51 protein-coding genes and 1 pseudogene (2 of these 52 cut by a window edge) are annotated in these 57671 nt (G+C 70.3%); 27 read left to right on the top strand and 25 right to left on the bottom strand.

Annotation, left to right across the window (positions count from 1 at the left end; genetic code table 11):
* From LSF15_RS02335 to LSF15_RS02305, 7 genes are all read left to right on the top strand, one after another.
* Positions 1-186, top strand: the 3' end of a protein-coding gene (locus LSF15_RS02335; protein WP_232496904.1) for an ABC transporter ATP-binding protein. 495 nt of this gene lie to the left of the window's left edge; 186 of the gene's 681 nt are visible here — the last part of the coding sequence; its start codon lies off the left edge, out of view; the stop codon is at positions 184-186.
* Positions 183-1487: an ABC transporter permease gene (locus LSF15_RS02330; protein WP_372459880.1), complete on the top strand. Its 1305-nt coding sequence runs from the start codon at positions 183-185 to the stop codon at positions 1485-1487. Before LSF15_RS02335 ends, LSF15_RS02330 begins: the two co-directional genes overlap by 4 nt.
* A 49-nt stretch (positions 1488-1536) precedes the next feature.
* Positions 1537-3054: a D-alanyl-D-alanine carboxypeptidase/D-alanyl-D-alanine-endopeptidase gene (locus tag LSF15_RS02325; RefSeq protein ID WP_232496903.1), complete on the top strand. Its 1518-nt coding sequence runs from the start codon at positions 1537-1539 to the stop codon at positions 3052-3054.
* 35 nt (positions 3055-3089) lie between these two features.
* Positions 3090-4358, top strand: a complete 1269-nt coding sequence (locus tag LSF15_RS02320) for a M20/M25/M40 family metallo-hydrolase (protein WP_232496902.1) — start codon at positions 3090-3092, stop codon at positions 4356-4358.
* Positions 4355-5032 carry an isochorismatase family protein gene (locus LSF15_RS02315; RefSeq protein WP_232496901.1) on the top strand — a complete coding sequence of 226 codons (678 nt, stop codon included), beginning with the start codon at positions 4355-4357 and terminating at the stop codon, positions 5030-5032. Before LSF15_RS02320 ends, LSF15_RS02315 begins: the two co-directional genes overlap by 4 nt.
* Positions 5029-5805, top strand: coding sequence for an alpha/beta fold hydrolase (locus LSF15_RS02310; RefSeq protein ID WP_232496900.1), 777 nt, complete (start codon positions 5029-5031; stop codon positions 5803-5805). The genes LSF15_RS02315 and LSF15_RS02310 overlap by 4 nt, the downstream gene beginning before the upstream one ends.
* A 378-nt stretch (positions 5806-6183) precedes the next feature.
* Positions 6184-6948 carry an endonuclease domain-containing protein gene (locus LSF15_RS02305; protein ID WP_232496899.1) on the top strand — a complete coding sequence of 255 codons (765 nt, stop codon included), beginning with the start codon at positions 6184-6186 and terminating at the stop codon, positions 6946-6948.
* A gap of 209 nt (positions 6949-7157) precedes the next feature.
* Here the strand turns inward: LSF15_RS02305 and LSF15_RS02300 are convergent, their stop codons facing one another.
* Genes LSF15_RS02300 through LSF15_RS02290 form a run of 3 tightly spaced genes read right to left on the bottom strand, consistent with a single transcriptional unit; the run spans position 7158 to position 9656 of the window.
* Positions 7158-8012, bottom strand: coding sequence for a glycosyltransferase family 2 protein (locus tag LSF15_RS02300; RefSeq protein ID WP_232496898.1), 855 nt, complete (start codon positions 8010-8012; stop codon positions 7158-7160).
* A gap of 22 nt (positions 8013-8034) precedes the next feature.
* Complete coding sequence (locus LSF15_RS02295; RefSeq protein WP_232496897.1) at positions 8035-9237, bottom strand: NAD(P)/FAD-dependent oxidoreductase; 1203 nt, start codon at positions 9235-9237, stop codon at positions 8035-8037.
* A complete protein-coding gene (locus tag LSF15_RS02290) occupies positions 9234-9656 on the bottom strand; it encodes a sugar 3,4-ketoisomerase (RefSeq protein ID WP_232496896.1) in 423 nt (140 codons plus the stop codon). The genes LSF15_RS02295 and LSF15_RS02290 overlap by 4 nt, the downstream gene beginning before the upstream one ends.
* Before the next feature lie 412 nt (positions 9657-10068).
* Between LSF15_RS02290 and LSF15_RS02285 the strand changes: the two genes are divergently transcribed.
* Entirely contained in the window at positions 10069-10662 is a 594-nt protein-coding gene (locus LSF15_RS02285) for an N-acetyltransferase (protein WP_232496895.1), read from the top strand.
* Between the two features lie 146 nt (positions 10663-10808).
* On the opposite strand, the gene LSF15_RS02280 is transcribed toward LSF15_RS02285, so the two are convergent.
* A complete protein-coding gene (locus tag LSF15_RS02280; protein WP_232496894.1) occupies positions 10809-11711 on the bottom strand; it encodes a TerC family protein in 903 nt (300 codons plus the stop codon).
* 133 nt (positions 11712-11844) lie between these two features.
* Between LSF15_RS02280 and LSF15_RS02275 the strand changes: the two genes are divergently transcribed.
* Positions 11845-13128 (top strand): serpin family protein, encoded by a 1284-nt coding sequence (locus LSF15_RS02275; protein ID WP_232496893.1) that lies wholly within the window; start codon positions 11845-11847, stop codon positions 13126-13128.
* Between the two features lie 122 nt (positions 13129-13250).
* Here the strand turns inward: LSF15_RS02275 and hpaD are convergent, their stop codons facing one another.
* The 7 genes from hpaD to LSF15_RS02240 all read right to left on the bottom strand — a co-directional run bounded on the left by hpaD (position 13251) and on the right by LSF15_RS02240 (position 22146).
* Positions 13251-14417, bottom strand: coding sequence for a 3,4-dihydroxyphenylacetate 2,3-dioxygenase (gene hpaD / locus LSF15_RS02270; RefSeq protein ID WP_232496892.1), 1167 nt, complete (start codon positions 14415-14417; stop codon positions 13251-13253).
* A gap of 54 nt (positions 14418-14471) precedes the next feature.
* Positions 14472-16007, bottom strand: a complete 1536-nt coding sequence (gene hpaE / locus LSF15_RS02265) for a 5-carboxymethyl-2-hydroxymuconate semialdehyde dehydrogenase (protein ID WP_232496891.1) — start codon at positions 16005-16007, stop codon at positions 14472-14474.
* Between the two features lie 31 nt (positions 16008-16038).
* Entirely contained in the window at positions 16039-16740 is a 702-nt protein-coding gene (locus LSF15_RS02260) for a GntR family transcriptional regulator (protein ID WP_232496890.1), read from the bottom strand.
* Positions 16737-18323 carry a fumarylacetoacetate hydrolase family protein gene (locus tag LSF15_RS02255; RefSeq protein ID WP_232496889.1) on the bottom strand — a complete coding sequence of 529 codons (1587 nt, stop codon included), beginning with the start codon at positions 18321-18323 and terminating at the stop codon, positions 16737-16739. The genes LSF15_RS02260 and LSF15_RS02255 overlap by 4 nt, the downstream gene beginning before the upstream one ends.
* 180 nt (positions 18324-18503) lie before the next feature.
* On the bottom strand, positions 18504-19373 hold the full coding sequence (locus LSF15_RS02250) for an aldolase/citrate lyase family protein (RefSeq protein ID WP_308188405.1): 870 nt from the start codon (positions 19371-19373) through the stop codon (positions 18504-18506).
* Positions 19358-20143: a 2-oxo-hept-4-ene-1,7-dioate hydratase gene (gene hpaH / locus LSF15_RS02245; RefSeq protein ID WP_232496888.1), complete on the bottom strand. Its 786-nt coding sequence runs from the start codon at positions 20141-20143 to the stop codon at positions 19358-19360. The genes LSF15_RS02250 and hpaH overlap by 16 nt, the downstream gene beginning before the upstream one ends.
* Positions 20144-20223: 80 nt before the next feature.
* Complete coding sequence (locus LSF15_RS02240) at positions 20224-22146, bottom strand: FAD-dependent monooxygenase (protein WP_232496887.1); 1923 nt, start codon at positions 22144-22146, stop codon at positions 20224-20226.
* Between the two features lie 331 nt (positions 22147-22477).
* Between LSF15_RS02240 and LSF15_RS02235 the strand changes: the two genes are divergently transcribed.
* Entirely contained in the window at positions 22478-23878 is a 1401-nt protein-coding gene (locus LSF15_RS02235; RefSeq protein ID WP_232496886.1) for an MFS transporter, read from the top strand.
* A gap of 159 nt (positions 23879-24037) precedes the next feature.
* On the opposite strand, the gene LSF15_RS02230 is transcribed toward LSF15_RS02235, so the two are convergent.
* Entirely contained in the window at positions 24038-25702 is a 1665-nt protein-coding gene (locus LSF15_RS02230; protein ID WP_232496885.1) for a thiamine pyrophosphate-binding protein, read from the bottom strand.
* 212 nt (positions 25703-25914) lie between these two features.
* The gene (locus LSF15_RS02225) at positions 25915-26076 is read right to left on the bottom strand and encodes a hypothetical protein (RefSeq protein ID WP_232496884.1); all 162 of its coding nucleotides are present in this window, start codon (positions 26074-26076) and stop codon (positions 25915-25917) included.
* A 171-nt stretch (positions 26077-26247) separates the two neighbouring features.
* On the opposite strand from LSF15_RS02225, the gene LSF15_RS02220 reads away from it, so the two are divergent.
* Complete coding sequence (locus LSF15_RS02220) at positions 26248-26556, top strand: hypothetical protein (RefSeq protein WP_232496883.1); 309 nt, start codon at positions 26248-26250, stop codon at positions 26554-26556.
* 76 nt (positions 26557-26632) lie between these two features.
* Here the strand turns inward: LSF15_RS02220 and LSF15_RS02215 are convergent.
* The 4 genes and pseudogenes from LSF15_RS02215 to LSF15_RS02200 form a co-directional block, all read right to left on the bottom strand.
* Positions 26633-28065, bottom strand: a pseudogene (locus LSF15_RS02215) (aldehyde dehydrogenase family protein).
* A gap of 106 nt (positions 28066-28171) precedes the next feature.
* Complete coding sequence (locus tag LSF15_RS02210; protein WP_232496882.1) at positions 28172-29137, bottom strand: AraC-like ligand-binding domain-containing protein; 966 nt, start codon at positions 29135-29137, stop codon at positions 28172-28174.
* A 5-nt stretch (positions 29138-29142) separates the two neighbouring features.
* Positions 29143-30480: an NAD(P)/FAD-dependent oxidoreductase gene (locus LSF15_RS02205; RefSeq protein WP_269756072.1), complete on the bottom strand. Its 1338-nt coding sequence runs from the start codon at positions 30478-30480 to the stop codon at positions 29143-29145.
* Positions 30481-30575: 95 nt separating this feature from the next.
* A complete protein-coding gene (locus LSF15_RS02200) occupies positions 30576-31124 on the bottom strand; it encodes a TetR/AcrR family transcriptional regulator (RefSeq protein WP_232496881.1) in 549 nt (182 codons plus the stop codon).
* 162 nt (positions 31125-31286) lie between these two features.
* Between LSF15_RS02200 and LSF15_RS02195 the strand changes: the two genes are divergently transcribed.
* The 4 genes from LSF15_RS02195 to LSF15_RS02180 all read left to right on the top strand — a co-directional run bounded on the left by LSF15_RS02195 (position 31287) and on the right by LSF15_RS02180 (position 36775).
* Positions 31287-32822, top strand: coding sequence for an APC family permease (locus LSF15_RS02195; RefSeq protein WP_232496880.1), 1536 nt, complete (start codon positions 31287-31289; stop codon positions 32820-32822).
* 260 nt (positions 32823-33082) lie between these two features.
* Positions 33083-34561 (top strand): glyceraldehyde-3-phosphate dehydrogenase, encoded by a 1479-nt coding sequence (locus tag LSF15_RS02190; RefSeq protein WP_372459889.1) that lies wholly within the window; start codon positions 33083-33085, stop codon positions 34559-34561.
* A 142-nt stretch (positions 34562-34703) separates the two neighbouring features.
* Entirely contained in the window at positions 34704-35879 is a 1176-nt protein-coding gene (locus LSF15_RS02185) for a thiolase family protein (RefSeq protein ID WP_232496879.1), read from the top strand.
* A 107-nt stretch (positions 35880-35986) separates the two neighbouring features.
* On the top strand, positions 35987-36775 hold the full coding sequence (locus LSF15_RS02180; RefSeq protein WP_232496878.1) for a 3-hydroxyacyl-CoA dehydrogenase: 789 nt from the start codon (positions 35987-35989) through the stop codon (positions 36773-36775).
* Positions 36776-36904: 129 nt separating this feature from the next.
* On the opposite strand, the gene LSF15_RS02175 is transcribed toward LSF15_RS02180, so the two are convergent.
* The 3 genes from LSF15_RS02175 to LSF15_RS02165 form a co-directional block, all read right to left on the bottom strand.
* On the bottom strand, positions 36905-37876 hold the full coding sequence (locus LSF15_RS02175; RefSeq protein ID WP_232496877.1) for a hypothetical protein: 972 nt from the start codon (positions 37874-37876) through the stop codon (positions 36905-36907).
* A complete protein-coding gene (locus LSF15_RS02170; RefSeq protein WP_232496876.1) occupies positions 37873-38214 on the bottom strand; it encodes a PadR family transcriptional regulator in 342 nt (113 codons plus the stop codon). The genes LSF15_RS02175 and LSF15_RS02170 overlap by 4 nt, the downstream gene beginning before the upstream one ends.
* A 211-nt stretch (positions 38215-38425) precedes the next feature.
* Positions 38426-39868, bottom strand: a complete 1443-nt coding sequence (locus tag LSF15_RS02165; protein WP_232496875.1) for a helix-turn-helix transcriptional regulator — start codon at positions 39866-39868, stop codon at positions 38426-38428.
* Positions 39869-39998: 130 nt separating this feature from the next.
* On the opposite strand from LSF15_RS02165, the gene LSF15_RS02160 reads away from it, so the two are divergent.
* On the top strand, positions 39999-41855 hold the full coding sequence (locus LSF15_RS02160; protein WP_232496874.1) for a phosphoenolpyruvate carboxykinase (GTP): 1857 nt from the start codon (positions 39999-40001) through the stop codon (positions 41853-41855).
* 154 nt (positions 41856-42009) lie between these two features.
* A complete protein-coding gene (locus LSF15_RS02155) occupies positions 42010-42408 on the top strand; it encodes a DUF1622 domain-containing protein (protein WP_232496873.1) in 399 nt (132 codons plus the stop codon).
* Between the two features lie 8 nt (positions 42409-42416).
* Here the strand turns inward: LSF15_RS02155 and LSF15_RS02150 are convergent, their stop codons facing one another.
* The 5 genes from LSF15_RS02150 to LSF15_RS02130 all read right to left on the bottom strand — a co-directional run bounded on the left by LSF15_RS02150 (position 42417) and on the right by LSF15_RS02130 (position 47774).
* Positions 42417-42917, bottom strand: coding sequence for a 2'-5' RNA ligase family protein (locus tag LSF15_RS02150; protein WP_232496872.1), 501 nt, complete (start codon positions 42915-42917; stop codon positions 42417-42419).
* Positions 42918-42968: 51 nt separating this feature from the next.
* The gene (locus LSF15_RS02145; RefSeq protein ID WP_232496871.1) at positions 42969-43802 is read right to left on the bottom strand and encodes a hypothetical protein; all 834 of its coding nucleotides are present in this window, start codon (positions 43800-43802) and stop codon (positions 42969-42971) included.
* A gap of 146 nt (positions 43803-43948) precedes the next feature.
* The gene (locus LSF15_RS02140; protein ID WP_232496870.1) at positions 43949-45883 is read right to left on the bottom strand and encodes an ABC transporter ATP-binding protein; all 1935 of its coding nucleotides are present in this window, start codon (positions 45881-45883) and stop codon (positions 43949-43951) included.
* A 93-nt stretch (positions 45884-45976) separates the two neighbouring features.
* Positions 45977-46870 (bottom strand): carbohydrate kinase family protein, encoded by an 894-nt coding sequence (locus LSF15_RS02135; protein ID WP_232496869.1) that lies wholly within the window; start codon positions 46868-46870, stop codon positions 45977-45979.
* Positions 46854-47774 carry a pseudouridine-5'-phosphate glycosidase gene (locus LSF15_RS02130; RefSeq protein ID WP_232496868.1) on the bottom strand — a complete coding sequence of 307 codons (921 nt, stop codon included), beginning with the start codon at positions 47772-47774 and terminating at the stop codon, positions 46854-46856. The genes LSF15_RS02135 and LSF15_RS02130 overlap by 17 nt, the downstream gene beginning before the upstream one ends.
* Positions 47775-47852: 78 nt before the next feature.
* Between LSF15_RS02130 and LSF15_RS02125 the strand changes: the two genes are divergently transcribed.
* The 10 genes from LSF15_RS02125 to LSF15_RS02080 all read left to right on the top strand — a co-directional run.
* Complete coding sequence (locus LSF15_RS02125) at positions 47853-48779, top strand: ABC transporter ATP-binding protein (RefSeq protein WP_232496867.1); 927 nt, start codon at positions 47853-47855, stop codon at positions 48777-48779.
* Positions 48776-49675: an ABC transporter permease gene (locus LSF15_RS02120; RefSeq protein WP_232496866.1), complete on the top strand. Its 900-nt coding sequence runs from the start codon at positions 48776-48778 to the stop codon at positions 49673-49675. The genes LSF15_RS02125 and LSF15_RS02120 overlap by 4 nt, the downstream gene beginning before the upstream one ends.
* A 5-nt stretch (positions 49676-49680) precedes the next feature.
* Positions 49681-50505 (top strand): ABC transporter permease, encoded by an 825-nt coding sequence (locus tag LSF15_RS02115; protein WP_232496971.1) that lies wholly within the window; start codon positions 49681-49683, stop codon positions 50503-50505.
* A gap of 179 nt (positions 50506-50684) precedes the next feature.
* Positions 50685-52418, top strand: a complete 1734-nt coding sequence (locus tag LSF15_RS02110) for a nitrite/sulfite reductase (RefSeq protein ID WP_232496865.1) — start codon at positions 50685-50687, stop codon at positions 52416-52418.
* Positions 52415-53287, top strand: coding sequence for a phosphoadenylyl-sulfate reductase (locus LSF15_RS02105; protein WP_232496864.1), 873 nt, complete (start codon positions 52415-52417; stop codon positions 53285-53287). The genes LSF15_RS02110 and LSF15_RS02105 overlap by 4 nt, the downstream gene beginning before the upstream one ends.
* Complete coding sequence (gene cysD / locus LSF15_RS02100; RefSeq protein ID WP_232496863.1) at positions 53284-54300, top strand: sulfate adenylyltransferase subunit CysD; 1017 nt, start codon at positions 53284-53286, stop codon at positions 54298-54300. Before LSF15_RS02105 ends, cysD begins: the two co-directional genes overlap by 4 nt.
* Entirely contained in the window at positions 54300-55763 is a 1464-nt protein-coding gene (locus tag LSF15_RS02095) for a sulfate adenylyltransferase subunit 1 (RefSeq protein WP_232496862.1), read from the top strand. Before cysD ends, LSF15_RS02095 begins: the two co-directional genes overlap by 1 nt.
* A complete protein-coding gene (locus LSF15_RS02090; RefSeq protein ID WP_232496861.1) occupies positions 55760-56875 on the top strand; it encodes an ABC transporter substrate-binding protein in 1116 nt (371 codons plus the stop codon). Before LSF15_RS02095 ends, LSF15_RS02090 begins: the two co-directional genes overlap by 4 nt.
* A 9-nt stretch (positions 56876-56884) precedes the next feature.
* A complete protein-coding gene (locus LSF15_RS02085; RefSeq protein WP_232496860.1) occupies positions 56885-57628 on the top strand; it encodes an ABC transporter ATP-binding protein in 744 nt (247 codons plus the stop codon).
* Positions 57629-57653: 25 nt separating this feature from the next.
* Positions 57654-57671: the beginning of an ABC transporter permease gene (locus LSF15_RS02080; protein WP_232496859.1), read on the top strand. It continues 942 nt past the right edge of the window; the window shows 18 of its 960 coding nt (coding positions 1-18); the start codon lies at positions 57654-57656; the stop codon falls past the right edge of the window.

Below are 57671 nucleotides of genomic sequence, written 5' to 3'. Positions count from 1 at the left end.
CAGCTCATCCTCGCCGACGAACCCACCGGCAATCTCGACCAGCGCACATCGGGCGAGGTCATGGACCTCTTCGAGGAGCTCAACGCCGACGGGCTGAGCCTCGTCGTCATCACGCACGACGAGAAGGTCGCCGGTCGAGCCGATCGCAGCATCCGCATCGCCGACGGGCGGGTGAGCGAGCTGTGAAGCTCCCCGCCCTCCTGCGCCGCCGGCGCAGCGGTGCCGGCGCGGCAGCCGCGACCGCGGCGACCGTCGACGCCACGCGGCGCGTCGATCGGTTCACCTCGCAGGACCTGCTCGTCGAGGTGAGCCACGGCATCGGCGGCCACACCGGCCGGCTCGTCATGACGACGCTCGGCACCGTGCTGGGCATCGCCTCGCTGGTCGTGACGATCGGCTTCGCACAGACCGCGGCCGGGCAGATCAGTGCCCAGTTCGACGCGGTCGCCGCGACGCAGGCCGTCGTCAAGCCCGGCTCGGCACGTTCCGCGAACGGCGACGAGGTCGCCACCTCGATGCTGCCGTGGGATGCGCCCGACCGTGTCGAACGGCTCAACGGCGTCGAACGGGCCGGACTGATCGGCGAGGTGCCGATCGGCGAGACCGCCGTCACCGCGGTGCCGATCAATGATCCCTCGGCGCCCGAGGTGCTCAGTCCCACGTTGCTCGCGACCTCCGAAGGACTGCTCGAGGCCGTACGCGGCCGAGCGACAGCCGGCCGGTACTTCGACGCCGGTCACGACGCGCGTGCCGACCGGGTCGCCGTCATCGGCGCCCGCGCCGCCGAGAAGCTCGGCATCAACCGCGTCGACAGCCAACCGTCGATCTTCGTCGGCGAGCGCCCCTACACGGTGATCGGCATCGTCGACGACATGGAGCGCCGACCCGACCTGCTCGATTCCGTGATCGTGCCGATCGGCACGGCCCGAGCCGACTTCGGCCTGCAGAGCGCATCCGAGCTGCAGTTGCGCATCGCTGCGGGTGCCGGCGCACTCGTCGCCGAGCAGGCGCCCATCGCGCTCGACCCCAACACCCCCGAGAACTTCGACGTGCAGGCGCCGCGCAGCGGATCGGAGCTGCAGGAGAGCGTGCAGGCCGACATCAACGTCGTGTTCCTCGTGCTGGGCCTCATCGCCCTGCTCGCCGGCGGGCTCGGCATCGCCAACGTCACCCTCCTCTCGGTCTCGGAGCGAACCGGCGAGATCGGCCTTCGACGAGCTCTCGGGGCGACCCGACGCGACATCGCGTCGCAGTTCATGGTCGAGTCGGTCGTCATCGGACTGCTCGGCGGGCTCATCGGTGCGGCGGTCGGCGTCTTCGCCGTCGTCGCCGTCGCGCTCGTGCAGCAGTGGACGCCCATCATCGACCTGCCGATGGTGCTCGGCGCGGCGCTGCTCGGTGCCGTCGTCGGGCTCGCCGCGGGTGCGTACCCGGCGCGCAAGGCGTCGCGCATCGAGCCGATCGCGGCGCTGCGCGCGGGCGTGTGACCTCCAGAGCGACGTGAATCGGCCCAGTCGCGCCGCGTACAATGCCCGGGTGGACGACGAGCAGGATGCCACGGGCGCGACCCGCGCGCCCGGCGACCCCGCGCGGCCGAGCGAAGCGGGCCGCGATGCCGGCGCTGCGACTGCGGGATCGAGCGGCCCCGGGGCATCCGTCGTCGCCTACGTACGTCGGCATCGGCTGGCCGCAACGATCACCGCCGGGGCGCTCGTGCTCGCGCTCGCCGGTACGGGTGCGGTGTTCGCCGGAGCCGCGACGAACGCCGACGCGAACACCTCCGTCGTGCCGAGCGCGACCCCGACGTCCATGCCCGAGCCGGCACGCGCGGTGCCCGCCGAGGCCGTCGCGGCGAGCCGCGTGCGCACCTGTTCGGTCGCCGAGGCCGCAGCCGATCCGCGCCTGGCGAACCTGCAGGCACAGGTCATGAAGGCGTCGACGGGCGAGGTGCTGTACGACCGCGGCGGCACAACCGCATCGCGTACCGCGAGCGTCATGAAGGTGCTCACCTCAGCCGCGGCACTCTCGGTGCTCGGCTCGAGCTACCGCGCCACGACGACCGTCGTGAAGGGCGCCGAGCCCGGCTCGGTCGTGCTCGTCGGCGGCGGCGACGTCACCCTGTCGCGCACGCCGAGCGGCGACGAGACCGCCTACCCCGGCGCCGCGCACCTCGACGAACTCGCCCGCCAGGTGCGCGAGGCGTGGGCCGCCGACCCCGCGAACCCGCCCATCACGAAGCTGATCCTCGACGCGAGCTACTTCGGCGGCGAGGAGTGGCACTCGAGCTGGGCGCTCTCCGAGCGCGAGCTCGGCTACATGTCGAACATCACCGCGCTCATGGTCGACGGCGACCGCGACGACCCCTACACGAACACGTCGTGGCGCAGCGACGACCCCATCGGCCGAGCCGGTCAGGCGTTCGCCGACGAACTCGGCGGGGTCGGCACCATCGAGCGAGGCACCGCACCCGCCGGTGCCGCGCAACTCGGTGCCGTGTCGTCGCCGACGGTCGCCGAGCTCATCGACAAGGCACTCGTCGTCTCCGACAACACGGTCGCCGAGATGCTCGCGCGGCTCGTCGCCATCGAGACGGGTGCCGGCAACACGTTCGCCTCGCTGAACGCCGGAATCCTCGAGGGGCTCGACGGGTACGGCGTCGACACGGCCGGCATCACGATCGTCGACGGCTCGGGGCTCTCGCCCGACAACGCGGTGCCGCCGTCGTACCTCACCCGCCTGTTCGCGAAGGTGAACGCCCGCGAGGCGAGCCTCGGATACATCCTCGACTCCCTGCCCGTGTCGGGCGAGCGGGGCTCGCTCGCCTACGACGACCGGTTCTGGGGAGACAACTCGGTGGCCGACGGCCGGGTCATCGCGAAGACCGGATGGATCGACACCGGGTACACGCTGAGCGGCGTCATCCGAGCCGCGGACGACACCGATCTCACCTTCGCCGTCTACGCGCTCGGCGACGTCACCGACGAGGCCAAGACCGCGATCGACACGCTCACCACCGCGTTCTACCGCTGCGGTGACAACCTCTCGAACCAGTGAGCAGCGGCCCGGCGGCAGTGCAGTCAGGCGATCGGATGTCGCAGGCCGAGGTCGCGACGCTGACGCGCCGACTCGTCGCGATCGATGCGACGAATCCCTCGCTCGTGCCGGGCGCGGCGGGCGAACGCGAAGTCGCCGAGGCCATCGTCGCGTGGCTCGGCGATCGCGGCTTCGACGCACGCCTCATCGGGGCCGACCCGGCCCGACCGAGCGTGCTCGCGCGCCGGCGCGGCACCGGCGGAGGGCGCACGCTGCTGCTCGCTGGGCATCTCGACACGGTCGGCGGTGCGGGGCTCGGCGGCGCGGGGCTCGGCGGTGCGGGGCTCGGCGGACACGACGCGGGCGATTCGAGATCGGATGCCGCGGGGCCGGGGCCGTCCGACGCGGCCGACCCGCGCGCCGGAGATCGCGTCGTCGGCCGAGGTGCGTACGACATGGCGGGCGGTCTCGCCGCAGCCATGGTCGCCGCAGCCGGGGCTCCGGCCGACCTCGCCGGCGACCTGGTGCTCGCGTTCGCCGCCGATGAGGAGTTCGGCTCGCTCGGCATGGTCGAGCTGCTCGCTGCGATCGATGCCGAGGCCGAGGCATCCGCCGACCCGCGGCCGCGTCCGGATGCCGCCGTCGTGCTCGAGCCGACCGACCTCGAGGTGACCCTCGCCCACCGCGGGTTCGCGTGGTATCGCATCGAGTACGAGGGTGTCGCCGCACACGGATCGCAGCCCGAGCTCGGGGTCGACGCCATCGACCGGGCGCTCGACGGGCTCGTCGCGCTGCGCAACCTCGGCGCGCGCCTCGACGCCGCGTCGCGGCATCCGCTGCTCGGCACCGGCAGCGTGCGCGTCGCGACCATCGAGGGCGGCACCGATGCTGCGACCGTCGCCGACGGGTGCGTGCTGGTGGTCGAGCGCCGCACGCTGCCGGGGGAGCCGGATCCCGGTGCCGAGTTGGAGCTCGTGCTCGCGCCGTCTCGGCCGGCACGCGTCGTTCCGCTCGTCGCCCGCCCGGCGATGGAGGCCGATGCCGGGTCGCCGATCGCCCGGGCGGTGCTCGCGGCCGTCGAACGGGCCACCGGTGCGCCGCCCGTGCGTCGCGGCGATCCGTGGTGGACCGACGCCGGACTCATCGCCGAGGCGGGGATCGACGTCGTGCTCGTGGGGCCGATCGGCGGCGGGGCCCACGCCGACGAGGAATGGGTGTCGGTCGAGTCGCTCGGAACGCTCGTCGACGCGCTGCGTGGGGTCATCCGCACCATCTGCCTCGAGAATGACGAGAATGGACTACAGGACGGAAGGAGCCGACCATGACCCGGGCCCTGTTCATCATCGACGTGCAGAACGACTTCACCGAGGGCGGTGCGCTCGGCGTCGACGGGGGAGCGGCGATCGCCGCCGGCGTCAGCGAACTGCTCGCGACGCGCCGCGGCGAGTACGAGCTCGTGTTCGCGTCGCGCGACTGGCACGCCGGCGATCACGACAACGGCGGGCACTTCGCGCTCGACTCCGAGCCCGACTTCGTCGACACCTGGCCGCCGCACTGCGTCGCCGGGACGCCCGGTGCCGAGTACCACCCGGCGCTGTCGATCGACGAGGTCGACGTGCACATCCGCAAGGGTCAGGGCGTGCCCGCGTACTCGATCTTCGAGGGCACCGACGACGCGGGCGAGACGGTGAGCGCGGTGCTCACGCGCCACGGCATCACCGACATCGACGTCGTCGGCATCGCGACCGACTACTGCGTGCGGGCGAGCGTGCTCGACGCCCTCGAGCACGGCCAGCACGTACGCGTGTTCACCGACCTCGTCGCGGGTGTCGCGCCCACCTCGTCAGAGGCGGCGCTCGCCGAGCTCGGGCACGCGGGCGCCGCGATCACCGAGTCGAGCGTGCTGGGCGGTGCGGCGGCAGGTGCCGGCGCCGACGCGACCGGCGCGGCCGGTGCGGCCGGTGACGCCGAGACCGGTGACGCCGAGGCCGGCGCGTGAGGGCCGCGGGCGCCACTCCGGTTCCCACGCTCTACGCCGAGAGCGCCGATGGCGTGCTCATCGGCTACCGGCTGCGCGGCGAGCCATCAGCGGATGCCTCGCTGCCGCCAGTGCTGCTCGTGCACGGGTTCGCGTCCAATGCGAGCGTCACGTGGGAGGGCACCGGCTGGGTGCAGGCACTCGCCGATGCGGGTCGCGCGGTGATCACGGTCGACCTGCGCGGGCACGGCGACAGCGACAAGCCCGTCGACGGCGACTCCTATGCGCCCGAGCTGCTGGGCGCCGACCTGCAGGCCGTGCTCGACTCCGCCGGGGTCGCGCAGGTCGATGTCATCGGCTACTCCATGGGCAACCGGGTCGTCTCGGCACTCGCGACGCTCGCCCCCGAACGCATCCGGCGGGTCGTCATCGGCGGAGCCGGGCCGAACGAGCTGTTCGCCAGCTGGGACCTCGACGACGTGCACGCCGTGTTGGAGCGCGACGAGTGGGAGGGACATCCGCTCATCGAACAGGTGCTGCGTCCCGCTCTCGACGCAGGCGCCGACCGCGAGGTGCTGCTCGCGGTCATCGAGGGGGTCGCGGGGTCGCCGCTGGCGATCCCAGGCGACATCCCGACCCTCTTCGTCGCCGGCGAGAACGACCCGGTGCCGGCGGGCGTTCAGCAGCTGGCGCTCGACTGGGAGGCCGACCTCGTGACGATCCCCGGACGCGACCACGTCTCGACGCTGACCGCCCGCGCCTTCAAGACCGCGGCGATCGAGTTCCTGGCCTGACGCGCGCGCCGCGCAAGCGCAGGGCGATGGGTGCGTGGGGTTTGTGTTGCTCGTTCAGGGGATTCTTGCGACACGCCGAAGTCCCGAGGCGCTCGTGCGGCGCGTCGCAGAGAATCCCCTGAACGGGCAGACAGCAGACACGGGGAGATGTCCTCAACAGAGGGCGAGCCGCTCGCATTACGCACAGAGTGACGGATGTCGCGCCAGTGCATGTGGCGCCGAGGCGACCTTGGTCGCATGGAAGCAGCAATCGATGTCGTCCGCAGGCATGGCGGCACCTGCCGAACGCGTGACCTGCGAGAGGTCGGGCACTATCCCCGCAGCATCGCGTCAGCGGTGGCGGCGGGCAGTATCGAACGCGCCAGGGTCGGGCACTTCATGGCGCCGGATCTTGCCGCGAATGCGAAGCGCGCCATCCGGGTCGGTGGCCGCATCGCCTGCGCGAGTGCTGCCGAGATCCTCGGTCTGCGCGTGCTGAACCCCTCGCATGTGCTGCACATCGAGGTTGGCGAGCACGGCTCCAGGTTCCGCAGGGCGCGGGACGGCAAGGGGCGCATCCTGCCCACGACGTCACGCAAGCATTTCGAGTTCCACTGGGCCGGCACCGGTGCTCCCGAGGGTGCGCTTCCCAGCATCGTCGAGGTACTCACTCAGGCGATCGACTGCCTGCCGCCGCTGGATGCCCTGTGCATGATCGACTCGGCACGCGAGGATGTGCCGTGGATCGGCGCCGCCCCGAAGCTCAGCGTGGCTGAGTTCGAGCAACTGTTGAACGGGCTCAGCGAGCGTGGACGCGAGTTGGCGAGGCGGTCGACCACGCTCAGCCAAGCGGTCGGCGAGACCGTGGCGCGTGAGCGACTTCGCGAGGCGGGTATCGTGGCGAGGCCACAAGTGGGCCTCCCGGGCGACTACTTCGCGGACCTGCTGATCGGCGACCGGCTCGTCTTCGAGTGCGAAGGCTACAGCGCCCACGGCACGAGCGATGCGTTCGAGAGCGACCGCGAACGCATGGCACTTCTGCGCGCCTGCGGGTACATCGTGCTCAACTTCAGCCACAAGCAGATCCTCGGCGACTGGGAGAGTGTACTCAGCACGGTGCAATTCGTCATGCGGCGGGGATTGCACCTTTTCCACCCCGAGTGACGCCGCAGGCCCGCCCCGCGGCATCCGCTCGCCCCTTCGCACTCGTGACGTCTGCTCGTTCAGGGGATTCTTGCGACACGCCATGGTTTTGGAGGCGCCCTCACGGAGTGTCGCAAGAATCCCCTGAACGGGCAGACACGGCCCCGGGAGGACTGGCCGGCTGGTGGGGCGGCGCGCGGGGCGGTCAGAGACCGCGGCGCGCGGGGCGGTCAGAGACCGAGTCGGCGGAAGGTGCGCTTCACCCCGCCCGGCAGGCGGCGACCATAGACACGGCGCCAGAGGTGGCCGGTGAGCCGTGCCTGCTGCAGTGGCGAGAGGGCGCTCCGCTTGATCTCGGCGATGCCCGACCGGCGCAGTGCCAGCAGCTGGGTTCCGTCGTGGGGCCACTTCTTCGACACGCTTCCGGCCTTGTAGTACTTCTCGCACAGCATCTCGGGCACGCGCACGAACTCGCCGATGAGCGCGAGCCCGAGCAGCCACGTCCAGTCGGCGGAGTACTCACCCTGCTCGTTCGGGTGGATACCGCCGACCTCGGCGAACGCCGAGGCACGGAACAGCCCGCGATTCGGCACCCACCAGTCGCCCGGCCGGTGCACCATGACGAGACCGCGTTCGACGGCCGACTCGACACCGTCGAGCTCGTCGAACTCGTGCCGGGTGACCCGGCCGTCGATCTCGTATACCGTCATGTCGCTGAACGCGAGCACCGCCCGATTGTTCGTGCGCAACGCACCGACCAGTTTCTCGACGTAGGTCGGCGCGACGACATCGTCGTGGAACGCGAAGAACATCAGCTCGCCCTCGGCGCGAGCCATCAAGTCGTTGGAGTTGCGCAGCCACCCGAGGTTGGCGTCGCGTACCAGGATCCGGGTGTTCGGATGCCCCGCCGCGAACTCGCGCACCACCGCAAGGGTGTCATCGGTCGAGCAGTCGTCGCCGACGAGGATCTCGAGTCGAGGCCAGGTCTGCGCGGCGAGACTCTCGAGCGTTCTCATGATGAAGCCCGCACCGTTGTAAGTGGGCACGAGCGCGGTGACCAGCGGGGTCCACTGCTGCGCCGGCATCGGCGTTCCCTCCTGCGGCATCTCAGCCGGCGATCTCGGCGGCGAGCCGGCTGGCGCTCCATGGTGCCGTGGAGTACTTGCCGGTGTCGACCGAATAGTAGGCGCCCCGCCGCTCGACACCATAGCGGTCGCGGCGATGCAGCCCCGAGCGCGGATCGTCGAGGGCGCCGCCCCGCGACTGCGCGAACACGAAGCCCCCGTGCACGATCGTGTCGTCGGCGTCGTCGAACACCCTGCTGACACCGGGAATCACCCGCTCGAGCGCGGCGCGCACGTCGCCCACGAACGCCTCGGCGTCGGGCCCGGTCGGAAGGGCGGGAGCGTTCAGCTCCAGTTCGGCGCCCTCGGCGACGAGTCCGACGGGATACCACGAGAGGTAGAAGTCCCTGCCGTTGTAGTTCTTGACGTCGCCGAAGGGCCCGACGGCGACGATCGCGCTCGGCACGTCGTGCTCGGAGCGGGTGCGGATGAACACGCAGAGCCGGTAGCGGTGGTTCCACGGCCCCTGGGGGGTCAGGCCGGCCGTCGTGTCGACCGGGAGCCGGCCGTTCCAGAGCGCGTTCACGATGAGGTCGAAGTGCTCGTCGTCGTCGCCGGTGCGCACGCGCCACCGTCCGTCGGCGGAATCGACCGGTTCGGCTGCGGCGACCGTGGTGCCGAGCCGGAGTGTGACGCCCGACTCCGCGGCCACTGCTCCCGCGAGCCGGTCCGCGAACCACCGGGTGTCGACCGAGCGCTCGGGTACGCGGAACCCGGCGACGATCCCCGCCCCGGCGACCTCGCTGAGCTCGGCAGGAGTGAGTTCGGTGACCAGCGGGTCTGAGACATCGACCAGGTAGCGCCCGGCATCGGGATGACGCCGGATGAGTCCGCTGATCGCCTCGAACTTCGCGCGCATCGTGTCGGCGCCGACGACCGAGTCGCGGTGCAGCAGGTAGAGGTCGTCGTCGGCGGTGATGTGGCCGTCGAGGTCGCCGACGAGTTCGCGGGCGAGATCGCCGAACCGCAGGCTTCCGGGCAGGATGTGCTCGGCAGTCGCGGTCGTCGGATCCGCGCCGTAGAGGTATCCGAGGTGGATCTTGCCCTCGTTCCAGCGACTGGTCGCGGCCATCGGCGCGGCTTCACGGTCGAAGAGCGTCACCTCGAGCCCGCGGCGAGCGAGGTTGATCGCGAGCGCGCTGCCCATGATGCCGGCGCCGAGCACTGCCGCGCGCCGGCGGCTCACGAGGTGGCCCCGGACTGGTCGGGGTCGCCTCGGATGTACTCGGTGGACTCGTACGGGCCGTCGGCGAAGACGATCAGCGTCCCCCGGTCGTCGAGGTAGGTCTGCTGCGCCCACACGCCCGGCTCGATCAGCACCGCGGGGCAGTCCTCGTCGAGGGTGACGCGAGCGCGCTCGCCGCGGTGGCTGAAATCGACATCGATCGCTCCGCTCGCACGGAACAGCACCTGGCGCACATGCCGGTGGGCATGGCCGCCGCGTACTGCGCCCCGGGGCGCGTTCACTACGAAGGTTCGGGCGACGCTGAAGCCGGCGTCGTCGAGGGTGAGCGGGGTGAGCGAACCCCGATGGTCGCGGAAGCACTCGAGTTCGAGCACGCGCACTGAACCGTCGAGAAGGACGGACTTTCCGTAGGCCGACATGCACAGAACTGTATATCCCCGCGGGCGTGCGAGGCAGGGCGACCTGGACCGGGCCGCACTCGCGACGCGCGAGCCGCGCCGGTGCACCGCGGGCGAGTCAGGCCGGGACGGCGTGACCCGTCTTGGGGCTTGCCTGCGAAGTGGAGCGCGGTCGCATGCTGTGCGTGCGAGAGCACGTTCACGGCGAACGGCGATCGGGGAGCCGCTGCGCCGTACGCCCGCAGGTGGCCGTGCCGACCTTGTCGAACGTCGGAGCCAGTCGGCAGACTGGCAGCACCGACGCGAGGAGTCTGCCATGGCCGATGAGGACGTTCCGAGCGGATACACACGCCAGCCAGCTTCCACGAGCAATCGGGAGTCTCGGATTGGCGGGCCGCGCGGGCCGCGTGGGCCGAGACGTGGGGCAGGTGAGGTGGGCGTGACGGCTTCGCACGTGATCAAGCCGCTCACTCCCGAGACCTTCCCGGCGTGGCTGGCGCTCGCGCAGAAGCACAATGGGGTCTGGGGCGGGTGCTATTGCTCGTATTTCCACGACGACACGGAGCACACCGTCAAGGACGAGCACGACCGGCCGACGTTCAAGCAACGACTCGTCGCGGAGGGCGTCGCGCACGCCGCGCTCGTCTTCGACGGCGACGACGCGATCGCGTGGTGCGAGTACGGCAGTCCGATCGAACTGCCGAACATCTACCACCGCAAGCAGTACGACGCGGGCGAGACCAAGCCGGCACCGTGGCGCATCACGTGCTTCTTCGTCGACCGCGACCACCGACGGTCGGGAGCAGCACGCGAGGCGCTGGATGGCGCGCTCGAGCTGATCGCGCAGGCCGGCGGGGGCGAGGTGGTCTCGTTCCCCAATGAGCTCGCCCCGGGCAAGAAGACGTCGTCTTCGTTTCTCCACAACGGCACGAGGGCCATGTTCGAGAAGGCGGGGTTCACGTTCGAGCGTCACATCGGCAAGAGCAAGACCGTGATGCGCAAGTCGGTCCCACCGGCCCGCGGCTGACGCCGGTCGCCGGGACCGGTGGGTTCGACTGATGTACGATCTCGTGAACTTCAACTTCGGCGCTCATCCAGACGCACCGCTCAAGGTCGCTGAGTTCTGCAGCCTTCACGTGCGTTCCGACCGGCAGTTCTTCGTCCGCCGCCCGATCAACCGAGCCCGTGCGGCTCCTCGTGCCCGTCTGTCGTGGTGAGCGAGCCCGTGACCGGGCGGTTCGAGAGCGAGACCGCCCCGGACGCTGAACCGCGCGCGGTCGCGGCGTGCACAGCGTCGGCTGTCCGCTCCACGGGGTAGGCCGTGTGGAGCCGCACGGGCTCGCGTTCCGCGCCCTTCCGCTTCGCGCGCCGCGAGGCCGCGATGAGGTTCAGCGCCTCGACGAAGATCGCGAATGCCATCGGTCCGTAGATGAGCGCCTTGTCGATCTTGACCCCGAACCCGTCGGCGATCAGGAACACGCCGATCAGGAGGAGGAACGCGAGTGCGAGCATCTTGACCGTCGGGTGCCGGTTGACGAACGCGAAGATGTAGCGCGCGGTGAAGAGCATGATGCCGAACGAGAGCACCACGACCGTGATGATGATGGTGAGGTTCTCCGTCATGCCGACGGCGGTGATGACGGAGTCGAGCGAGAACACGAGGTCGAGCACGAGAATCTGCACGATGACCGACCCGAACGTCGCCGGGGCGCCGCCCGCGGCCGCATGTTCCTCGGCACCCTCGAGTTTCTGGTGGATCTCATGTACGGCCTTGTACACGAGGAACAATCCACCCGCGATGAGGATGAGGTCGCGCCACGAGAACCCGATCCCGAAGATCTCGAACACTTCGGTCTGGAGCGTGATGATCCAGCCTGCGAACAGCACGAGGACGACCCGCATGAGCATCGCGAGGGTCAGGCCGAGGTTTCGCGCCTTCGCCTGCTGCTCGACTGGAAGCTTCGAGGCGAGGATTGAAATGAAGATGACGTTGTCGACGCCGAGCACGACCTCGAGCACGAAGAGCGTGAGGAATACGGCGATGAGGTCGGGCGTGAACGCGAGGGAGAACTCCATCCCATATGGATAGCGCAGGAGATCGTCGCAGCGGAACCCTTTGACCGGGGTCGCGACGACGTGTGCGCATTGCTCGCTCGCAGCGCCGAACACCGCACTGCAAGCATCACCGACCTTCAGACACAATCTGGGTATGACCCGAGCTGCCCCGGCTGCGGCCGAGTTCCGCGCATCTGGACGCCCGCACGCGTGGCGGGCCGGGCTCGTTGTGGCTCTCGCGCTCGTCCTGGTCGGCTGTGGCGGGGTGGTTGGCCAGCCGGGCGGCGGCGCGGGAGGCGCCGTGGACGCCGATCTCGCGGGCAGCCTGTCGGCCGAGGATGCCGCCACGGCGGCCGACGGCGTCAACGCGTTCGGCTTCGATCTGCACGCCGCGGTCGCAGAGGATGGCGACAACACGGTCACGTCGCCGCTGTCGGCGTCGGTGCTGCTGGCGATGGTGGCCGCCGGTGCCGGCGGGGACAACGCCGAGGAGATGGTCGACCTGCTGGGCCTCGACGGCCCGCGGGACACCCGGTATGCGGCTCTGCTCGCCGATCTGGTCGGTACCGATGACGTCACGTTGGCGATCGCGAACTCGCTGTGGGCGGCCGAAGGCTATCCGTTCGAGGACGACTACGTCTCGTTCGTGCAGGAAACGTACGGGGCGACGGTCGATGAGGTCGACCTCGGCTCGCAGGATGCCGCCGACGCGATCGACGACTGGGTCGGCGAGCGCACCGAGGGGCTGATCGATGAGATCGCCGCGGATCTCGGCCTGCCCGACCCGCAGGCGGTGCTGGTGTTGCTGAACACGGTGTACTTCATGGGCACGTGGACCACCGCATTCGACGAGGACGACACCCGGGAGACGCCATTCGCCCTGGCCGGCGGCGACGAGGTGGATGTCCCCACCATGCACCGCAGGGACGCCGAGGTGGAGACCTCGTTCGGTGATGGCTTCCAGATGCTCCGGCTTCCCTACGGCGACGACGAACGCTTCGGCATGGAGGTGCTGCTGCCCGACGAGGACGTGGCCCTCGACGAGCTTCTCGACGACCTCGACGCCGACGTCTGGGCGAATGCGGTCGACGGCCTTCAGCCGGCCACCTTCTCCGAGATCGCGCTGCCGCGCTTCGAGCTCGAGTGGGACGCGAACCTCAACGAGGTTCTGCAATCGCTCGGGATGGTGTCTGCGTTCAGCGGCGGGGACTTCACCCCGATGTCGCCGGCCGACCCGTTCCTCGACACCGTGGTGCAGAAGACCTACATCCGGGTCGACGAGGCGGGCACCGAGGCCGCGGCGGTCACGGGCGGGGCCATGGCGGAGTCCGCAGGACCGCCGCCATTCCGGGTCGACCGGTCCTTCGCGTTCACCGTCAGCGACCGCGAAACCGGAGCCGTGCTCTTCCTCGGCAGCGTTCACGATCCCCGCGGCTGACACGCCGTCACCGTGGCTTTCGAAGGGGAGGCGCGAGAGCGTCGAACCACGCTCATCGGCCACCGGATGGTCCCGGCCGTCGATCGGGGCGCGAGGTGACGAAGCGCGTCGTCGTCAGGGACTTACAGCTGGTGGCCGAGCTTGTATTCGCCCTTCTTCCACTCGGGCATCGACTCCTCGCCCTCGCCGGGGCGGGTGTACGAGAAGCCGTCGGCGCCGATCGTGACGGCCATCTCGCTGGCGTCGGTGCGCGCGACGACCGGCTGTGGGTTGCCGTCGAGGTCGAGCACGAGCGAGGCCTCCGTGTACCACGAGGGCACGACGGGGTTGCCCCACCAGTCGCGGCGCTGGTTGTCGTGCACGTCCCAGGTGACGACGGGGTTGTCGGGGTCGCCGGTGTAGTAGTCCTGCGTGTAGATCTCGACGCGGTGGCCGTCGGGGTCGCGCAGGTACAGGTAGAACGCGTTCGAGACGCCGTGCCGGCCGGGGCCGCGCTCGATGCGGTCCGACATGCGCAGCGCGCCGAGCTTGTCGCAGATCGCGAGGATGTTGTGCTTCTCGTGCGTCGAGAACGCGACGTGGTGCATGCGCGGGCCGTCGCCGCCGGTCATGGCCGTGTCGTGCACGGTCGGCTTGCGGCGCATCCACGCGGCGTACACGGTGCCCTCGTCGTCCTGGATGTCCTCGGTGACCCGGAACCCGAGGTCCTGCATGAACGCCACAGCCCGCGGCACATCGGGGGTGACCTGGTTGAAGTGGTCGAGGCGCACGAGCGCGCCCGGCGTGTAGAGGTCGTAGCGCCATGCGAGGCGCTCGACGTGCTCGACGTCGTAGAAGAACTCGTAGGGGAACCCGAGCGGATCCTCGACGCGCACCGACTCGCCGATGCCCTTCGTGAAGCCGTCCGCGCGACGCTCGACGCGGCATCCGAGCTCGGTGTAGAAGGCAACCGCCTTGTCGAGCTCCTCGGGGCTGCGCACGCGATACGAGAACGCGGCGACCGCGGCGACCGGGCCCTTGCGCAGCACCAGGTTGTGGTGGATGAACTCCTCGATGCTGCGCAGGTAGACGGTGTTCTCGTCCTCCTCGGTCACGGTGAGGCCGAGCACGTCCACGTAGAAGTTGCGTGAGCGCTCGAGGTCGGTGACGACGAGCTCCATGTACGCGCAGCGCAGGATGTCGGGCGCCGGCGCCGACGGCGTCGGGATGGGGTTGTCGGTGTGGATCGGCGCCTCCTGGCTCACGTAGAACCCCGAGGAGGTGAGGGTCTTGTCTTGTTTGGCGGTCATGTCAGCGTCCTTGCTCTGGTGCGATTGGTCTGGCGGGTCGAATGGGATGACCCGTCAGCGCGGGTCGGGGTCGTCGAGGTCGGTCTCGGTGTGGTGCTCGGCCTTGCCGAACGTGGGGTTGTGCACGGCCCCGAGGGTGATGTGCACGGCCTGCTGGTCGGTGTAGAAGTCGATCGACCGGTAGCCGCCCTCGTGGCCGAGCCCCGAGGCCTTGACGCCGCCGAACGGGGTGCGCAGGTCGCGCACGTTGTTCGAGTTGAGCCAGACCATGCCGGCCTCGACCGCCTGCGAGAAGTTGTGCGCACGCTTGAGGTCGTTGGTCCAGATGTAGGCGGCGAGCCCGTACCGTACGCCGTTGGCGAGTTCGAGCGCCTCTTCGTCGGTGTCGAACGGGGTGATCGCCACGACCGGTCCGAAGATCTCCTCCTGGAAGATGCGGGCGTCGGGGGCGACATCGACGAACACCGTCGGTGCGACGTAGTTGCCGGTGGGGAAGCCCTCGGGCCGGCCGCCGCCGGCGACGAGGCGACCCTCGGTCTTGCCGATCTCGACGTAGCTCATCACTTTGTCGTAGTGCTCGGGGTGCACGAGGGCACCGACCTCGGTCGCGGGATCGTGCGGGTCGCCCACGATGACGCGCTTCGCCTGCGCCGCGTAGCGCTCCACGAACTCGTCGTACACCGGGCGTTCGACGAGGATGCGCGACCCCGCCGTGCAGCGCTCGCCGTTGAGCGAGAACACCCCGAAGATCGTCGCGTCGACCGCGGCCTCGAGGTCGGCGTCGGCGAACACCACGGCCGGCGACTTGCCGCCGAGCTCCATCGAGAGGCCCTTGAGGAACGGCGCCGCGTTGCCGAAGATGACCTGCCCGGTGCGACTCTCGCCGGTGAACGAGATGAGCGGCACGTCGGGATGCTTCACGAGCGCGTCGCCCGCCTCTTCGCCGAGCCCGTTCACGAGGTTGAACACGCCCTTCGGCAGCCCGGCCTCCTCGAAGATCCCCGCCCACAGCGACGCCGACAGCGGCGTGAACTCGGCGGGCTTCAGCACGACCGTGTTGCCGGTGGCGAGTGCCGGCCCGAGCTTCCACGACTCGAGCATGAACGGGGTGTTCCAGGGCGTGATGAGCCCGGCGACGCCGATCGGCTTGCGGTTGACGTAGTTGATCTGGCGGCCGGGCATCTTGTAGGTGTCGTCGGCCTGCGCGACGATCAGGTCGGCGAAGAACCGGAAGTTCTCGGCGGCGCGACGTGCCTGTCCGAGTGCCTGCGTGATCGGCAGGCCCGAGTCGAACGACTCGAGCTCGGCGAGCTGCGCGTCGCGCGACTCGACGATGTCGGCGATCTTGTGCAGCACCCGCGAGCGCTCGCGCGGCAGCATCTTCGGCCACGGGCCCTCGCGGAAGGCGCGCGTGGCGGCGGCGACGGCGAGGTCGATGTCGGCCTTCTGGCCGGCCGCGGCCTGCACGTACGTCTCGTTCGACACGGGGTCGAGCACGTCGAACGTCTCGCCGCCGACCGAGTCGACGAACGCGCCGTCGATGTAGTGGCGGATGCGGTCGGGCAGTCCCTCGGGGATGTGATGCGTCATGGCTGATGCTTTCCGATCGATGCGTGTGGATTCAGGCGGAGATTTCGGATGACTCGGGGTCCGGGACATCCGTCGCAGGCGACTTGTGCTCGCTCTGGTAGGCGAGCACGGCGTCGAGCGTGGCGGTGCGGTGGCGGCGTGCGGCGAGTTCGATGTCGAGCGGCTCGGCGCCCGCCTCGATGAGGTCGAGGATGCGGTCGTGCTCGCCGACGGACTCGAGCGCGCGGCCCGGCACGAAGCTGAACGACGAGTCGCGCAGCAGCTTCATGCGGTTCCAGCCGCGATGCACCAGGTCGAGGATGTGCGGGTTCGGGCACTCCTCGAACAGCACCGAGTGGAACTCGAGGTTGAGCTCGGTGAACCGGTGCGGCTCGAAGTCGTCGAGCGTGCGACGCATGCGCTCGTTGATCGCGCGCGCCCGGCTCAGGTGGTCGGGCGTGAGCAGCGGCGCGGAGAGTGCGGTGGCGGAACCCTCGACGAGTGCGAGTGTCTGCATCGTGTGCAGGTACTCGGTCTCTTGGATGAGGGCGACCTGTGCGCCGACGTTGCGCTCGAACGTGACGAGATTCTCGGCCTCGAGCCGGCGGATCGCCTCGCGCACGGGCACGACGCTCACGTCGAGTTCACGTGCGATCGAGCCCAGCACGAGTCGGTAGCCCGGCACGTAGCGGCCGTCGTCGATGCGCTCGCGGATGAAGCGGTACGCCTGCTGCGACTTGCTCTCTGCGCTCATCGCGACCCACCTGCGGGTCGAGGAGCGCCCGGCGAAGCCGGACGCGTCTCGAGACCGACGCGGCTCGCCTCGTAACGCGCCAGCCATGCCGCGTTCATGGGGAACAGCCCGTCGACGGATGCCCCGCCCGCGACCTGCTCGGCGACGTAGGCGTCCTGGCGCTCCTGTTCGGCCGCCTCGGCGGCCACCTCGGCCACGAGGTGCGACGGGATCACGATGACCCCGTCGCCGTCGCCCACGATGACATCGCCCGGCTGCACGGCCGCGCCGCCGCAGGCGATGGTCACGTCGACCTCCCACGGCACGTGCCTGCGCCCGAGCACGCTCGGGTGCGGCCCCTGCGAGAACACGGGGATCTCGAAGCCGGCGACCGCGTCGAAGTCGCGCACGCCGCCGTCGGTGACGATGCCGGCCGCGCCGCGCACCTGCGCACGCAGTGCGAGCACGTCGCCCACGGTGCCGGTGCCGCGCTCGCCACGGGCCTCGACGACCAGCACCTCGCCCGGCTCGACGGTGTCGAACGCGACCTTCTGCGCGTTGAACCCGCCGCCGTGCGCCGCGAACAGGTCGGGGCGGAACGGGATGAACCGCAGCGTCTTGGCCGTGCCCAGGATGCGGTCGCCGGGGTGGTTGGCGTGCACGCCCTCGATGAAGATGTCGTGATAGCCGCGCTTGCGCAGCGCGACGCTCAGGGTCGCGACCGCCGTCGACTCGATCAGCGCGCGCACCTCGTCGGTGAGCACGTCCGTCGGTCGAGGAGCCGGCGAGGCCGCAGCGGTCGCGGCGCTCGGCGCCGTCGCGCGCCCGGCGGCGACCGCCGCCGCGAGCTCGGCCTCGCTGCCCCAGGCCTCGATGCGCTGCAGGTCGTCGACCGCGGGCTTCGTGCCGAAGTCGCCGAACGTGGCGGTGCCCTGCGTGATCGTCGTGACGAGCCGGCCCGTCGACGGTGCCCCGGGCGCTGCGGGCGCGTCGACCTCGACCTCGACGACATCGCCCGGCACGATGACCGACGAGCCCGCGGGGGTGCCGGTGAGGATGACGTCGCCGGTCTCGAGCGTCATGAGCTGCGAGAGGTCGGCCACGAGCCGGCCGAAGGGGAAGAGCAGCGTCGCCGACGAGTCATCCTGCACGAGTTCGCCGTTGACCCAGGTGCGCACGCGCCAGGCGTCTTCGCCGATGCCGTCGGTGGGGATCGCGATCGGGCCGAGCGGGGTGAACCCGTCGCCGCCCTTCGAGCGCACGTTCGAGCCCTTGTCGGCGGCACGGAGGTCGTAGATGCCGAGATCGTTGGCGGCGGTGACGGATGCCACGTGGCTCCAGCCGCGCTCGGGCGTGACGTGCCGCGCCGGCTCGCCGATGATGAGCGCGATCTCGCCCTCGAAGGCGAGCAGCTCAGTGCCCGCCGGGCGCTCGAGCGTGCCGCCCGACGGGGCGATCGATGACGAGGGCTTGATGAAGTAGCTGGGCTGGGCGGGGGTGCGACCACGTTGCGCAGCCCGCGAGGGGTAATTGAGGTGCACGGCGATGATCTTTCCCGGTGTCGGGATGGCGCCGCCGCTCGTCGCGGTGAACTCGTTCGTCATAGACGTCCTCGTCTCTCAATATCTGAAATGATATACGATCTGTCGGCTTCACGCCAGACCGGTGAACGAACTTCCCTGCCCCACCGATCAGCGGACAGGACATCTGCTGATTCGCAGGACACCCAGGGGTGCGGGTGTCCTGGGAATCCCGGAATGTCCTGCGTGGCCCTAGGGGACATGTCAGTAGCTTGCTCGGGGAGTGTCGGGGCCGCGGGGAGTGTCGGGGCCGCCGGGAGCGTCGGAGCCCGAGACCTCCGCATCGCCGGACCGTGACCCGATGAAGCGGTCGGCGAGCGCCTCGGAGGCTCGCGCCAGGATGGCCACATCGGCGCCGACGGCGACGAACGACGCCCCGGCGGCGAGGTAGCGCTCGGCGTCTTCGGCGACGAACGCGTTGACGCCGACGGGCTTGCCCGCGGCGCGGCCGGCCTCGATCGACGAGAGCACGGCGGCCACGACGTCGGGGTGGCTCTGCTGTCCGAGCACGCCCATCGATGCGGCGAGGTCGGCCGGCCCCACGAAGAGCGCGTCGACTCCGTCGACCGCGGCGATCTCGGCGGCAGCGGCGACCGCCGTCGCCGACTCGATCTGCACGATGAGGCTGATCGTCGCGGACGCGTTCTGCAGGTAGTCGGCGACACGGTTCCACCGGGACGACCGGGCGAGCGACGCGCCGACGCCGCGAACGCCGCCGCCGGGGTAGCGCACCGCGCGCACGAGCTCGGTGGCCTGCTCGGCCGAGTCGACCATCGGCACGAGCAGGTTCTGCACCCCGAGGTCGAGGTACTGCTTGATCACGACCGTGTCGCCGATCGGCGGTCGAACGACGGGCGCGACGGGGTAGCCCGACATCGCGTAGAGCTGGCCGAGGATCGACTCGAGGCCGTTGGGGGAGTGCTCGGCATCGAGGAGCACCCAGTCGACGCCGCTGCCCGCGGCGATCTCGGCGATGATGGGGCTGCCGGAGCACACCCACATGCCGACCTGCGGCCGGGAGCCGCCGGCGATGCGCGCGGCGAACGTCTCGGGAAGGTTCACTCGAACCGGCACGTGACCGCCCCCAACGCTCCGAAGTCGGCGTGCACGGTGTCGCCGCGTTCGACCCACATCGGCCGGGTGAACGACCCGGCCAGGATGATCTCGCCCTCGCCGAGCGACTGCCCGTGCTGGGAGAGCTTGTTCGCGAGCCACGCGACGCCCAGCGCCGGGTGGCCGAGTACTGCCGCGGCCACGCCCGACTCCTCGATGGTCTGGTTGCGGTAGAGCAGCGCCGAGATCCACCGCAGGTCGACCTCGTCGACCTTGACGGGGCGTCCGCCGACGACCATGCCGCCCATGGCCGCGTTGTCGCTGATCGTGTCGACGATCGTGCGACCCTGCAGTTCGATGTGCGAGTTCAGGATCTCGAGCGCCGGCACGACGTAGGCCGTCGCGTCGAGCACGTCGAAGAGCGTGACGTGCGGACCCTCGAGCGGCTTCGACAGCACGAACGCCAGTTCGACCTCGATGCGCACGTTCGAGAAGCGGTCGAACTCGACGGATGTCCCGGACTCGAACACCATGTCGTCGAAGATCACGCCGTAGTCGGGCTCGGTGATTCCGGTCGCGACCTGCATGACCTTCGAGGTGAGCCCGATCTTGCGACCCACGAGCCGTGCCCCGGACTCGCGGCGGGCGTCGGCCCACCGCTTCTGCACGGCATAGGCGTCCTCGACCGTCATATCGGGATTGCGGGCCGTGAGCAGCGGAACGATGGTGCGATCGCGGTCGGCGGCCGCGAGTTCGTCGGCGATCGCCGAGATGCGGGAGGGATCGAGCACGGGAGCTCCACTTCGTCGTCGAGGTAGCTGGTTGCGATCGTATACGAGGGGGTGCGGCACGGTGGCGAGTTGTCGCCCCGTCAGGCGGGCAGCAGCACCGGTTCGAAGAACTCGGCGAGCAGCTCCGGCTGGTCCAGCGGAAGCACGGTCGCGACGAACATGTCCGGGCGCACGACCACGACGCATCCACCCCGGTCGATGCCGCGCCGCTCGAAGATGTCGTTCGCGGGGTCGGCCGCGTAGACGAGCTCGTCGTCGATCACCTGGAACGGGCCGAAGCGGGGCCGGAACACCGCCGGCACATCGCGCGGCTCGATGGAGTCGTGGTCCTGCTGCCAGATGACCTTGACGTCGAAGACACTGCCGGCGTCCTCGCCCCCGCGATGCGTGCTGACGTACGGGGAATCGGGAGAGTCGTGCAGCCACTCAGCCCAGCGGTGGATCTCGCCGCCCTCGGTCGGAGCCGGTGCATCGGCGAAGGCGTAGAGGCGCCAGCGGCCGTCGGCACGCATGTGGTGACCGAGTTCCATCGGTACGGCGTCGCACACGCGCACGACCGGTGCCGACCAGAAGCGCTCGCCGATCGGGTAGCCCGTCGCGAGGTGCTGGAACCCGCCCTCGGCGGTGACTGTCGACGGCTCGTAGTGCGTGCCGAATCCCGAGGCCCGGATCTCGCTCTTCACGTAGTGTGCGGTGACTTCGGCCGGGTCGACGCCGCCGAGCTCAGTGTGCTCAGGATCGAGCACCTTCGCGCCCATGAGAGTCGACCACTCGAGGTCGAAGTCGATGAGCTTCTGCGCCACCACCTGTCGCTCCACCGAGTACGTGTCGAGCAGCGACTCGGGGCTGCGGCCGGTGAGCACCGAGCCGAGCTTCCAGCCCAGATTGAAGGTGTCCTGCATCGACACGTTCATGCCCTGGCCGGCCTTCGCCGAGTGTGTGTGGCAGGCGTCGCCGGCGATGAACACATGCGGCTTCTTCTCGCCGCGCTCCTCGGGCTTGACGTCGTCGAACGTGTCGGTCACCCGCTGTCCCACCTCGTAGACGCTCCACCAGGCGACGTGGCGCACCTCGAGCCGGTACGGCTGGAAGATGCCCTGCGCGATCTCGAGGATGCGCTCGAACGGCGTCTCGCGCACCGTGCCAGCGTCCTCCGGGTCGATGTCGCCGAGGTCGACGTACAGGCGGCAGAGCGCGTTGCCCTCCCGGGGGATGAGCAGGATGTTGCCGCCCGAGCCCGACTGGATCGCGCACTTCGTGCGGATGTCGGGGAAGTCGGTGTCGACGAGCACATCCATGACGCCCCACGCGTGGTTGCGGGAGTCGCCGTGCAGCCGGCCACCGATCGACTTGCGCACCTGCGAGCGTGCGCCGTCGCAGCCGACCGCGTACTTCGCACGCACGGTGCGCTCTGCTCCCTGCTCGTCGCCGACCGTGCGACGCACAACGGCCTTGACGGGGCGCTCAGCGCCCTCCTCGACCTCGAGCGAGACGAGCTCCCAGCCGTAGTCAGGCTTCAGGCGGCTGGGCGAGAACGCCGCGAACTCGGCGAAGTAGTCCTGCACGCGTGCCTGGTTGCAGACCACGTGGGGGAACTCGCTGAGCGTCGAGTCGTCGAGCGCCGCGGAGTCGATCGACTTGTCGGCACGGTGGATGCGGCCGCGGTCGGCCGGATCGGGGCGCCAGAACTGCATCTCGGTGATGCGGTACGCCTCGGCGAGCAGGCGCTCGGCGAAGCCGAAGGCTTGGAACGTCTCGATCGAGCGCGCCTGGATGCCGTCGGCGTGGCCGATCTCGAGCCGGTCGCCGCGGCGCTCGATGATGCGCGTGTGCACGTCTGGATACATCGACATCTGCGCCGCGAGCAACATGCCGGCGGGGCCGGTGCCGACGACGAGCACGTCCATCTCGTCGGGGAGATCCTCCGGCCGGTCGAGCCCGATGCCGGCGGCGGGGAGCACTCGGGGATCGTGCGAGACGTAGCCGTGGTGATGGAACTGCATTGCTTTCTCCTTCGAAAGATCCCTGTCGAGCCCTGATCGCTCGACCATGTGCATTCAGCGCCTCGGCTGGTGGATGCGCCGGTGAGGCGGGTCGGGCGTGCCGACCGCCGCGCCGTATCGATGTCAGGCTTCGAGGAGGTCGAGTTCGTGGACGCTGGCATCCAATGCCGGTATCGTATACGATATTGAATCAGAGTTGCAAGATCGTCGAAGCCACTAGTGCACGACACGCGCTTGACGATTAGGCATGAAATCGTATATGTTCCCGTAACGCTTCCCCCGAGCACCCACTGCCGATCAATCGGAACCCACCCATGACAAAGGAGTCAGCGTGTCCCAGAGCACCGCTCATCCCACCACGAAACAGGAGCGCGCGAGGGTCCTCGGCGCTGTCGTCGTCGGCACCACCATCGAGTGGTACGACTTCTTCATCTACGCCTTCATGGCCAACCTGGTCTTCGCACAGCTCTTCTTCGAGCCGGCAGGACCGGCCCTCGCCCAGATCCTCTCGCTGGTGACCATCGGCATCTCATTCCTGTTCCGCCCGCTGGGCGCCTTCCTCGCGGGCCACTTCGGGGACAGGATCGGGCGGCGCCCGATGCTCGTGCTGACGCTGCTGCTCATGGGTGCGGCGACGACGCTCGTCGGCGCACTTCCCACCTACGCGCAGATCGGAATCTGGGCGCCGATCATGCTGCTGCTGCTGCGCATCCTGCAGGGGATCTCGGCCGGCGGCGAGTGGGGCGGCGCGGTCCTCATGGCGATCGAGCACGCGCCGGTCAACCGTCGTGGCCTGTTCGGCTCCTTCGTGCAGTCGGGCGTGCCCCTCGGCCTGCTGCTCGCCACGGGAGTGCTCGCCTGGATCCGCGCGGCCTTCCCGGGCGACGCGTTCATCGAGTTCGGCTGGCGCATCCCGTTCTTCCTCTCGATCATTCTGGTCGTGGTCGGTTACCTCGTGCGGCGAGCCGTCGATGAATCGCCGGTGTTCGAGGAGATCAAGCAGACCGCGCAGCAGTCGTCGGCGCCCATCATCCAGGTGTTCAAGAAGTACGGCCTCGTCGTGCTCTTCTGCGCGCTGGTGTTCATGGCCAACAACGCCGTCGGGTACATGACCACCGGTGGCTACGTACAAGGTCTTGCCTCGCGCCCCGTGGATGAGGGCGGGTACGGCTTCGACCCGGTCGGCGTGCAGCTGGCGGCGCTCGCGGGTGCGATCTCGTGGCTCGCCTTCACGTTCCTGGCCGGCTGGCTCTCCGACCGCATCGGCCGCAAGCCGCTCTACCTGATCGGCTGGGTCGTGCTCGCGATCAGCGTCGTGCCGCTGTTCCTGCTCGTGCAGTCGGGCGTTGCCGGGGTTGCCTGGGCGACCGTCATCCTGGGCGCCGGCCTCGGCCTGACGTACGGAGCGCAGGCAGCCTGGTACGCGGAGTCCTTCCCGGCGTCCGTGCGATTCTCGGGCGTCTCGATCGCGTACGCCATCGGTGCCGTGATCGGCGGCGCGTTCGCCCCGACCATCGCCCAGGCGCTCCTGCAGGCGACCGGCACGACGTGGGCGATCGTCGGCTACCTGCTCGCGACCGTCGTGATCTCGGTCATCGGCACCCTCCTGCTGCGCGACCGCACCGGCGTTCCGCTTTCGATCGAATTCGAGCAGTCGAGCCACTTCGACACCTGGAAGCGCGGCGACGAGTACGAAGTGCTCTCGCCCGTGGACGAGGCTGCGAGGCGCTGAGCTTGCTGAGGAGGGGTTCCGCGCCGCGGCACGGGGCCCCTCCTCGTTCGTGCCGCCCGGCCGGTGTCTCGATGATGGCCGGATCTGCGATGAGCGCTCAGGGGGTGCGATCCGGTCAGGATGCAGGCTGACGGGAATGCGCCCCGGAACGCGTTGTCGTCAGCTGTTCACGCGGATGATCTCCTGCTGGTAGGGCGCGATCACTCCGCCCGAGATGCGGCAGTCGAGCAGCAGGAACGGGCGCTCGTCGGCGGGCCTGGCGGTCCATTCGGCGAGCCGGTCGAGGTCGGCGAGCTCGCGCACCACCACTCCCTCGGCCCCGACCGCGGCCGCGAGGCCCGCGAAGTCGGTCTCGGGGATGAGCATGGGCGCCTCGGCGAGGCCCTTGAGCCCGTAGAGGTTCACCTCGGCGCCGTACGCGGCGTCGTTCCAGACCACGGCGACGCCCCGGCCACCCGCGACGCGCACGGCGCTCTCGAGGTCGGCGAGCGCCATGAGCCCGCCGCCGTCGCCCGTCGTGAGCACGATCGTCGAGTCGGGCCGCGCGAGTGCGGCACCGGGAACGCTCGGGAAGCCGAGGCCGATCGACTGGAACGCGGTGCCGACCATGATCATGCGGTCGGGCGACGCGACCGGCCAGTACATGTTCGCCCAGCCGATGAAGTGGCCGCCGTCGGAGACGACCACGCGATCCGCGGGCAGCAGCTCGCCGATGCGGACCGCGACGCTGCGAGGGTCGAGCCGGCCGTCTGAGGCGACCGCGTCGCCGGCTTCATAGGCGCGGGCGGCCGTGACGTCGACCGACTCGCGCCAGCCCGACGGGCTCGCACCGGTCACGCGCAGCTCGTCGACCAGGGCGCGGGCGATGACGCCGGCGTCGGCGCGGAGGAAGGTCGACACGTTCGGGTGCGTCGCCGTCGCGGCGACGTCGACCTGCACCACGCGCGTGCCGGGAGCGAAGAGCTCGCCGAAGCGCATCGTGAACTGGCCCAGCGACGCGCCGAACACGACGGCGACGTCGGCCTCGCGCACGAGACGCATCGCCGCTTCGGCGCCGAAGCCCCCGGCCACGCCGAGGTCGTAGCGGTCGTCGGGGAACACGCCACGGCCGAGCGCGGTCGTGAGCGTGAGGGCGCCCGTCGCATCGGCGAGGGCGCCGAGCGCCTCACCCGCGTCTGCCAGCCAGGCGCCGCGTCCGGCGAGCAGCAACGGGCGTCGCGCCGCGGCGAGTGCCGCAACCGTGTCGACGAGCACCCGCGTGGCGAACTCGCCCTTCGGGGTGACGGGCGCGGGAAGGCGCAGGGCCGGAGTCGGGCCATCCGCTCGCGCGTCGGCCTCGCCGACCTCGAGGCCGGCGACGTCGTAGGGAATCGCGAGTACGGCGGCCGTGCGGTTGGCCAGCGCGTGCTCGATCGCGAGCACGGTCGTCGCTGCGACATCCGTTCGCCCGACCGTGAACGTGCGCGCGCCGACGCCCGAGGCCATCGCGATCTGGTCGACGTCCCACGGGCGCGCGCCCGTCGTGGGTTCGTCGCCGACGACGAGCACGAGCGGGATGCGCGCCTGCGCCGCCTCGGCGAGCGGCGTGAGCGTGTTCGTGAAGCCCGCGCCATAGGTGGCTGTGGCCGCCGCGATGCGGCCCGAGGCGCGGAAGTGCGCGTCGGCGGCGACGACCCCGCCCGCCTCGTGGCGCATGGCGGTGTAGCTCGTCGACGTGCGGTCGAGGGCGTCGAGGAACAGGGCGTTGCCGTTGCCCATCACGCCGAAGACGTGATCGATGTGGGCGGAGAGGGTGTGCGCGACGAGCGCGGAGACGGTGGGCATGCTGACGCCTTTCGAGACGGTGACGGATGCGGGTTCCGTATGTGTCTCGCGCGGCCCGGGTGTCTGCCCGATCGGCTTCGTGCCCTTTTTTCGAGCACCGGCGCCTCGCGGCGCCTGGACGCACCGAGTCTATCGAACCGTCGCCGCGGGGGCACGGTTCGACGACTCGACGCGTCGGCTTCGACGCCGCGAGGTCGACGGAGCGACGCGGGTCAGGCCCTGCGGCTGCCCATCATGCGCACGAGCCAGACGATCGCAGCGATCACCAGCAGGACGATACCGACCCACAGGAGGAACTGGAGCGACGACACGAATCCGCCGGTGAACAGCAGGATGATCGCGATGATGGCGACGATGATCAGGAGGATGTTCATGGATCTTCCCTTTCCGTTGCGATCCCACGCGTGCAGGGGCGCCGGTGGAGATCTCGGTACCCACTCGACCACACGAAGGCCGGGCATGTCGAGCGGTTGCGCGGCCAGTCACGATGCGTGTAAGGGGTCGGCCGGCGCAGACGAGAGGTCGACGTGCACCAGAATGATCGGATGAAGACGATCCAACTGCGCCGGTACATCCTCGTCGACGGAACCTATGACGAGTTCGTCGCCTGGTGGCGTGAGGCGGTGGTCGAGGTTCGCACCGGGGCCGGGTTCGCCATCGAGTTCGCGTACGGCATCCGTGAGAGCAACGAGTTCGTGTGGGCCGTGAGCACGCCCGGCGACCGCGACGAGTTCCTCGTCCTCGAAGCCGCGTACATGGCCTCAGACGCGCGCGCCGCCGCATTCGACGGCGTGCCGCAGCGTATCGCCGCGCACGACATCCGCTTCGTCGACGACGAGCCGCTCGCCGACTGATCGCAGGTGCACGGATGCCGCGGGCCGGTCGGGCCCGCGGCATCCGTGCGTTGTCCGCCTCAGCGGTGGACGGGGTTCAGCCGTTGATGACCTGCGGGACGCCGAGGGATTTGAGTCCTTCGGTGCCGAACTCGAGGCCGTAGCCGGACTGCTTGGCGCCGCCGAACGGGATCATGGGGTGCACGCCGCCGTGCGAGTTGATCCACACGGTGCCGGCCTCGATGCGGGCCGCGACCTCGCGGGCGCGGGCGCGGTCGGCCGACCACACCGACGCGCCGAGGCCGACGTCGAGGCCGTTGGCCATCTCGATCGCGTGGTCGAGGTCGTGGTAGCGGATGATGGGCAGGGCAGGGCCGAACTGCTCCTCGGCGACGAGGGGGTTGTCGTTGTCGATGTCGGCGATCAGGGTGGTCGGGTAGAAGTAGCCCGGCTGATCGCGGTCGGGGTCGCCACCGAGCACGACGCGAGCGCCCGACGCCTTCGCGGCATCGACGAGGCGGTCGACGATGTCGAACTGCGCCCGGTTCTGCAGCGGGCCGAGCACGTTCTGCTCGTTCGTGCCGACACCCATCGGCATGGCGGCGGCGACCGTGGTGAGGGCGTCGACGACCCGGTCGTAGATGTCGTCGTGCACGTAGAGGCGCTTGAGGGCCGCGCAGGTCTGGCCGGTGTTGATGAACGCGCCCCAGAACAGGTCCTGGGCGATCGCGTCCGGGTCGGCGTCGGGCAGCACGATGCCGGCGTCGTTGCCACCGAGTTCGAGGGTGAGACGCTTCACGGTGTCGGCCGAGCAGCGGATGATGGCCTTGCCGGTCGCCGTCGACCCGGTGAACATCACCTTCCCGACCAGGGGTGCGCCGTCAGGGCGGCGCCGACCTGGCCGTCGCCGACGACGATGTTCAACACGCCCTCGGGCAGGACCTCGTTGATGACCGCGATCAGGGCGAGCACGCTGAGCGGGGTGTGCTCGGAGGGCTTCACGACGACGCTGTTGCCCATGCGCAGCGCGGGGGCGATCTGCCACACGGTGATCATCTGGGGCCAGTTCCACGGGCCGATCGCGCCGACAACGCCGATCGGGCGGTAGTGCAGTTCGGCGTGCGTGTCGCCGTCGTCGACGACGACCTCGGGCTCGAGCGGGGTCACTGCGGCCGCGCGCAACCAGCCGGATGCGCCGGCGACCTCGAACCGGGCGTTCGGGCCGTTCAGCGGCTTGCCCTGCTCACGGGTCAGGATCTGCGCGAGCGCCTCGGCCTTCGCATCGATCGCGTCCGCGGCCGCCAGCAGCAGTTCGCCGCGCCGTTCATGGCCCAGGCCGGCCCACCCGGGCTGCGCGGCGTGCGCGGTCGCGACGGCCGCCTCGAGGTCTTCGACCGTGTGCACCGGGGCGTAGCCGACGATCTCGCCGGTCGCCGGGTCGAGGATCACGCGACCACCCGGCGTCTGCGGGGCGATGTCGGCGAGCAGGGCGGTGTGGCTGGCTTCGAGGACGTCGGTCGGGCTGTTCATGGTTCCTCCACGTTGAGTCTGGGCTTTTCACGCTATGCAGACGGGCGACGCAGGACTTGCGTGTGCAGGCCCCGATCTTGATCGTGCGTGCACGACCGCGCCGGGGTCAGCGCCCGTTGCGCGCGTGCCGCGGGGAACAGCCGAACTCCGCCTTGAAGGCGCGGCTGAAGTGCGCGGGGTCGGTGAATCCCCACTCGCCGGCGATGCGCATGACCGACCAGTCGTCGAACCGCGCGTCCTCGAGCTGCCGCTTGCACTGCTCGAGCCGCCGTCGGCGGATCCAGGTCGAGACGGTCGTGTCGTTCTCGTGGAAGATCGCGTGCAGGTGACGCGGCGAGATGAAGTGGGCGGCGGCGATCGTGCCGGGCACCAGGTCGGCGGCCGAGAGGTGCTCGTCGATGTAGCGGGTGATCTCTGCGAAGCGCCGCTGCCGTGGGGCGGTCTCGATGCGCGCGAGATCGAGTTCGTTCGCGAGCATCGTGACGACGAGGTCGATCGTGTTGCGCGCGAGGCGTCCTCCGCCGGTCCCGCTCACCTGGTCGAGGTGTGCGGCCAGGTTCTCGAGGAACGGCGCGACGACGGGGCCGACCCCGCCGCTGCGCGCGAGCGGTGTCGCGGTGAGCTGTGCGACCGCGCCGAGGGGGAGGTCGATCATGTGGGTCGGGAACATCACGACGAGGCAGCGCACTGCGCCGTCGAAGGCCAGCGAGTACGGCCGATCGGTGTCGTAGAGGGCGAGCGAGCCGGGCTGCATGAGCGTCTCGCGGTCGTCCTGCACCAGCAGGCCGGTGCCCTCGAGCTGGATTCCCAGTTTGAAGTACCGGCGCTCGGTGTCGGCGATCAGGCGCGGCGTGCGCTCCACGGTGTGCTCGGTCGCCGACACGATCGAGAAGTGCACGCCGTCGACCGCGGCGTGGCTGATCGAGCCGCGGAACGGGTCGGGACGATCGCTGGTCACATGCAGCGGCACGAACGACTCGCTCACCGCGGTGCGGAATCGCGAGAAGTCCGTGATCTCGGCCGCATGCGGCGTGCGCTGGGGCGCTGACACGGCAGGGCTTCCGAGGCTCATCGCGATCACCCTTCGCGGAACTCGTCGATGAGGCCGCGCGCGGTCGTGATCCCCGTCTCGATGGCGCCGTCGACCACGACGCCGTTCCAGCCCTTGGCCCAGTCGGCGCCGGCGAATCGAAGTCGGGTCTCGCGGCCGTGGAACAGGCTCCAGCCCTCCACGAACTGGCCGCTGCGCGGCGACGCCCACGTCTGCCCCGACCACGGGTCGGCGTTCCAGTCGTGGCCGGTCGTCTCGAGCACCTCGAGGTCGGGGCGCCAGCGGCGCACGAGCTCCTGCACCGAGACGGGGTCGTCGAGGTCGATGGCCGTGTGGTCGGGGCCGAATCCGACGAGGATCGTCGAGTCGTCGTCGAGGAAATACTCGCTGCGGACGAGGGCGATCGGGTTGCCCGTCGGCGCATAGGCGATCAGGGAGTGGTGCCCGGCGACCTTGATCCAGATCTTGAAGCCGGTGCAGTTGAAGCCCTCGGCGATGACGGCCCGCGACTGCTCGGGAAGCGCCGGCGAGAAGTCGAGGCGGTCGAGTGCGCCGAGCGGGGCGGTCACGATGACGGCGTCGCAGTCGACGACGCTGCCGTCGGCGAGCGTGAGCCGGGCGCCCGCGTCGTCGTGCTCGACGCCGGCGACGGGGGTGCTGAGGTGGATCTCGGCGCTCAGGTCGGCGGCGATGCGCTCGTAGATGCCGCGCATGCCGCCGTCGAGCTTGAACCGCAGGGTCTGCTCGTCGAGCAGCGAGAGCCGGTGGTCGCTCAGCGACGCCCAGTGCTTCGCCATCAGCGGCGATGCGCTCGCGGTGGGGCCGTTGTAGCCGGCCGACCAGTACGCGTCGGCGAGGTCGATCTCCTCCTGCGTGAAGTCGCCGTCGCGCAGGGTGTCGAGCACGCTGCCGCGGTCGGCGTCGAGGAATCGCCGCCGCAACGCGTCGTCGTCGCTCTCGAGTACCCGCAGCGGGTCGTGCGGGTACGGGAACAGCTCGCGGGAGCCCTCGAAGATCGCGGCCTGGGGGCGTTCGAGCTTCGCGTCGAGCTCGGCCTCGGTGCCCTCGTACACGGCGCCGTCGCTCAGCCAGTAGGCGCGGTCGGCGGCCGGGCTCGGGTGGATGGACTGCCCGTATCGGGTGATCTCGGTCCAGATGAAGGGTTGCATCCAGTGCACCCACGTCGCGCCGAGCTCGAGGGTGTGACCGAGGCGCTCCTCGGTCCAGGCGCGGCCGCCGATGCGGTCTCGCGCCTCGTAGATCGTCACGCGCACGCCGGCCGCTTCGAGTTCGCGGGCGGCGACGAGGCCGGAGAAGCCCGCGCCGACGATGCAGACGTGACGGGAGGAGAGATCGTTGGCCATGGGAACCGCCTTTGGTGTCGGCCTGTCAAGTGAGGTGCGATCACCATAGGACTATCCAAATGGATAGTCAAGGGGGGCGGGTGTTCATGCGAAGGTCAATCGCGAGTGGCGTGCTCCTCGATGAGCCGGCGGATCCGGGCGAGCACGCGTTCCGCGTCGGCCTGCTCACCCATCACGAGCTGCTTGAACACGATGCCGTCGAGCGCGAACCAGATCGTCTCGACGAGGTCGGGGTCGGCGACCCCGAGTGTGCGAAGGCGCTCGCCGGTGACCCGCCGGTACGTCTCGTAGTAACGGGCCACGGCGGCGTGCAGTTCGGGCCGCCGTCGCGATTCGAGCAGCAGCTCGTACTGGAAGGCCTGGATGTCGGTGCTGCGGGCGGCCAGCGACTCGACGCCCGAGGCGAAGTGCGCGACATCCGACGGCCCCTCGACCATGCTCGACTCGCGCAGGCTCTCTTCGACGGCGAACTCGAGTGCCTCGGCGATGAGCGCATCCCGCGTGCCGAAGTGGTGGCGCACCAGTCCGTGCGAGACCCCCGCCTCGGCGGCGACCGCCCGATAGGTGAGATCGCGCAGCCCGCCCCGCGCGACCACGGTGATCGTCGCTCGCAGCAACGACTGTCTTCCCGGAGAGTCACTCACGACAAGCACCCTATTCGACGGTCGGCGCTCGATCCGGCTGACGGGCGTTCATGCCCGCGGAGTCAAGTGGCGTGCCGGTGCGGGCAAGACCCGAGGCGGCGCAGCGACGAGGATCGGGGCCATCCCCACGAGTATCGTCTCGCCCAGAACGAAGGAGTTCCCATGAGCGTGAGTCCCCAGCAGCTCGCCAGCGGGTCGGGCACGGATCCCGACCGTCGGCGCACTGCACCGCGCAAGCTCGGCGTGCTGTCGGTCGCGTTCCTCATCGTCGCCGCGTCAGCCCCGTTGACCGTCATCGCCGGTGGTGCGACGTCGGCATTCTCGGTCACCCACGTGCTGGGCATCCCGCTCGGCTACGTGATCCTCGCGGTCGCCCTCGCGATCTTCGCCGTCGGCTACGCCGCGATGAGCCGGTACATCACCAACGCGGGCGCCTTCTACGCGTACGTCTCGCAGGGCGTCGGTCGGCCGATGGGCGTCGGAGCCTCGATCGTCGCGCTCATCGCCTACAACGCCATGCAGATCGGCATCTACGGCATGTTCGGGTTCCAGGTCTCGATGTTCGTGCTCGAGAAGACCGGCGTCGACATCCCATGGTGGCTCTTCGTCTTCGCCTGCATCGCCGTGATCGCCTGGATGGGCGTGAACCGCGTCGACCTCTCGGCCAAGGTGCTCGGCGTGCTCGTCGCCCTCGAGTTCGTCGTCGTGATCGTGTTCGACGTCGTCGCGTTCGCCAATCCCGCCGAGGGGTTCTCAGCCGCGCCGATGAGCCCCGCGGCGCTCTTCGTGCCCGGCGTGGGCGCCGTGCTGGCCTTCGGGATCGCCGCGTTCATGGGCTTCGAATCGGCGGCGATCTACGGGGAGGAGTCGAAGGACCCGCGCCGCACGATTCCGCGGGCGACCTTCCTCGCAGTCGGCGTGATCGGCGTGTTCTACGCGATCTCGTCGTGGGCGCTCGCGCTCGCCATCGGGCCCGAGAAGATCGTCGACCCCACCGGCATCACTCCGGCCGAGGCGGGCCCGCCGCTCTTCTTCGGGTTCGTGGCCCAGCACCTCGGCGTGCTCTGGGTCGACCTCATGTCTATCCTCTTCATCACGAGCGTGTTCGCAGCCCTCGTGAGCTTCCACAACGCCGTCGCCCGCTACATCTTCTCGCTCGGGCGAGAGGGCGTGCTGCCGGCACGCCTCGCCGCGGTCCGCGCGCGCAGCGGCGCGCCGTGGGCGGGGTCCGTCGTGCAGACGACGGTGGCCGTCGTGGTCGTGGCCGCGTTCGTGATCGGCGAGACCGGCTGGAACCCCGAGAACGGCCCCTACCCCGTGATCACGCTCTTCACCTGGCTCACCAACACCGGCGCGTTCGGCCTCGTGGTGCTGATGGCGCTCGTGTCGGTCGCCGTCATCGGGTACTTCCGCCGCGACCCGCGCGGCGTCGGCATCGGCAGCCGGCTGGTCGCCCCGGTCATCGCCGCCCTGTCGCTCGCGGTCGTCGCCGTGCTCATCGTCGTGAACTTCGACGTGCTGCTCGGGCAGGCCGAGTCGAACGCGCTGACGTTCGTGCTTCCCGCGATCGCGATCGTGCCCGGCGTGCTCGCCGTGCCCTGGGCGTACCGGCTGCGGCGCACGAAGCCCGACGTGTACCGCCGCATCGGCCACGGCACCGAGGCTGTCGACGCGCCGCGCCTCGGCGAATCAGAGTGACCGCACAACCCCGGTGACTCCGACACTGATGCCAGGTGGCACCAGTGTCGGAGTCGCCAGCGGCGCGAGCGGATGTCCCACGCCACGGTGGCCGGTCGGGACATCCGCTCGCGCCATCGTGTACAGGATTCGTGCGTCGGCGCTTCGATACAATACGGGCACACCCCAACTGACTGACGTGGTCGATGCTGCCCACCCGCGCGCGCTCGGCCGAGAGGATGAACGTGACTCACGAGTTCGACGCCCGACGTGCCGAGTGGATCGCCCGAGAAGAGCTCGCCGAGCGGATGATTCCGCTCATCGGCGGCCTCTATCGAGACCACGGGGTCGTGACCTCCATCCACGGCCGTCGGCTCATCAACCGCTCGGCGATCGAGTTGCTGAAGGCGCACCGCTTCGCCCGGCAGGCGGGTGACGTCGAGCTCGACCTCGCCGACACCATGCGCGTGCTCGAGGCGCTACGCGAGATCGCTCCCGGGCCCGCCTCGATCGACGTCGCGCGACTCGTCAACCGCTATGCCGACGCCGTCGGCGAGGGCGACGCCCGCGAGCTGGTCGACTTCGTGCGCGCCGAGCTCGAGTCCGTCATCGTGTCGGGTGACGACGGCGCCGAGCGCGTCGCGCCCGAGGCATCTGGAACCGACGTCGTGCTCTACGGCTTCGGCCGCATCGGGCGGCTGCTCGCCCGCATCCTGATCGCCCACACCGGCGGGGGCCACGGCCTGCGCCTGCGGGCGATCGTGGTGCGCAAGGGCAGCGAGAACGACCTCGTCAAGCGCGCGAGCCTGCTGCGCCGCGACTCGGTGCACGGCCCGTTCGCCGGCACCATCGAGGTCGACGAGCAGGCGAACACGATCCTCGCGAACGGCACGCTCATCCAGGTCATCTACTCGAACGATCCGGCCACGATCGACTACACCGCCTACGGCATCGACGACGCGATCGTCGTCGACAACACCGGTCGCTGGCGCGACGAAGAGGGGCTCTCGCAGCACCTTCGCTCCACCGGCGTCGCCCGCGTGCTGCTCACCGCACCGGGCAAGGGCGCCATCAAGAACATCGTGCACGGCATCAACGCCGACGACATCGAGCCGACCGACACGATCCTCTCGGCCGCCTCGTGCACGACGAACGCGATCACGCCCGTGCTGAAGGCCGTCAACGACGCCTACGGGGTCGTGCGCGGCCACGTCGAGACGGTGCACTCGTTCACGAACGACCAGAACCTCATCGACAACTTCCACAAGGGCGACCGCCGCGGCCGCTCGGCCGCGCTCAACATGGTCATCACCGAGACCGGCGCCGCGAAGGCCGTCGCGAAGGCGCTGCCCGAGCTCGCCGGCAAGCTCACCGGCAGCGCCATCCGCGTGCCCACGCCCGACGTGTCGCTCGCGATCCTGAACCTGCAGCTCGAGCGCCCGGCCGACGACAAGGCGTCGCTCAACCGGTACCTGCGGCAGGTGTCGCTCACCTCGCCGCTGCGCCAGCAGATCGACTACATCGAGTCGCCCGAGGTCGTGTCGACCGACTTCGTCGGCTCGAACCGCGCCGGCATCGTCGACGGGCTCGCCACGATCGCCGACGGCACCGACGTCGTGCTCTACGTCTGGTACGACAACGAGTACGGCTACTCGTGCCAGGTCGTGCGCGTCATCGAGGCGATGGCGGGCACGCACCCCGTCGTGCTGCCCGAGCGCCAGCCGGTGCTGCTCGCCCGCGAGGCCGTGCCCGTCGGCTGATGGACGCCGCCCGGCGCCCCGGCTTCGCGCTGTTCGCGGATTCGGGGATCGTGAAGACACGCCGCCTGTTTCCGCCGCGAGTCGGCGTGTCGCGGCGAATCCCCGAATCCGGCAACAGTACCGATCCCCGTAGGCTGGGGGAATGAGCACTGAAGCCGTCATCGTCGACGTCATCCGCACGCCCGTCGGGCGCGGCAAGCCCGGGGGCATCCTCTCGGGCGTGCACCCCGTCGACCTGCTCGCGGGCGTGCTGACCGCGCTCGTCGACCGCAACGACCTCGACCCCGCGCTCATCGACGACGTCATCGGCGGCTGCGTCAGCCAGATCGCCGAGCAGAGCTACAACATCACCCGCAGCGCGGTGCTCGCCGCGGGCTTCCCAGAGCACGTGCCCGGCACCACGATCGACCGGCAGTGCGGGTCGAGCCAGCAGGCCGCGACCTTCGCCGCGCAGGCCGTGCTCGCCGGTCACGCCGACATCGTGATCGCCTGCGGCGTCGAGTCGATGAGCCGCGTGCCGCTCGGCTCGAGCGCCGCGGGCGCCGACCCCTACGGTTCGCGCATCCGGGCGCGGTACCCCGACGGGCTCGTGAACCAGGGTGTGTCGGCGGAGCTCATCGCCGCGAAGTGGGGCTTCACGCGCGACGAGCTCGACGAGTTCGCCGCCCGCTCGCACCGGCTCGCCGCGGCCGCGGGGGAGTCGGGCGCGTTCGCGACCGAGCTCGTGCCCGTCGCCGGCGTCGACTCCCTCACCGACGAGACCGTGCGGCCCGCGACATCCGTCGACTCGCTCGCCGGACTGAACCCGGCGTTCCGCACCGATGCGCTCGCCGAGCGGTTCCCCGAACTCGACTGGCGCATCACGCCGGGCAATTCGTCGCCGCTCACCGATGGGGCATCCGCCGCCCTCATCATGAGCGCCGAGCGCGCGTCGCAGCTGGGGCTCACGCCGCGGGCGCGGTTCCGGTCGTTCTCGGTCGTCGGCAGCGACCCGCTGTACATGCTCACGGGCGTCATCCCGGCGACCGCGAAGGTGCTCGATCGCGCCGGCCTCACGCACGACGACATCGACGCGTACGAGGTCAACGAGGCGTTCGCGTCGGTTCCGCTCGCGTGGGCGCGCGAGACCGGGGCGGATGTCGCGAAGCTCAACCCACGCGGTGGCGCGATCGCCCTCGGGCACGCGCTCGGATCGAGCGGCACGCGCCTGCTCACGACCCTCGTCAATCAACTCGAGGCCACCGGCGGCCGCTACGGGCTGCAGACGATGTGCGAGGGCGGCGGCATGGCGAACGCCACCGTCATCGAACGCATCTGACCCGGCACCTGCCGTTCACCCACCACCTGCCGTTCACCCACCACCGAGTTGCCCGAATCGGGTGAGAATCGGGCAACTCGGCATCTGAACCCACGAAAGGACACCACATGGAACTCGACGGCGCCTCCGCGATCGTCACCGGCGGGGCCTCGGGCCTCGGGCGCGCCACGGCCCGCGCACTCATCGAAGGCGGGGCTTCCGTCGTACTCGTCGACCTGCCCGGCCCTCGCGGCGACGAGGCCGCCGCCGAGCTCGGCGACCGAGCCCGCTTCATCGCCGCCGACGTGGCGAACGAGGCCGAGGTGCAGGCCGCGGTCGACGCGGCCTCGGCGCTCGGCCCGCTGCGCGTCGCCGTCAACTGCGCCGGCATCGTCACCGCGAACCGCACCGTCGGACGCGACGGCCCGGCGCCGCTCGACGCCTTCGAGCGCACCATCAGGGTGAACCTCATCGGCACCTTCAACGTGACGCGCCTCGCGGCGGCGGCGATGTCCGCGACCGAGCCGGTGAGCGCCGCATTGCCCGGGGGGCCCGCGACCGCCGAGCGTGGCGTCATCGTGAACACCGCATCGGTGGCCGCGTTCGACGGCCAGATCGGGCAGGCCGCCTACTCGGCGTCGAAGGCGGCGGTCGCCGGGATGACCCTGCCGATCGCACGCGACCTGTCGAAGCTGCTCATCCGCGTCGTCACGATCGCGCCCGGCATCTTCGAGACCCCCATGATGGCGGGCATGACCGACGACGTGCGTGCGTCGCTCGAGGCGCAGGTGCCGCACCCCTCGCGCATGGGACATCCGACCGAGTACGCGGCCCTCGTGCGCTCGATCATCGCGAACCCCATGCTGAACGGCGAGACGATCCGCCTCGACGGCGCGATCCGCATGCAGCCGAAGTAGGCGGTGCCGGCGCTCGCGTGGCCCTCGCATACGTGTTGCCGGATCAGGGGATCTCGGCGACACGCCGCGTTGTCCCGTCGGGTTCACGGCATGTCGCGAGAATCCCCTGATCCGGCAACACGCGTAGGGTCAGTACCCGCCGAGCGCCGAACCGCCGCGGTTGCGCGCGGCCTTCAGGAACCCGTCGATGATGTCCCACACGGTGACGCCGATCGCGAGGAACACGATGACCGTCACGGTGATGTCCGACGCCTGACCCCACGGCCAGCCGATCGCCTCGACGAACTCGGGTGCGAACAGCTGCCCGCTCAGGAAGAGCCACAGCGCCGGCACCGTGAACGCGAGGTTCAGCAGCACGTTGAGGGCCGCCATGAGCCACGTCCAGCCGCGCAGGTAGATGACGATCGCGAAGACCACCTCGAGCACGAGGAGCGCGATGAAGTACGGGAGCCAGAACGACCAGAGTGCCGGGTCGAGCATCGGGATCGGCTGGCGCTCGCCGTCGATCCAGACGAGGCCGAATTGCTGCCACACGATGGCGACGGCGAAGATCGTGAGGAACACGACCGACGCGATCAGGTCGCCGAGTCGCCCGGCCCGGGCGTCGTCGCGCGGCTGCGGCAGCTGATCGGGCGTCCACGTCGAGACCGGCACGGAGGCGCCGGGCGAGCGCTCGATCACCGCGAAGACGAGCGTCACCCAGAAGCCGAGGTTCACCGCGACCTGGAGCGCAGTGCCGATCGTCGAGCCGATCATCTCGCCGATGTCGGCCCCGGAGATCAGCTGCCCGAGCAGCACGCCGGCCGCCGCGAGCGGCACGACAATGACGAGCAGCAGTCTCAGCAGTCGCCACCAGGTGAGGAAGTACTTCGGGCCGATGAGCTGCAGTGGCCGGTCGATGTAGCTCGAGGCGAGCTGCAGCGGGTCGCCGAGCTCGACGAGGGCGGCGTGCTCGGCGTCGGCCGGAGCGGCGCCCCGCTCGACGTGCGCATCGATGACGTCGCCGATGCGCTCGCGCAGCTCGCGGCCGAACTCGGCGCGTTGCGTCTCGGGCAGGGTGCGGGCGGCGGCCCACACGTAGCGGTCGGTGAGGGTGGTCATCGTGCATCTCCTGTGTCGAGTCGTGCCAGGGCGTCGTCGATGCGACGCCAGTCGGTGGCGAGTGCGGTGGCGAGCTGGTCGCCCGAGGGACTGGTGCGGTAGAACTTGCGGGGCCTCGCCTCATCGGTGTTCCACTCGCTCGTGAGCAGGCCCTGCTTCTCGAGCCGGCGCAGCAGCGGGTAGAGCGTGTTCGCGTCGACGAGGATGCCGAGCGAGTTCAGCGACTCGAGCAGCGCGTAGCCGTAGTCGGGGGTGCGCAGTCGGATGAGGCAGGCGAGCACCACGGTGCCGCGGCGCAGCTCTTGGATGTGCCCCAGCGTGGTCTCGTCGGTGTTCATGCGTCACACGTTACTGTGTGGCACACACTAATGCAACCATTACTTCATCGCGCCAGCGGATGCCCCAGCTCGAGCTCATGACTCAGGCCGTGTTGCTCGTTCAGGGGATTTCTGCGACATGCCGCAGGTCGGGGCCATGGTCGCCGCGTGTCGCGAGAATCCCCTGAACGAGCAACACGCTCGCGCCCGCGATGACGAGTGGGGGCGCGGGCTACTGGTCGGCGTGCGACTCGAGGAACTCGTAGACCTCGGCATCGTCGACGCCCGGGAACGTGCCCGAGGGCAGCGGCGACAGCACGTGCGCGTGCAGGCGCGCACTCGGCCACGCCTGGCCCGACCAGCGCTCGGCCAGGCCGTCGGGCGCGCGGCGGCAGCAGTTGTCGTCGGGGCACGTCGACACCGCGCGCATCGTCGTCTCGCGACCGCGGAACCACTTCGCCTGCGCGAAGGGCACCCCGACGGTGATCGAGAACTCCGCGGCATCCGTTCGCCCGGTCTGCGTCGCACACCAGAACGTGCCCTCGGGCGTGTCGGTGTACTGGTAGTTCTCGGTCGTGCGGTTCGTGTGCTCGAACGCGGTTCGCGCGCTCCACTTCTTGCAGACCCACTGGCCCTCGATCGATCCGGTGACGTCGGTCGGCAGCGGCAGGCCGTCGTTCTCGTATCCCTTCTGCAACGCGCCGTCGCCGGCCACCCGCAGGAAGTGCAGGGTCATGTCGAGGTGCTTCGTCGCGAGGTTCGTGAAGCGCAGCGCCGCAGCCTCGTGCGTGACGCCGAACGCGTCGCGGAAGTCCTCGATGGCGAGCCGCTTCTCTTTCTTCGCCTGCGAGAGGAACGCCACCGACGCATCCTGCGGCATGAGGCACGCCGCAGCGAAGTAGTTGATCTCGAGGCGTTGCCAGAGGAACTCGACATAACTCGCGGGCGGCGTGTGCCCGAGCAGCCGGTGGGCCATCGCCTGCAGCGCCATCGAGCGCAGGCCGTGGCCGCCGGGAATCGACGCGGGCGGCAGGTAGATGCGCCCGTTCGCGAGGTCGGTGATCGACCGGGTCGAGTCGGGCAGGTCGTTCACGTAGATGAGCTGGAAGCCGAGACGCTCGGCCATGACGCTCACCTCGCGGTGCGTGAGGGCGCCCGTGCGGTGGCCCGCCGAGGCGACCTGCTCTTCGGCGAGCTGCTCGATCTCGGGCAGGTGGTTGTCGCGGTCGCGCATGCGCTCGCGCAGTTCGGTGTTGGCGCGGCGCGCCTCTTCGGGGGTCGCGATCGCCTCGCTCGCGCGGCGCTGGAGTTCGCGGTGCAGGCCCACGATGGCGGCGAGCGTGTCGTCGGTGATGCCGCGCCCCGGACGGATGGCGGGAAGGCCGAGGGTCGCGTAGAGCGGGCTCGACTGCGCCCGCCCGAGTTCGAGCTCGAGCGCGGCGCGCCGGCTCGGCGCCTCGCGGGCCAGGAGGTCAGGAAGTTCGACGGCGAGCGCGGCGGCCAGGGCGTCGAGCGTCGACAGCTTCGGCTCGCGCTTGCCGTTCTCGATGAGCGACAACTGGCTGCCGGCCAGGCCGATCGCGTCGCCCAGCTGGTCGAGCGTGAGGCCGCGCTCGCCGCGGAAGTGACGGATGCGATGGCCGAGGGTCGCGAGGTCTGGTGAGCCTGCCTTCATCGCTTAAGGATATCGAAAGATTGCAGATTCTTAACACCCGAATCGCCGCATCGGATGTCTCGAACTGGCGCATTCTGGAAACACGAACTTCTCCGGATACCGCCGGAACCCACCAGGAAGGGCACGAACGATGACCATCTCCGACGTCGCACCCGGCACCGAGGCATCCAACCGCGCCCGCAGCGAGCGTGGCACCACCGACCAGGCCCTTCGCGCCTGGGTCGATGAGATCGCGGGCCTCACCAAGCCCGACGAGATCGTCTGGTGCGACGGCTCGAAGCACGAGGCCGACCTGCTGACCAAGCAGCTCGTCGCCGAGGGCAAGCTCATCAAGCTCAACCCCGAGTGGCGCCCCAACAGCTACCTCGCACGCACCGATCCCCGCGATGTCGCGCGCGTCGAGGACCGCACGTTCATCTGCTCGACCTACGAAGAGGACGCCGGCCCCACGAACAACTGGCGTGACCCCCGCGAGATGCGCGAGGAACTCAAGCACGTGTTCGACGGCTCGATGAAGGGCCGCACGATGTACGTCGTGCCGTTCTCGATGGGCCCGCTCGGCGGCCCGATCTCGCAGCTCGGCGTCGAGATCACCGACTCGCCCTACGTCGTGCTGTCGATGGGCATCATGACCCGCATGGGCGACGCGGTCTACCGCCTCATCGAGGCCGGCGAGCCGTGGGTGCGCACGCTGCACTCGGTGGGCTACCCGCTCGTCGACGGCGTCGGCCACCGCCGCGCCGAGGTCGAGTGGCCCAGCAATGACACGAAGTACATCGTGCAGTTCCCCGACTCCCGCGAGATCTGGTCGTACGGCTCGGGCTACGGCGGCAACGCGCTGCTCGCCAAGAAGTGCTTCGCCCTGCGCATCGCGAGCGTGATGGCCCGCGACGAGGGCTGGCTCGCCGAGCACATGCTGCTCATCAAGATCACGTCGCCCGGGGGCAAGTCCTACCACGTGGCGGCGGCGTTCCCGTCGGCGTGCGGCAAGACCAACCTCGCGATGCTTCGCCCGACGATCCCCGGCTGGAAGGTCGAGACCATCGGCGACGACATCGCCTGGATGCGCCCCGGCGCCGACGGCCGGCTCTACGCGATCAACCCCGAGGCCGGCTTCTTCGGGGTCGCCCCGGGTACGGGTGAGACGACCAACCCCACCGCCGTGCAGACGCTCTGGGGCAACACGATCTTCACGAACGTCGCGCTGCGCCCCGACGGAGACGTCTGGTGGGAGGGCCTCACCGACACCGTGCCCCCGAACCTCACCGACTGGGAGGGCAAGCCGTGGACGCCCGATTCCGGTCGGCCCGCCGCGCACCCCAACTCGCGGTTCACGGTCGCAGCCGCGCAGTGCCCGCAGATCTCCGACGACTGGGACGCGCACGACGGCGTGCCGATCGACGCGATCCTGTTCGGTGGCCGACGCGCGACCAACGTGCCGCTCGTCGCCGAGGCGCGCAGCTGGAAGCACGGCGTGTTCATGGGCGCGACGATCTCGTCCGAGAAGACGGCCGCGGCCGAGGGCACCGTCGGCGAGCTGCGCCGCGACCCCTTCGCGATGCTGCCGTTCTGCGGGTACAACATGGCCGACTACTGGGGCCACTGGGTGAAGATGGGCCGCGTGCTCGGCGAGAACGCGCCCAAGATCTTCCAGGTCAACTGGTTCCGCAAGGGCGCCGACGGCTCGTTCCTCTGGCCCGGATTCGGCGAGAACTCGCGTGTGCTCGAGTGGATCGTCGGCCGCGTCGAGGGCGGCGCCGACACCGTCGACACCCCGATCGGCCTGCTGCCGGCGGCCGAGTCGCTCGACCTCGACGGGCTCGAGATCACGGATGACGCGTTGACGCAGCTGTTCGACGTCGATCGCGACTCGTGGCTCGCCGAGTGCGATCTCACCGAGGAGTACTTCGCCCAGTTCGGCGACCGTGTGCCCGCCGCACTGAAGGCCGAGCTCGCAAGCCTGCGCTACCACCTGCAGCACTCGTAGGGCGTACCGCACGCACAGACCAGGACCGGGGCCGCGCATGGGAAGGCGCGCCCCGGTCCTTGCTGCGTGTGCGGATCCATGAGCCGGGCGTCTGCGGCACGTCGCACCGCCGTCCGCCACCGCCGGGGCTAGCGTGTGCCGCAGGGGGTGCGCGATGGAGTTCGGCAGCGTGATCGCGATGGTCGGCGAGGTCATCGACATCCTGGGCGTCATCGCGATCGTCGTCGGCGTGCTCTACGCGATCGTCGATGCCGCGCTGCGTGGACTGCGTCGGCGCAGTCCGGTCTACACCAGGTTCCGGCGCGTGCTCGGCCGGGCCATCCTGCTCGGACTCGAACTGCTCGTCGCCGCCGACATCATCAAGACGGTCGCCGTGACGCCGACGTTCGATTCGGTGGTCGTGCTCGCGATCATCGTGCTGATCCGAACGTTCCTGAGCTGGTCGCTCGAGCTCGAGGTCTCGGGCCGGTGGCCGTGGCAGAAACGCGGGGCCGCGGCCGATGCTGACGCGGCCGATGCCGACGCGGCCGTCGGGCGGTCGACCGCCCGCTGACGGCGACGTCAGCGCTGCGGCGCCGATGCCGGGTCGGATGCCGCATCGAGTCGCCACGCGTCGAGGACCCGCCGGTGGTGCGACCCTTCGGGCGGTCGCATGTCGATCACCGCGACCGTGTCGAGCGTGACACGGTCGCCGGGGTGCAGGCGGCCGTGGTGCTTGCGGGTGACGTGCGGGCGGAAGTCGGCTCGGAGACGGCCCGTGTCGATGCCCGCACGGTGCAGGGCGTCGAGCGTTCGCCGCCGGAGCGCGGCGAGCTCACCGCCGTCGCGCACGAGCGTGACCGGCACGTCGCGGCGACGCCCGAACATCGCATCCTCGCCGGCGGCGGCTCGCACCACGGCGGTGCCGGTGGTGGCCGCACGCACCGCGTCGGCGACGAGGCCGGCAGGATGCTCCGTCGCGAACGGCTCGACGAGCGTGACGTGCAGCGGCCAGTTCGACACCGTGAACTCGTCGCCCGCGGCGAGCGGCATCAGTGGGAGCACGATGACGAAGCGCGCCATCCGGCGAGTCTAGCCGGGGCGCGCTGCGTCGAAACGGATTGCCGAACCGCGTCAGTCGCCGTGTGGCTCGTCGAGTCGGCCGAGCACGCGCAGCATCGCGGCGGGTGCGTAGCGGAACTCGATCGTGCCGCTCGCGCCCGGCTCGGGAGTGCCGATCCACGTGCTCGATCCTTCGTGCACGCGCACCCAGCCCTGCTGGAACAGCAGGTCGGTGCCGATCACGAACGCCATTGCCGGAGTGTCGCCCTGGCGCACGGCGATGGATCCCTCGAACACCTGCGACGCCGACGCGTCCTGGTCCTCGCGGCACTGCACGCCGACGAGCGGGCGGATGATCGGCGTCGCGAACCCCGGGGTCTCGAACGGGCTGGCCTTCGCCGCATCGGGGACGATGCCGAAGTTCACGCTCGTCGACGCGAGGCTGAGCGACGCCTGCCCGTCGAGCACGAGGCGGCTCGACACGCGGAAGCGGTAGTAGAGACGGCCGGCATCGCGCGCTGCCGGCAGCACTGCGACGCTCGCCCAGTTGCGCGACCAGCTGAGGGGCGCGCCCTCGCGGTTGGGCGGGTCGTACAGCGCGGCGGTGATGCGCACCGCGCCGTCGGGCTGTGTCGGTGCGGCACGCAGGGCGCTGCGTCCGCGATCGCTTTCGGGCATCTCGTCGCGTACGGCGGTGAACGCGGGCAGCCGCTGCGGCTCCCAATGGCGCAGCCAGCCCTGGATGCCGGCCTGGATGCGGTCGAACGAGTTGCCGAGCCCGTTCCGCGGTGAGCTCGGGGTGGCCCCGGCACCGTCCTCCGCGTTCGGCAGGTCGTCGATGAGGTCGACGGGAAGTTCGTCGAGACGCGAGATCTCGCGGGCGTTCGAGACAGTGGCGATCGTCATGATGGTCCTCCGTGGGGGAATGGCTCGTGACATCCGAGAACGGGATGCGATTCCCCCACGCTACGAACCGACCGCCGTCGAACCATCCGAGCAGGCACTGAGGTTTGTTCGGGATGTCCCTGAGCCGGCCCGCGCGCCGGCCGCGGTCAGACCAGCAACTGGTGCGCGGCGAGCTCGCGGTAGAGCGGCACGGCGGCGACGAGCTCGGCGTGGGTGCCCTCGCCGATGACGCGCCCCTCATCGACCACGACGATGCGGTCGGAGTCGATCACCGTCGACAGCCGGTGGGCGATGACGATGAGCGTGCGGCCGGCCGCCACGGCATCGATCGCCTCGCGCATCATGCGTTCGTTGACGCCGTCGAGCGATGACGTCGACTCGTCGAGCAGCAGGATCGGGGGAGCGGCGAGCAGCGCCCGTGCGATCGCGAGGCGCTGGCGCTCGCCGCCCGAGAGCATGATGCCGTCTTCGCCGACCGCCGCATCGAGCCCGGCCGGGTCGCGGTCGAGCACCGAGCCGAGGTTCACCGCGCGCAGCACGTGCTCGCACTCGGCGTCGGTCGCATCGGGCGTGCCGAGCTTGAGGTTGTCGCGCAGCGAACCGGCCAGCACCGGGGCATCCTGCTCGACGTAGCCGATCTGCGCACGCAGCTGGGCGCGATCGATCGACCGCAGGTCGAGTCCGCCCATGCGCACGACGCCGACCGACGGGTCGTAGAACCGCTCGATGAGCGCGAGCATCGTCGATTTGCCGGCGCCCGAGGGGCCGACGAGGGCGATGCGCTGCCCGCGCGGCACCTGGAACGACACTCCGCGCAGCACGGGCTGCCGGTCGGTGACCGAGGGCTCGGGGAGGTGCTCATCGGGCGACTCGTTCGCGGGGTCGGCCGGGTCCTGCCGGGTGACGGCGTACGCGAAGTGCACGCCGTCGAACTCGATCGCGGGGGCGTCGGGCAGCACCCCCTCGTTCGCATGGCCGACCATGAGGGCGAGCGGGGCGAGTTCGCGGTCGTGCGCGTCTTCATCGGGCAGGTCGAGGATCTCCTGGATGCGGCCGAGGGCGCCGAGCGCCAGGTTCACCGAGGTGATCGCCCCGAACGCCTGGCCGAGGGGGAGGATCATCATGAACAGGAACAGGATGAACGCGACGAGGTTCGACACCGTGATCGCCCCAGACGCCACGCGGAACCCGCCGACCCCGAGCACCACGAGGAACGACACCTGCATGGCGATGCCGGCAACGGGCACGATGAGCGCCGAGATCTTCGCGACCTTGACCCCCATCGTCCAGGCGCCCTCGGCCTCGACTTCGACGTCGCGCACCTCGCGTTCGGTCGCGCCCGATGCCCGGATGGTGCGTACCGCGCTGATCGCCCGTTCGACCGATGCAGCGACGTCGCCGACCTTCTCCTGAGCGGCGTGCGACGCTTCGCGCACGCGGCGCGAGAGCAGGGTCACCGTCGTGACGGCGATGACGACGACGAGCACCGTGAGGCCGAGCAGCACGGGGTCGATGATGAGCATCGCGATGAGGGCCCCGACGAACGTGACGGCGCCGCCGACGGCCTCGACCAGGCCCTGGGTGAGCACCGCGCGCAGCATCGTCGTGTCACTGCCTACGCGCGAGACGAGGTCGCCCGTGCGGCGGGTGTCGAACTCGGCGATCGGCAGGCGCAGCAGCTTGCCGATGAGTCGCTTGCGGCTCGAGAGCACCACACCCTCGCCGGTGCGCTGCAGCAGGTAGTGCTGGTAGCCCGTGATGATGCCGCTCACGACGACGAGGGCGACGAGGCCCCAGACGATCCAGCCGAGCGTCTCGCCCGCCTCGACGATGTCGATCACCTGCGCGACGAGCAGCGGCTGGGCGAGGCTCGTGAGCGCACCGATGACGCTCAGCACCGCGACCCAGATGAGCACGGGGCGGTGCTCGAACAGGAACGGCAGCAATTGCCGGAACGTCGCCCGCGGTCCGGTCGGCTCGCTGCCGCCCCGGGCGAACGGCGATCTGCGCGCAGGGCGCGTGGATCGGCTGGTTCGGTCGGCCCGCGTCGATCGCCGGGTCGCGGTTTCAGTGGTGCTCATCGTCTCTTCCTCGGTGCGCGGCGGGCGGATGCTCCATCCGCGCGCCGTCTCATCACCGCAGAGAAGCCTACGTGGCCTACCTGCGTCGGTACTTCAGGCGTGCGCGCCGGGGTTGGTCAGCACGGCTGCCGCACGCTCGTGGCCCGCGCGGCACGCGGCCGCGGCATCGGCCCCGTGCAGGGTCGCCGCGATGAAGCCGGCGGCGAACGCATCGCCGGCCCCCGTCAGGTCGCGGATCCCCTCGACGGGCACGACGTCGATGCGCGCGGCCAGCTGTCCCCGTTCGACCACGTCGGTCGGCAATGGCCCGTGCTTGATGACCACGGTGGGCGCCACGGATGCCGCGACCGCGCCGCCGCCCGCGAGGCCCAGCAGCGCCGCCTCGTCTTCGTTGGCGAACAGCACGTCGGGGCCGATCTCCTGGATGAGCTCGAGCGCATGATCGACGCCGAGGGCTGCGAGCAGGCCCGTCGACGAGGCGTCGACCGACACGCGGGCGCCGACAGCACGAGCGAGCACGGCGAGCCGGCCCAGCTCGGCGCGCATCGGCTCGCGCTCGAGGCCGTACGCAGGCACATGCAGCCAGGCGACGCCGTCGATCCACGCGGGCTCGACATCCGCGAGCTCGGCCGACGCCCCGCGATCGGGGAACATGGCGCGCTCGCCCTCGGCGTCGACGAGCAGCACGACCGTGCCCGTGCGTCCGCTGCGCTGCACCCGCACGTCGACCCCTGCCGACGCGAGGTCGACGGCGAGCGCTGCCCCGGCGGCATCGGCGCCCACCCGGCCGATGAATCGCGTCGGCACGAGCTGCGCGGCCAGGGCCGCGACGTTCGCCGCACTGCCGCCGCGGGCCCGGAACACGCGGGCGGCCGTGTCGGTGGCGGCGCGCCGGGGTTCGTCGGCCCACACGACGATGTCTTCGACGAGGTCGCCCGCGACGGCGAGCACGCCGCCCGCCGGCGGCGGCTCAGCCCGCGAGTGCACGAGCGATCTCGGCGCCGAGCGCCACGTTGCCCCGGTAGACGTCGAGATTCACGTCGAGGCTGCGCCCGCCGGTGGCGCGTTGCATGTGGTCGAGCAGGAACGGCGTCGTGTCGTGCCCGGTGATGCCGGCAGCGGATGCCGCGGCCAGGGCCTCGGCGAGCACCCGGTCGTGGAACTCGGGGTCGAGCTGGCTCGCCTCGTCGATCGGATTCGCGACGAGCACCGCGCCCGACAGGCCGAGTTCGTCGCGCGCCCGCGCGAGCGCCGCGGCCTCGGCCGCCGTGTCGACGCGGTAGCCGAGCGCGAAGCCCGAGTCGGCGACGTAGAACCCGGGATAGTCGTTCGTGCGGTAGCCGACCACCGGGACGTTGAGGGTCTCGAGGCGTTCGAGCGTTGCGCCGATGTCGAGGATCGACTTCACGCCCGCACTCACGAGGGTGATCGGGGTCTGGGCGAGCGTCGTGAGGTCGGCCGACTCGTCGAAGGTCTCGCTCGCCCCCCGGTGCACGCCGCCGAGACCGCCGGTCGACATCACCGCGATTCCGGCCCGGTGCGCGAGCCATGCCGTCGCCGCCACGGTCGTGCCCCCGTCGAGCCGCTTCGCGCGCGCGATCGGCAGGTCGCGCACGCTGACCTTCACCACGCCGTCGCGTGTGCACAGTCGCTCGATCTCGGTCGCCGCCAGCCCGACGACCGCGACGCCGTCGATGACCCCGATGGTCGCAGGCACCACACCGGCCGCCCGCACCGATTGCTCGGCCTCGGCCGCGACCTCGAGATTGCGCGGGCGGGGGAGCCCGTGGCTGAGGATCGTCGACTCGAGCGCGAGCACCGGAGTGCCGGCTTCGATGGCGGCGCGCACCTCGTCGCCGACGCGGATCGCGGAGGAACCTTCGGGCTGCATGTCGCCATCGTAGGGTGCGGCAACGACGACGGTCTCGAGGGGCACGGATGTCGGTACTCGGCACTATCGTGAGTGCTTGTGTCGCAGCCAGTCATCGTCGCCAGAGACCTCGTGAAGCGCTACGGCGATTTCGCCGCCGTCGACGGCATCTCGTTCGAAGTCGCCCCGGGCGAGTCCTTCGGGCTGCTCGGCCCGAACGGCGCCGGCAAGTCGACGACCATGCGCATGGTCGGCGCCGTCTCGACCCGCACTGCCGGCGACCTCGCGATCCTCGGGCTCGACCCCGACCGGTTCGGCCCCGAGATCCGGTCGCAGCTGGGTGTCGTGCCGCAGGCCGACAACCTCGACACCGAGCTGCGGGTCCGCGAGAACCTGCTCGTGTACGGGCGGTACTTCGGGCTGCCGCGCAAGCTCGTCGCCGAGCGGGCCGACGAACTGCTCGCGTTCGCGCAACTCGAAGACAAGGGCAAGGCCAAGGTCGACTCCCTGTCGGGCGGCATGAAGCGCCGCCTCACGATCGCGCGCGCCCTCGTCAACGATCCACGGGTGCTGCTGCTCGACGAGCCGACCACCGGCCTCGACCCGCAGGCGCGGCACATCCTCTGGGATCGGCTCTTCCGGCTCAAAGAGCAGGGCACGACCCTGCTGCTGACCACCCACTACATGGACGAGGCCGAGCAGCTCTGCGATCGCCTCGTGGTCGTCGACAAGGGCAAGATCATGGCCGAGGGCACTCCCGCCGCGCTCATCCGCCGCTACTCGTCGCGCGAGGTGCTCGAGGTGCGGTTCGGCAGCGACCGCAACGCCGACGTCGCCGACCAGCTCGCCGGCATCGGCGATCGCCTCGAGGTGCTGCCCGATCGCATCCTGGTCTACAGCGAGAACGGCGAGGCCGAGCTCGAGCGCATCACGAGCGCGGGGCTGCACCCGCTCACGAGCCTCGTGCGGCGGTCGAGCCTCGAAGACGTCTTCCTCCGGCTCACCGGGCGGAGCCTCATCGAATGAGCGAGGTTCGTCGGTCGGGCAGCGCCGCCGAAGGCGACGCGCATCGAGACCCTTCGGCGACGGATGCCGCGCCGGCTGTCACCCGAGCGGCGCTCGCCGCCGGCCGCAACCCGCGCCGTTGGGGTGCCTGGTACGTGGCCGAGCACCGGTTCCGCGTCATGCGCAGCTACACCGGCACCGTCGTCGTCGCCGGAATCGGCAGCCCGCTGCTCTACCTCTACGCGCTCGGCGTCGGGCTCGCGACGATCGTCGACGGCAGTGTCGGCGCCGAGTCCGTCGACGGCGTGAGCTATCTCGTGTTCGTGGCGCCGGCACTCCTCGCGAGCGCCGCGATCACCGTCGCGAGCGAGGAGTTCACCTACCCGATCATGCTCGGATACAAGTGGAACCCGACCTTCTCGGGCATGCACGCCGCGCCGATCCGACCGCAGCAGATCGCCGATGGCGTCGTCCTGTCGGTGGCCGTGCGCATGCTCGTCAACACGGTGCTGTTCTTCGCACTCATGCTCGTCTTCGGGGCCGTGCCCTCGGCCACCGGATTCCTGGCAGTCGCGGTCGCGGTGCTCACCGGGCTCGCGTTCGGTGCCGTGCTGATGGCCTACACGTCGACCCTCGAAGAAGACACCGGGCAGCTCGCCATGGTCATGCGCTTCGTGGTGCTGCCGATGACCCTGTTCTCGGGCACGTTCTTCCCCCTCACGGTGCTCCCCCTCTGGCTGCAGCCGATCGGGTGGATCTCCCCGCTCTGGCACGGCACCGAGCTCGCTCGGGTGTTCACCTACGGGTACCCCGAACCGATCTGGCTCACGGTCGTGCACGTCGCCTACCTCGTGGCGATGTTCGCGGTCGGCTGGGTGTGGGCGCGTCGCATCGCCGTGAGGAGGCTCCGCAAGTGAGCGACGTGACGCATCGCGACCTGGCGCCCGCGAGCCTGCCCTTGCGCCCGGCGAGATCGTTGTACGCGGGCAACGCGCGCGCGGTGATGTTCCGCGGGTGGCGCGCGACGCGCAGCACGAACTGGCTGGTCATGGTCAGCGGCTTCTTCGAGCCGATCTTCTACCTGCTCGCCATGGGCATCGGCCTCGGCACACTCGTGGGCGACGTCACCACCGAGAGCGGGCAGGTGGTGCCCTATGCGGCGTTCATCGCGCCGGCCCTGCTCGCGGTCGCGGCGATGAACGGCGCCATCTACGACTCGACGTGGAACGTGTTCTTCAAGATGCAGTTCGCGCGACTCTACGAGGGCATGCTGTCGACCTCGCTCGGGCCGCTCGACGTCGCGCTCGGCGAGATCCTGCTCGCCCTGTTGCGCGGGGCGCTCTACGCGGTCGGCTTCCAGCTCGTGATGCAGGCACTCGGGCTCAACCTCTCGTGGTGGGCGTTGCTCGCGCTGCCGGCGGTGCTGCTCATCGCCTTCGGCTTCGCGAGCCTCGGCATGGCGATCACGAGCTATATGAAGACCTTCCAGCAGATGGACTGGATCAACTTCGTGATGCTCCCGATGTTCCTGTTCTCCGCGACCTTCTACCCGATCACGGTCTACCCGCAGTGGCTGCAGGTCGTGATCCAGGCGCTGCCGCTCTGGCACGGCGTCGAACTCGTGCGCGGCCTCACGACGGGCGCCGTCGACTGGGGAATGCTCTGGCACGTGCTCTACTACGCGGTGATGATCGCCGTCGGGCTCGTGTTCACGACCAAGCGGTTGCGGGCATTGTTCCTCGATTGATTCGGGCGGCGGTCGCGAGCATACCGGCGGGCGTCGATCGCCGCCGTTTGTGACGAAGCATTGCCGCGATTGACCCCGTGTTGCCTTCCTTGCCGTGATGTGACGACGCACGTTCCGGCCCGCCGCGAACCCGCCTAGCCTCGGTCGAAACCCGCAGTCCGCGGTGACCGAGGAGAGACATGACGCAGGAGACGATCGAGGCGCCGGCCCGCCCAGCGGCTCGTTCCGGCGAGCGCGCGCCGCGTCCGGCGAGCCGCCCGCACGGGCAGTGGAAGGTCGACGGCACCGCACCGCTCAATGGCAACGAGGAGTGGAAGCAGGTCGACAACGGCCTCAGCGTGCGCGACCGCATCGAGAACGTCTACTCGAAGGGCGGGTTCGCGTCGATCGACCCGACCGACCTGCACGGGCGCTTCCGCGTGTGGGGCCTGTACACGCAGCGCAAGCCGGGCATCGACGGCGGCCGCACGGCGACCCTCGAGCCGCACGAGCTCGAAGACGAGTTCTTCATGCTGCGCGTTCGCATCGACGGCGGGCAGCTGACCACCGAGCAGCTGCGGGTCATCGCGGGCATCTCGACGGAGTTCGGCCGCGACACCGCCGATCTCACCGACCGCCAGAACATCCAGTTGCACTGGATCCGCGTCGAGGACGTGCCCGAGATCTGGCGGCGCCTCGAGGGCGTCGGCCTCGGCACGACCGAGGCGTGCGGCGATGTGCCGCGCGTCGTGCTCGGCTCGCCGGTCGCGGGCATCGCCGCCGACGAGCTCATCGACCCGACCGCGCAGATCGACGCGATCACCAGCCGGTTCATCGGCGACGAGACGCTGGCGAACCTGCCCCGCAAGTTCAAGTCGGCGATCACCGGCCACCCGAGCCAAGACGTCGTGCACGAGATCAACGACGTCGCGTTCGTCGCGGTGGCGCACCCCGAGCTCGGCATCGGCTACGACCTGTGGGTGGGCGGCGGGCTCTCGACCGCACCGCGGCTCGCTGAGCGCCTCGGGGTCTTCGTCGCCCCCGAGCGCGTCGCCGACGCGTGGCACGGCGTCGCGCAGATCTTCCGCGACTACGGCTACCGGCGCCTGCGCAACAAGGCTCGGTTGAAGTTCCTGCTCGCCGACTGGGGCACCGAGAAGTTCCGCCAGGTGCTCGAGACCGAGTACCTCGGCGCCCCACTGCCCGACGGGCCCGCCGCGCCGAAGCCGCTCGCGCACGGCGACCATGTGGGTGTGCACCGCCAGAAGGACGGCCGCTTCTACGTCGGCGTCACGCCGATCGTCGGTCGCGTCTCGGGTCCCACGCTCGCCAAGCTCGCCGACCTCATCGAGGCGCACGGATCGGCCCGGCTGCGCACGACACCGCACCAGAAGCTCGTGATCCTCGACATTCCCGAAGACCACGTGGAGCCGCTCATCGCGGGCCTCGACGAGCTCGGCCTCTCGGCCCGCCCGAGCCTCATCCGCCGCGGCACGATCGCGTGCACCGGTATCGAGTTCTGCAAACTCGCGATCGTCGAGACCAAGGCGTTCGCCACCGCGGCCGTGCTCGAGCTCGAGCGCACGCTCGACGGCTTCGACCTGCCGCACCCGATCAGCCTGCACGTCAACGGATGCCCCAACTCCTGCGCGCGCATCCAGACCGCCGACATCGGGCTCAAGGGCCAGCTCATCATGGACGACTCGGGCGAGCAGGTCCCGGGGTATCAGGTGCACCTCGGCGGCGGGCTCGCGACGGCCGATCGCGAGGAGGCGGGACTCGGTCGCACCGTCCGCGGGCTCAAGGTCGCCGCCGACGGCATCGCCGACTACGTCGAGCGCGTCGTCACCCGCTTCCTCGACGACCGCGACGCCGTGGCTGACGAGACGTTCGCCGAGTGGGCGCACCGGGCCGACGAGGAGGCGCTGCGATGAGCGCACGCAACGTCGGTCGAGTAGCGAGCGCCGGCGAGCGTATCGAGACCGCGACAGGAACGTCGAGCGGGTTGAGGAGCGACGCAGGAGCGTCTCGAAACCCAGCCCCCGCACAGCCGGGTTTCGAGACGCTCGCTGGCGCTCGCTCGTCAACCCGCAAACGTGATGCCGACGAATTGCGCGCCCTTGCCGAGTCGGGCAACGTCGAGTTCGGCAACGGCACCGACCACGAGGCATCCGCACGCGATGTCGTCGCCTGGGTCGCCGAGCACTTCGCGACGGATGCCGCAGCGGTCGCCTGCTCGATGGCCGACGCCGTGCTGCCGCACGTGATCGCCGAGCAGCTGCCCGGCGTCGACGTGCTGTTCCTCGACACGGGCTACCACTTCGCCGAGACCTACGTGACGCGCGACGAGGTCGCTCGCGCGCTCGACGTGCGGATCGTGGATGTGCTGCCCGAGCAGACCGTGGCGCAGCAGGACGCCGAGTTCGGCGCCGAGCTGTTCTCGCGCGACCCCGGCCTCTGCTGCGCTCGCCGCAAGGTGGCCCCGTTGCAGCAGGCGCTCGGGGGCTACGAGGTGTGGTTCACCGGCGTGCGCCGCGACGAGGCCCCGACGCGCTCGAACACGCCGCTCGTGCAGTGGGACGAGCGCAACGGGCTCGTGAAGGTCAACCCGCTCGCGGCGTGGACCTTCGACGAGCTGCTCGACTACGCCGGCGCGAACCAGGTGCCCGTGAACCTCCTGATGTCTCACGGCTACCCGTCGATCGGTTGCGCGCCGTGCACGAAGCCCGTCGCCGCGGGCGAGGATCCGAGGTCTGGCCGCTGGGCCGGCCTCGCCAAGACGGAATGCGGGTTGCACCTATGAGCGAGACGACGATCTACCCGCGGGTTGAGGAGGCGCGCCAGCGCCGTCTCGAAACCCCGACATCCGAGCAACCGGGTTTCGAGACGCCTCCTTCGTCGGCTCCTCAACCCACGGGGCTCACGGGCCTGTCCACGCTGGACGCCCTCGAGTCGGAGTCGATCCACATCATCCGCGAGGTCGTCGCCGAGTTCGAGCGCCCCGTGCTGCTGTTCTCGGGCGGCAAGGACTCGGTCGTCGTGCTGCACCTCGCCGCGAAGGCGTTCTGGCCGGCGAAGGTGCCGTTCCCGGTGCTGCACATCGACACCGGCCACAACTTTCCCGAGGTCATCGACTTCCGCGACCGAACCGTCGAGCGCCTCGGGCTGCGCCTCGAGGTGGCGGCAGTGCAGGACTACCTCGACGACGGCCGCCTTCAGGAGCGCGCCGACGGCACGCGCAACCCGCTGCAGACGCAGCCGTTGCTCGACGCCATCGCCTCCGGCCGCCACGACGCCGTCTTCGGCGGCGCCCGCCGCGACGAGGACAAGGCCCGCGCGAAGGAGCGCATCCTGTCACTCCGCGACGAGTTCGGCCAGTGGGACCCGCGCAACCAGCGCCCCGAGCTCTGGGACCTCTACAACGGCCGCCACACGGTCGGCCAGCACGTGCGGGCGTTTCCGATCTCGAACTGGACCGAGCTCGACGTGTGGCGTTACATCGAACGAGAGGGCATCGAGCTGCCGCCGCTGTACTACGCGCACGAGCGCGAGGTCTACCGCCGCGACGGCATGTGGCGCGCGGTCTCCGAGGTGTCACCGGCCCACCCGGGCGAGGCGATCGAGCGCCGCACCGTGCGGTACCGCACGGTCGGCGACATGAGCTGCACCGGGGCCGTCGAGTCCGATGCGGCATCCGTCGCCGACGTCGTGCGCGAGGTGGCCACCTCCACGCTCACCGAGCGCGGCGCCACGCGCGCCGACGACCGGATCTCCGAGGCCGCCATGGAGGACCGCAAGAAGGACGGGTACTTCTGATGAGCAGGCACACGCATTCGCGGGTTGAGGAGGCGCGCCAGCGCCGTCTCGAAACCCCGACGCCCGGTCATCACGGTTTCGAGACGCCTCCTTCGTCGGCTCCTCAACCAGCGGAGTCGACACTGTTCCGCTTCGCGACCGCCGGCTCGGTCGACGACGGCAAGTCGACCCTCGTGGGTCGTCTGCTGCACGACTCGAAGGCGATCCTCGCCGACCAGCTCGAGTCGGTCGCCCGCACCTCGGCCGAGCGCGGCTTCGGCGGCGAGCCCGGAGCGATCGACTTCGCCCTGCTCACCGACGGCCTGCGCGCCGAGCGTGAGCAGGGCATCACGATCGACGTCGCGTACCGCTACTTCTCCACGGGCCGCCGGTCGTTCATCCTCGCCGACTGCCCCGGCCATGTGCAGTACACGCGCAACATGGTCACCGGCGCCACGACCGCCGACGCGGTCGTCGTGCTCGTCGACGCGCGCAAGGGCGTGCTCGAGCAGACGCGCCGCCACCTCGCCGTGGTGCAACTGCTGCGCGTGCCGCACGTGATCGTCGCCGTGAACAAGATCGACCTGCTCGACTACGCCGAGGCGGCGTTCGTCGGCGTCGCCGACGAGGTCACCGCGCTCACCCGTGAGCTCGACCTGCCCGACGCGCACGTGGTCCCGGTGTCGGCCCTGGCCGGCGACAACGTCGTCGAGCGCTCGCCGAACACGCCCTGGTACCGCGGCCCCGCCCTCCTCGAGCTGCTCGAGACCCTTCCGTCGCTCGACGAGCTCGAGACCGAGCTCGAGGCGTTGCGGATGCCGGTGCAGCTCGTCGTGCGTCCGCAGGGCGCGCTGGCGCCCGACATCGCCGACGCCGAGCGCTTCCGCGACTACCGCGCCTTCGCCGGGCGCATCGCGTCGGGCACCGTGCGCGTCGGCGACGCCGTGCAGGTGTTCCCCGGCGGTGCCGAGACCACGGTCGTCGGCATCGACGCCGGCCCGGTCGAGCTCGAGTCCGCCTCGGCGCCGCAGTCGGTGTCGCTGCGGCTCGTCGACGAGATCGACGCCGCCCGCGGCGCAGTGATCGCGGCATCCGGTTCGCTGCCCGTGCCGCGCCGCGAACTCGACGCCTCGGTCTTCCAACTCGACCCGCGGCCGCTCGTGCCGGGCGCGCGCGTGCTCGTGAAGACCGGCACGTCCACCGTGCAGGCGCTCGTCACCGCCGTGCACGGTCGCCGCGATCTCAGCACGCTCGCGCTCGAGCCCGCCGACCGGCTCGTGGCCAACGACATCGGCCAGGTGGCACTCAAGCTCTCGGCCGAACTGCCCGTCGAGCCGTATGCCGACCACCGACGTGCGGGTGCGTTCCTCGTGATCCACCCGCAGGACGGAGCGACCCTCGCGGCCGCGATCGTCACCGACCCCGCTGCACCCGCGACGGGAACCGCCATCCGCACCGCGACCCCAGAAGGAGCAACAGCATGAACGCCACAGCCCGCGTCCGTTCCCGCCTCGGTCTGGTCGGCGGCATGATGATGGCCGGCGCGATCGTCGCCTCCGCGGTGCTCACCGGCTGCAGCGTGCAGTCCGCGGCGGGCGAGACCACCGCGGCGACCGATGCGACCTCCGGCGGCACGCCCGCCGCGGAGCTGCGCCTCGGCTACCTCGCCAACGTCACGCATGCGCCCGCGCTCGTCGGCGTGCAGCAAGGGCTCTTCGAGGAGGCGCTCGGCGACACGACGCTCACGACACAGGTGTTCAACGCCGGCCCGGCCGCGATCGAGGCGCTCACGGCGGGCGCCATCGACGCGACGTTCATCGGCCCGAACCCGTCGATCAACACGTTCATCCAGTCGGCCGGTGAGTCGGCGCGCATCGTCGCCGGAGTTGCGACCGGCGGCGCAGCGCTCGTGGTGCGCGACGGCATCGACTCGCCCGATGACCTCGAGGGCACCACGCTCGCGACGCCGCAGCTCGGCAACACGCAGGACGTGGCGCTGCGCAGCTGGCTCGCCGACGAGGGCTACACGACCGACACCTCGGGCGGCGGCGATGTGCACATCACGCCGACCGAGAACGCCCAGACGCTGACCCTGTTCCAGCAGGGGCAGCTCGACGGCGCCTGGCTGCCCGAGCCCTGGGTATCGCGGCTCATCGTCGACGCGGGCGCGCACGTGCTCGTTGACGAGGCCGACCTCTGGGACGACGGGCACTTCCCGACGACGGTGCTGCTCGTGAACGCCGACTTCCTCGCGGGGCACCCGCAGACCGTCGAGGCCCTGCTCGAGGGCCATCTGGCGACGCTCGGCTGGCTCGACGAGAACGCCGCCGAGGCTCCCACCGTGATCAACGCCGCACTCGAGGCCGAGACGGGCAAGCCGCTCGCCGACGAGGTCATCACGCGCTCGCTCGAGCACGTCGCGTTCTCGGCCGACCCGCACGCCGAGACCTTCACGACGCTCGTCGAGAACGGCCTCGAGGCCGGCACGCAGAAGGACGGCTCCATCGATGGGCTCTTCGACCTGCGGCTACTGAACGCGGTGCTCGAGGCGGCGGGCGCCGAGCCCGTCTCCGCGGGCGACCTCGGCGAGGAGTAGGAGTCCACCATGAGCGGGCACACGGCCATCCGCATCGAGCACCTCGGCAAGCGCTTCGGCGCAGGTCCCCTCGTGCTCGAGGACGTGAACCTGTCGATCGAGACGGGTGAGTTCGTCTGCCTGCTCGGCGCCTCGGGCTGCGGCAAGTCGACGCTGCTGAACCTCATCGCCGGGCTCGACCAGCCCTCGAGCGGCTCGATCGAGACCCCGGCCGAGGGCTCTGCGGTGATGTTCCAGGAGTCGGCGCTCATGCCGTGGCTCACCGCACGCGCCAACGTCGAGCTGGCACTGCGCCTGCGAGGTGCGCCACGCTCGGCGCGAAGGCGCGAGGCGCTCGAACTGCTCGACGTCGTGAACCTCGCGGATGCCGCGGACAAGCGCCCCCATGAGCTGTCGGGCGGCATGCGCCAGCGGGTCGCCCTCGCGCGGGCCCTTGCTCAGGACCGGCCCGTCCTGCTCATGGACGAGCCGTTCGCCGCCCTCGACGCCATCACGCGCGACCTCCTCCACGAGGAGCTCGAGCGCGTCTGGCGACGGACTGGCCGCACCATCGTCTTCGTCACACACAATGTCCGCGAAGCGGCTCGGCTCGGGCAACGGGTCGTCCTCCTGTCGTCCCGTCCCGGCCGGGTCGCGGGCGAGTGGCGAATCGCCGAGACCACCGGTCGGCGCATCGAGTCGCCCGAGGTCGCGGCGCTCTCCATCGAGATCACCGAGCAACTGCGGAAGGAGATCCGCCGAAATGCCGCATGAAGACGACTCTGGCTCCGCTGGTCGAGTGGCGACGAAGGAGCGG

This window comes from Agromyces humatus, assembly GCF_021228295.1.
Classification (GTDB): domain Bacteria; phylum Actinomycetota; class Actinomycetes; order Actinomycetales; family Microbacteriaceae; genus Agromyces; species Agromyces humatus.
The sequence above is the reverse complement of the archived record's forward strand: the minus strand, read 5'-3'. Positions and strand labels throughout refer to the sequence as shown.

Excerpts from the sequence above, each read along its gene's own strand:
- LSF15_RS02320 (WP_232496902.1), top strand. The coding sequence starts at position 3,090 with ATGTCGCAGGCCGAGGTCGCGACGCTGACGCGCCGACTCGTCGCGATC.
- LSF15_RS02315 (WP_232496901.1), top strand. The coding sequence starts at position 4,355 with ATGACCCGGGCCCTGTTCATCATCGACGTGCAGAACGACTTCACCGAG.
- LSF15_RS02305 (WP_232496899.1), top strand. The coding sequence starts at position 6,184 with ATGGCGCCGGATCTTGCCGCGAATGCGAAGCGCGCCATCCGGGTCGGT.
- LSF15_RS02300 (WP_232496898.1), bottom strand. The coding sequence starts at position 8,012 with ATGCCGGCGCAGCAGTGGACCCCGCTGGTCACCGCGCTCGTGCCCACT.
- LSF15_RS02290 (WP_232496896.1), bottom strand. The coding sequence starts at position 9,656 with ATGTCGGCCTACGGAAAGTCCGTCCTTCTCGACGGTTCAGTGCGCGTG.
- LSF15_RS02280 (WP_232496894.1), bottom strand. The coding sequence starts at position 11,711 with ATGGAGTTCTCCCTCGCGTTCACGCCCGACCTCATCGCCGTATTCCTC.
- LSF15_RS02275 (WP_232496893.1), top strand. The coding sequence starts at position 11,845 with ATGACCCGAGCTGCCCCGGCTGCGGCCGAGTTCCGCGCATCTGGACGC.
- hpaD (WP_232496892.1), bottom strand. The coding sequence starts at position 14,417 with ATGACCGCCAAACAAGACAAGACCCTCACCTCCTCGGGGTTCTACGTG.
- hpaE (WP_232496891.1), bottom strand. The coding sequence starts at position 16,007 with ATGACGCATCACATCCCCGAGGGACTGCCCGACCGCATCCGCCACTAC.
- LSF15_RS02260 (WP_232496890.1), bottom strand. The coding sequence starts at position 16,740 with ATGAGCGCAGAGAGCAAGTCGCAGCAGGCGTACCGCTTCATCCGCGAG.
- LSF15_RS02255 (WP_232496889.1), bottom strand. The coding sequence starts at position 18,323 with ATGACGAACGAGTTCACCGCGACGAGCGGCGGCGCCATCCCGACACCG.
- LSF15_RS02240 (WP_232496887.1), bottom strand. The coding sequence starts at position 22,146 with ATGCAGTTCCATCACCACGGCTACGTCTCGCACGATCCCCGAGTGCTC.
- LSF15_RS02230 (WP_232496885.1), bottom strand. The coding sequence starts at position 25,702 with ATGCCCACCGTCTCCGCGCTCGTCGCGCACACCCTCTCCGCCCACATC.
- LSF15_RS02225 (WP_232496884.1), bottom strand. The coding sequence starts at position 26,076 with ATGAACATCCTCCTGATCATCGTCGCCATCATCGCGATCATCCTGCTG.
- LSF15_RS02220 (WP_232496883.1), top strand. The coding sequence starts at position 26,248 with ATGAAGACGATCCAACTGCGCCGGTACATCCTCGTCGACGGAACCTAT.
- LSF15_RS02210 (WP_232496882.1), bottom strand. The coding sequence starts at position 29,137 with ATGAGCCTCGGAAGCCCTGCCGTGTCAGCGCCCCAGCGCACGCCGCAT.
- LSF15_RS02205 (WP_269756072.1), bottom strand. The coding sequence starts at position 30,480 with ATGGCCAACGATCTCTCCTCCCGTCACGTCTGCATCGTCGGCGCGGGC.
- LSF15_RS02195 (WP_232496880.1), top strand. The coding sequence starts at position 31,287 with ATGAGCGTGAGTCCCCAGCAGCTCGCCAGCGGGTCGGGCACGGATCCC.
- LSF15_RS02185 (WP_232496879.1), top strand. The coding sequence starts at position 34,704 with ATGAGCACTGAAGCCGTCATCGTCGACGTCATCCGCACGCCCGTCGGG.
- LSF15_RS02180 (WP_232496878.1), top strand. The coding sequence starts at position 35,987 with ATGGAACTCGACGGCGCCTCCGCGATCGTCACCGGCGGGGCCTCGGGC.
- LSF15_RS02175 (WP_232496877.1), bottom strand. The coding sequence starts at position 37,876 with ATGACCACCCTCACCGACCGCTACGTGTGGGCCGCCGCCCGCACCCTG.
- LSF15_RS02170 (WP_232496876.1), bottom strand. The coding sequence starts at position 38,214 with ATGAACACCGACGAGACCACGCTGGGGCACATCCAAGAGCTGCGCCGC.
- LSF15_RS02165 (WP_232496875.1), bottom strand. The coding sequence starts at position 39,868 with ATGAAGGCAGGCTCACCAGACCTCGCGACCCTCGGCCATCGCATCCGT.
- LSF15_RS02160 (WP_232496874.1), top strand. The coding sequence starts at position 39,999 with ATGACCATCTCCGACGTCGCACCCGGCACCGAGGCATCCAACCGCGCC.
- LSF15_RS02155 (WP_232496873.1), top strand. The coding sequence starts at position 42,010 with ATGGAGTTCGGCAGCGTGATCGCGATGGTCGGCGAGGTCATCGACATC.
- LSF15_RS02150 (WP_232496872.1), bottom strand. The coding sequence starts at position 42,917 with ATGGCGCGCTTCGTCATCGTGCTCCCACTGATGCCGCTCGCCGCGGGC.
- LSF15_RS02145 (WP_232496871.1), bottom strand. The coding sequence starts at position 43,802 with ATGACGATCGCCACTGTCTCGAACGCCCGCGAGATCTCGCGTCTCGAC.
- LSF15_RS02140 (WP_232496870.1), bottom strand. The coding sequence starts at position 45,883 with ATGAGCACCACTGAAACCGCGACCCGGCGATCGACGCGGGCCGACCGA.
- LSF15_RS02130 (WP_232496868.1), bottom strand. The coding sequence starts at position 47,774 with ATGCAGCCCGAAGGTTCCTCCGCGATCCGCGTCGGCGACGAGGTGCGC.
- LSF15_RS02120 (WP_232496866.1), top strand. The coding sequence starts at position 48,776 with ATGAGCGAGGTTCGTCGGTCGGGCAGCGCCGCCGAAGGCGACGCGCAT.
- LSF15_RS02110 (WP_232496865.1), top strand. The coding sequence starts at position 50,685 with ATGACGCAGGAGACGATCGAGGCGCCGGCCCGCCCAGCGGCTCGTTCC.
- LSF15_RS02105 (WP_232496864.1), top strand. The coding sequence starts at position 52,415 with ATGAGCGCACGCAACGTCGGTCGAGTAGCGAGCGCCGGCGAGCGTATC.
- cysD (WP_232496863.1), top strand. The coding sequence starts at position 53,284 with ATGAGCGAGACGACGATCTACCCGCGGGTTGAGGAGGCGCGCCAGCGC.
- LSF15_RS02095 (WP_232496862.1), top strand. The coding sequence starts at position 54,300 with ATGAGCAGGCACACGCATTCGCGGGTTGAGGAGGCGCGCCAGCGCCGT.
- LSF15_RS02090 (WP_232496861.1), top strand. The coding sequence starts at position 55,760 with ATGAACGCCACAGCCCGCGTCCGTTCCCGCCTCGGTCTGGTCGGCGGC.
- LSF15_RS02085 (WP_232496860.1), top strand. The coding sequence starts at position 56,885 with ATGAGCGGGCACACGGCCATCCGCATCGAGCACCTCGGCAAGCGCTTC.